Raw genomic sequence first — 57,671 nt, 5'->3', positions numbered from 1 at the left:
CAGTGCGATCAGATTACTCCGATTACTGTCTGGAGATTTTATAAAATTGGTGTTTGTAGCCTTGGTCATTGCCACACCTGTTGCGTGGTGGGCAATGAACCAATGGCTTACTGATTTTAACTATCGAATCGAAATAAATTGGCTATACTTCATTCTCGCAGGTATGAGTGCCATTTTAATTGCCTTAGGTACAATCAGCTATCAGACTTGGAAAGCCATTCGCGCCAATCCTGTGGATAGTCTGCGTGATGAATAAATACAAAAACCGTAAAAGACTTTTATTATGATAGGAAATAATTTAAAGATTGCTTGGCGAAATATGGCCAACAACAAACTTTACTCGATCATCAAGATCGGCGGGTTCGCTTTTAGTATTGCCATTTGCATTCTTATTGTACTGTACATTCGACATGAAACCAGTTATGACAAAATGTATCCTGACATGGACCGTGTTTTCCGTCTTATCGTTTCGGCACCCGATGGTGATAAAGTGAGGCAAACCTTTGCCTTTCCTGCCCCAGCAGCTAAAACCTTGCAAGAAGAAATCCCCAGTGTAGAATTAGCCGGGCGCATTTTACCCAATACCTTATTTGGTGCCGGAAGCAATCTGTTTACTGTAAATGGCCGCGCGGAGAACTACCTTGATAAAGGGTTTGTTTATGTCGATCAGTCCATTTTGGAAATATTTCCGGTTCCAGTCGTACAAGGACAGCTATCACATGCACTGGACAAACCCAATTCGATAGTCATTACCAAAAGTAGGGCTCAGAAATACTTCAAAGGAAATGCTGTAGGGCAAACGATTTATCTCAACAATAATAAAAATGTTGTATACAACATAACAGCTGTGATCGATGATGTTCCGAACAATTCCAGTCTATATGGTTATGATTATTTTATATCCCTGGCAGGGGAACCATTTTATCCGGGTGAACAAAACAATTGGGGCGCGACAAATTACATTACCTATGTAAAACTTAAGGAGAATACAGATATTGTCAACGCACAGCGTAGCATTTCAAAAAACTATATTCAGGACCATTATATTTTGCTCAACAAAAAAAATGGGATGAAAATATCCCCCGAAATGATGCAGTCAACCGTATTGCTTCAAAACGCTCTTGATATGCACCTGCGTTCAAAAAATATTTCAGAATATGGCACAGCAACACAATATCAAGGCGACATCAAAATGGTCTGGGTATTTGCTGGCATTGCATTTTTTATTCTATTGATCGCCTGTATTAACTTCATCAACTTATCAACAGCGAATGCGGCAACAAGGGCAAAAGAAATAGGAATTCGTAAAACCATTGGATCCAATCGAAGCACGCTGATTATGCAGTTTATGACTGAAGCGATATGTTACAGTCTCATTTCACTCCTTATCGGACTGCTATTAGCCTTCCTGTTATTACCACTATTTAACAATCTAGCCAACAAAGCACTGTTTATACCTTGGTCGGTAGGATACTTTGTGCCTGCGTTGATTTTGAGCATGTTGATCATCGGCACCTTGGCAGGCTTATACCCGGCACTCTATTTATCAGGATTTCAACCGATCAATGCATTGAAGAGCAAATCGGTCACCAACCCTAAATCTTCGTTGTTACGCAATGGGCTGGTTATTTTTCAATTTTCGACTTCCATCATACTGATGATCAGCGCACTTATTGCGAATCAGCAAATCAGTTTCATGCTCAATAAGGATATTGGCTTCAACAAAGATCAGGTCATTGTACTCCGTGGCATAAATGGTATTGCTTCTCAGGTTAGAGAATTGAAAAATGAACTGAAAGCTATTCCATCCGTTAGTGATGTCTCCATAAGTGACTACTTGCCCGTCCAGTTAGAGGGAGCAAAAAGAAACGGGAATCTTTTCTGGGCCAAGGGAAAAGAAGATCTCGAATTAGGAGAAGGCGGACAATTCTGGAATATCGACGAAAGTTACCTCACCACTTTTGGACTAAAACTTATAGCGGGCCGAAACTTCGATCCACATATCGCATCGGATAGCACCGGCGCGATTGTTAATAAACGAATGATAGCTGATCTGGGGATTAAAGGAAATCCCATTGGTACACAAATTACCAATGGCATGACATGGACCATTATCGGTGTTGTCGACGATTTTATCTTTGAATCGATGAAGGATGAAGGGTATTACCCTCTTTGCATGACCCTCGCAAATAGCACTTCCATGCTTTCCATCAAGACCAAATCGACAGACATGGCCAAAACGTTGGCCGACATTAATACCGTTTGGAATAAGTTTTCGCCGAATCAAAAAATCGACTACAATTTCCTTGATGCTGGCTTCGCCGACCTCTATCAAGATGTCCAACGGACCAAAAATATTTTTAGCTGCTTCGCTTTCGTTGCCATTTTTGTTGCAGCACTTGGACTTTTTGGACTGGCAACTTATGTGACCCAGCAACGTACCAAAGAAATCGGTGTCCGCAAGGTCCTCGGCGCAAGTTCCGTCCGATTACTCAAATTACTCTCAGGAGACTTTATAAAATTGGTGTTTGTAGCCTTGATCATTGCTACACCTGTTGCGTGGTGGGCAATGAATCAATGGCTGACAGATTTCAATTATCGCATAGAAATAAATTGGTTCTACTTTGCTCTTGCAGGAATAAGTGCAATCTTAGTTGCATTTGGAACCATTAGCTATCAAACTTGGAAGGTTATTCGCGCCAATCCGGTAAATAGCCTCCGTGATGAATAAAGCATAATGGCTACTTTCGGATGTTCGATTCTGGACGTAAACTGTTCGAAATCGGACATCCGAAAATAAAAAAAACCACATAAAACACTTATAACAAAACAATTACAACAATGGCAAGGGGATTGCCTTTTTAATTAGGTAAAATAGTTCGAATTGGTTTAAACATACATATCCAGCGTAAAATGGCAAAAAATGATTTCAAACTAGCTTGGCGTAAGCTCCTAAAAAATAAAGGTTTTACTTTCTTAAATATTATTGGATTGACCCTGGGTTTTACAGGTTTTATCCTTTCGTATCAATACATCAATCGCGAAACAAGTTACGATAAATGGAATCCACATTATAAGGATATCTACCAAATTGGCCTTGAAGCAGAAGGTGCATTTACGGACGAAACGTCTCCTTCATTGGCTCCATTGCTAAAGCAAAATTTACCAGATATCATTTATGCTGGGAGGAAAATAGTTTACAACTACGGTAGTTACCCCCTTTTTGGTGAAAAAACAGTCCTTATTAAAAATGCCGCCCTGATTGACTCCTCTACCGCACGAATCTTTCACATCAGAAATGCGACTGGACCACTCTACAAAAACAAAGACCAAAAGGATGCGACCATGGTCAAAAGCCATATCGCCGAACAACTATTCAAAAAAGAGGACCTAAATTTTGATAGCCCCCAGTCGATTCCAACTCAAAGCCTTGCTCTAGGTGTGCACGAGACGATTTATGGCACCATCAAAGAACAAGGTCTGTCCATGATTGATTACGATCTCCTTTTTATCCGTGAACCGCAGGATCTCTTTGCCGATAATAACCCTTTTTTATACCAAACTTTTATTCAGGTTCGGCCCGGTACGGATATCCCGAAGTTGACCAATCGCATCAACGTACTTTACCAGAAAGAAATTGCACCAAAAGATAAAATCCGCTCCTCAAGTTATGCCAAAGGGAAAATCTATCTGGACCCATTGGCCAACCTTCACCTTCGACCAAAAACAGGAAGTAACACCGCTTATATCATGACGTGGATTATTGGTATTCTCTCCGTTTTGATTCTCCTACTTGCCTCTGCCAATTTTGCCAACATGATTATGGCACAGGCGGATCAGCGCATTAAGGAACTTGCACTCAAAAAAATATTGGGAAGCTCCCGCTGGTCGATCATCAGGCAATTGGTGCTGGAAGTATTTCTCCTAACTTTCAGTGCTGCAATTCTAAGTTTCGTCACTTTGGGCCTCACAGGAAATATCCTCCAAAAATGGTTCAATGATGACCTTAAAGGCTATATTTTGAGTTCCGAGACAATCGCCCAACTTGCTATTGCCGTACTGTTGACAACAATTCTATCGGCAATATACCCAGCTATCGTACTCTCTGGTTTCAAATCTGTCAATCTCCTAAAAGGTGGACTGACTTCTATTCTCAAAAAGGGCACATTTCGAAACGCACTGCTAACTTTCCAGATCAGTATGGCCATCCTATTTATCTCGGGCATGCTGGTTATCAGAGCACAGCTAAATTATATGCAGCAGGCGGATAAAGGATTTGAGCCTGCGCAGGTTGTCAATTTCAAAGGTGTAGGTATGTATTACAATAAAGACACCTTCAATCAACTAAAACGTCGATTAGAAAATGATCCGAGTATTGCATCTACCGCATCGGCGACAAATATCCCAGGAGAAGGCGAACAGCCCCCAAAGATGGAATTTTCCCATGCGCAGAAAAACTTCTCATTGGCACATGTCGGCATTGATCCTGGATACTTCAAGACGTTAAATATCCCCAATCTAGCGGGTAATATCAATCTGTCAATGGATCAGTTACTCCGTGACTCTCTTTCCAACTATGCGGTCATCAATGAATCTGCAGCTAAAAATTTAGGGCTTGCAAACCCCATAGGCGCAAAAATCAAAGGCTGTGACATCAACTTTGAAATTGTTGGTCTGGTCAAAGACAGTAAAGCTTATGGCTTTGAAAATGTAGTTCAGCCGACGATATATTCATTTAAAAGTGAATGTGGTACTATGCGCTTTCAGGCAACACTCATGGTCAAAACAAAATCGGGAATGGTCGATCGGGCAATTCAAACGGTCAAAGCAGAATGGGCGAAAAACCCAACCGCAAAAGATCTGCCTCTTGATTATTCCTTTATGGATGAGCAATATGCTTTACAGCATAAAAAACAGCAAGAATTGCAGACTGCTTTTAATAGTTTCACAAGCCTTTCAGTTATCATCGCGGCTTTAGGGCTATTCAGTATGGCAGCGTATCAGGCAGCATTACGTAAAAAGGAAATGAGCATCCGTAAAGTACTCGGAGCATCGGTACAACTGCTTTTTATTCAATTGAACAAACCATTTTTCAAGCTCTTTTTAGTCGGGATCGGCATAGCCCTTCCAATAGCCTATCTACTCATGAATAAATGGCTTTCCAATTTCGCCTATCACATTCAGCTATCCTGGTGGTCGTTTTTGATCCCAATATTTTGCATATTTATCCTCATATTAGTTTCAATCAGCTTCCAATCTATAAAAGTTGCAAAAACAAATCCAATAGATAGCCTGCGTGATGAATAAAAGATAATATGAGCGATGAGGAGCCTTATTCAACAGTCGAACAATAATTATGATGACTAATAAAAATATAAAATAAGAATATCTAAGATCTCAATACTAAAAAATGATACAATTAAAAAATTTATTCAAGTGGTATAATGTAGGTGGTACACGCTCATTCGTCCTTAAAGATGTAAGTCTCGATATCGCTGAAGGTGATTTTATCTCCATCATGGGACCCTCAGGATCTGGAAAATCAACTTTATTAAATATTATCGGTATGCTTGATGAACCTGATGAAGGTCAATATATCTTTATGGGCGAGAATGTATTGGAAATGAAAGCAAAGAAAAGAACGCAATTATACCAATCCCACATAGGCTATGTATTTCAAGCTTACCATCTGCTAGATGAATTGACCGTATATGAAAATATCGAAACCCCCTTGATCTATAAAGACATTTCGAGCAAAGAAAGAAAAGCTATTGTTGCCGATATGCTAGATCGCTTTGGTATTGTCGGAAAGAAGGATCTCTTCCCGGCCCAGTTATCCGGTGGTCAGCAACAGATTGTAGGTATAGCGCGTGCATTGGCTGGATCACCCAAGTTATTGCTGGCCGATGAGCCTACGGGTAACTTAAATTCCAAACAAGGTGAAGAAATCATGGATTTATTCAAACAGCTCAACGATGATGGCGTTACAATCATACAAGTAACGCATTCTGAAAAGAATGCCGAATATGGAAAAAGAGTTGTCAATATGCTGGATGGCCAGCTCAAATAATTGTATGCCAATTTAACCTGGATAATCCCTACGCGACACATACATTGCAGTAGGGATTTTTTTATCTCATTTCTCAAATCAATTTTTTAACTTCGTTAGGATGAATGAGAGAGAGTTGAAATCGCTAATATCCCTGTTGGACGACACCGACCAACAGATTATTCAGGAAGTGGAACACCAATTAAAAAGCCAAGGTCCTGAGATTGTACCCTATTTGGAAAGATTTTGGGAATCAAGCTTCGATCCCAGGATACAGGGGCGACTAGAGAATATCATTCATGAAATTCAGTTTGATCAGACCAAAAATGAGCTACAGATCTGGAGCCTGAGCAACTCATTCAATTTACTGGAAGGATTAATTATCCTTAATAATTATCAATATCCCTCCTATGAGGATCACAAGATTGTATTGGCGATAGAAGACCTCAAAACTGAGGTATGGCGTGGTTTGCATTACGACATGAGTCCACTGGAGAAAGTGAACCTAATCAATCATGTTCTTTTTGGGTCTTTCGGCTTAGCAGGAAATACAAAGGACTATCATCACCCACAGAATTCCTATATTGGTCAAGTGCTTGATACCAAACAAGGGAATCCCTTAACCCTATCCTGCATTTATAGTATCATTGCACAAAAATTGGACATTCCAATCTACGGTATTAATTTACCGAAGCATTTTGTATTGGCGTATATGGATTCGGATGAAGAAGGGAATGAAAATGTGCTGTTTTACATCAATGCTTTTAACCGTGGGCAGGTTATGCAAAAAAGCGATGTGAATTCATTTTTGAAGCAACTGAACCTCAATCCGGATAGAGAATTTACCTATCCCTGTGACAATGTGACCATCATTAAGCGCGCTTTGCGAAATCTGATGTCAGCCTACGAGGAGCATGAAAGTTCGAGCAAGCAACAAGAGATCAGAACACTGTTCGAATTGCTTGCTTAAACTGTCCATTAAAAGTTAGGAGTAGACCGGCCGTCCAAAAAGATATAATTTGGATTCAGAGAACCATAGGTTTTCGCCGCAATATCAGGTTTTAAATTACCGTCTCCTAAACCAACCAATGGAAAACGCGAAATTGTACGATTCGTTAGATCAGAAACATAAAAGAATTTCCCTTCATCGAGACGGTCATCAATGGCTACCCCCCATGGTTTTTCTAAACCTATATTAGCACCACTGACAACATAATCCGGTTCCACATTCATTTTATCCTTCGCGCCACTAAATAAGGTTTTTGGATCTTTAAAAAACAATACTTCAGTACCCGATGTTACCGCCAATAATCCTTTATTAGGAGCATAAGATACCGGACCTAATTTGGTTTTACCCTTGACATAGACTCTCATCATAGGTTTAAAGTTATCAGAGTTAACTATGGTATCACGCGCCTTGTCGATTAGTTGTTGTTTTAATGTCGAATAAACTGCAAAGCCGCTTCCACTCTTTGTTTCATCACTATCAAATCCAACAAGTACCAACTTTTCATTCTTATCGTCTGTATTGAGCAGCGTCAATGAACTAGCTATCATATTTCCGAGACTAATCTGTTTGTCAATAATTGGGGCCCCGCCTTTGGAACCTGTCTTTCCACTAGGTGTACTCACACCATACAACATTGAGTTATTGCTCCCATTAGTTGTAACCGCCAAAAGAAATGGTATTGTAGTAGCCGAAGTAGCACTAGTTTGTTGGGAAAACGTATAATAAGCCAAGCCCTTGACATTCGTAAAACCGCGATATCCTATAGCGCCTGACGTACCTGGAATTCCATAAATATCATTTGCAAAGGGAATAACCTGTAGAAAGGTATCCTGAGCCGTAATACTTGCCTGGAAAACAGCTTTGGCATTAGCATCAAAAAGAATGGGTCCCCCCCCCTTAGCCGGAGAGAGATACTGATAAATATTATCCAAATTGTTGGTATCAGCCGGATCAACAATCATCATATTCTTCAGGGACGAATTATTCGGATCATAATCCAAGAAAGAGATATATAATCTTGATATCTGCGTGATACGTCCAATATTGCTTGGTTCATCATCTAATTTCTTACAGGCAGTGAAACCTATTATACTGGCAAAGAATAAAATAATACAGGATTGAAACGAAAATTTCATATATTTTTTATTAAAAATAGCATATTGCGTTAAACATACAAATCTACTAATATATGCAGAATATCAACGAATTTATATGATTCTTTTAAAGGCAAGCCTCGACAAGTAAAACGGAAATATTTGTCAATTCGCTACTTTTTGATTAAAATTGTCCTTGTTTTTGTTAGCACATACGATTATGGAAAATAAGGAATTTGTAAGGGAGACCTTGGCATTACCGGGAGAGGGCAAAAAATTACTTTTACACTCCTGCTGTGCTCCTTGTTCTGGAGAAGTGATGGAAGCACTCATTGCTTCGGATATCGATTTTACGATTTATTTTTACAATCCCAATATTCATCCCCGCAAGGAATATGACTTACGCAAAGATGAGAACATCCGATTTGCGGAAAAACATAATATCCCATTTATCGACGCGGATTATGATGTAGATCACTGGTTTGAGCTCGCTAAAGGAATGGAACAAGAACCTGAAAGGGGCATCCGTTGTACCATGTGTTTTGATATGCGTTTTGAAAAAACAGCCGAATATGCTGCTGCCAATGGTTTTGATGTGATCTCAAGTTCACTGGGTATCTCACGCTGGAAAAACATGGAACAGATCAACGACTGTGGTTTACGTGCAGCCTCTCGTCATGAAGGAATGGAATATTGGACCTTCAATTGGCGCAAGAAAGGCGGTTCTGCCCGTATGCTTGAAGTCTCCAAAAAGGAGAAGTTCTATATGCAGGAATATTGTGGTTGTGCTTATTCGTTACGTGACACCAACAAATGGCGTATGGCAAATGGGCGCGAAAAGATAGAGTTAGGCAAAAATTATTATGAATAAGCCCTGTTACCGGTGTATATAAAGCTTTGCTTCGGAATATTTGAAAAAATATTTCTATCCTAATGATTTTATACATACCTTTGCAGGCTCAAATGCAAGATTGTGAAACATCTAAAACAATACAGAATTCCCTTTTCGGGACTCAACGCTGGAAAGCACAATTTTGAGTTTGACATTAATAAAAAGTTCTTTGACTGCTACGAACATTCAATTGTAAAAGATGGCAATCTGAAAGCAGAAGTTGAATTGCAAAAACAAGAGAATCTATTGATTTTGCATTTTGATATCCAAGGCGAAATTCAATTGACTTGTGATACCTGCTTAAAAGAGTTTATGTCACCGATTTCAATTCAAGAACGAATATTAGTCAAATTCACGGATGAAGATTGGACAGATAATACCGAAGAGGTGTTGATCTTATCCAAAAGTGACCATGAGTTGGATATAGCTGAGTTACTGTACGAATACATCAATTTAGCTGTTCCCTATATCGTAAAATGTGAAGAGCAGGGACAAGGCATACAATGCGATCCTGAAATGCTTGCCTTATTTACAAGCGAGCCTGATTCAGAGGAGCAAAAAGAAGAAGAAATTATCGACCCACGTTGGGAAGCATTGAGAAATATTAAAAATAACTAAAACAAGAATACGAGATGGCACATCCAAAACGTAAGACTTCTAAATCAAGAAGAGACAAAAGAAGAACACATTATAAAGCTGAAGCTCCAAGCTTAACAGTATGTAAAGAAACTGGCGCAGTTCATTTACCTCACCGTGCATATACTGTAGACGGAAACTTGTACTACAACGGTAAATTGATCATTGAAAATACAGCTGTTGTCTAAGGTAAACCTTTCATAACACCAAAACATCCCAAACAAGCACTATTTTAGAAATTTGCTTTACTTTGGGATGTTTTTTGCGTATTATTGATTTACTAAATAATAACGGATGAAGATTGGTTTAGATATTTTAGGAGGAGATTATGCTCCTAAAGCAACGATAACAGGTGCTATTGAAGCACAAAAGCAGCTTACTGGAGACCAAAAAATAGTCCTTTTTGGTAAAACTGAAGAGACTAAACAATTAATCAATCAAGCCGGAGGAAATTCATCTGACTTTGAATATGTGGAGGCTCCAGAAGTCATTGCAATGGGTGAACATCCAACCAAAGCAATAACTCAAAAACCCAACTCAAGTATTGCGAAGGGATTTGAATATTTAAAAAACAAAGAAATTGACTCATTCGCTTCTGCTGGTAATACCGGCGCCATGCTTGTGGGCTCAATGTTCAGCGTTAAAGCTATCCCAGGCGTGTTACGTCCTGCAATAGCATCCATTGTTCCCAAATTAAAATCAGGCTTCGGAATCTTATTGGACGTCGGCGCTAATGCAGACTGTAAACCAGAGATGTTGAACCAATTTGCAATCTTGGGAAGTGTCTTTGCCGAACATGTGTTTAATGTATCCAACCCTAAAGTGGGATTATTGAATATCGGAGAAGAAGAAGAAAAAGGAAACATCCTAACAACCTCTACCTACCCCCTACTTAAAGCCAACGACAAGATTAACTTTATCGGAAATGCAGAAGGCCGTGACCTGTTCAGTGACCATGCCGACGTTTACGTCTGTGATGGATTTACAGGCAACGTCGTCTTGAAACTCGCAGAATCATTTTATGTAGTGACGTTGAAAAAAGGTTTTAAAGATGATTTCTTCGACCGATTCAACTACGAGCAGTACGGCGGCAGCCCGATCTTGGGAGTTAATGCTCCTGTCATTATTGGCCATGGTATTTCGACACCTGAGGCCATTAAAAATATGGTTTTATTTTCAAGAGATATGATCGAGTCTAAGTTCATTGACAGCATCAGATCTATTTTCAATTAGAGTATTTATGTCAAAGATTCACGCCGCAATCACGGCTGTAAATGGTTACGTTCCGGATTATATCCTTACTAACAAAGAATTGGAAACAATGGTCGACACCAACGACGAATGGATTGTTTCCAGAACGGGAATCAAAGAGCGTCGCATCTTAAAAGGTGAAGGCCTTGCTACTTCAGATCTTGCTGTACCTGCGGTGCAAGGTTTATTGAAAAAAAGAGGTATAGCTGCTACAGATATTGACCTTATTATCTTTTGTACAAGCACACCAGATATGCTGTTCCCTGCGACTGCAAATATTCTCGCCGATAAAATCGGAGCTACAAATGCATGGGGATTTGATCTTCAGGCTGCTTGTTCAGGTTTCTTGTTCGGTCTGAATACAGGAACACAATTTATCACTGCTGGTACACATAAAAAAGTCCTTGTTATCGGTGCAGATAAAATGTCTTCGGTCATCAATTATCAAGACCGTAATACCTGTATCCTATTTGGTGATGGTTGTGGTTGTGTATTGTTGGAACCAAATGAAGAAGGAATGGGTATACAAGATGCTATTTTAAAAACCGATGGTTCCGGAGGACAGTTTTTGAATATCAAAGGTGGAGGTTCTCTGAATCCGGCGTCGCATGCAACTGTAGATGCAGGATTACACTATGCGTATCAAGAAGGTCGTACAGTGTTTAAATTTGCAGTAACCAATATGGCTGATGTAGCACATGAGGTTATGGTCAAAAATAACTTAAAGTCAGAAGATATTGCTTGGTTGGTACCTCATCAGGCCAACAAGCGTATTATTGATGCAACGGCAGAACGTGTGGGTCTTCCGGAAGAAAAAGTGATGGTGAACATTCAAAAATATGGAAATACGACTAGTGGTACGATTCCTTTATGTTTATGGGAATGGGAATCTCAATTGAAAAAAGGGGATAATCTTATCCTTGCTGCTTTCGGCGGTGGTTTCACTTGGGGATCCATCTATTTAAAATGGGCGTATTAATTATCCATTTTATGGTATAATTTATTACTTTTGACAGTTAGAATTTTTTAGAAACAAACAAAACCTAGAATACTATGGGTATGGATATCAAACAAATTCAGGACTTGATTAAATTCGTTTCAAAATCAGGTGTGAATGAAGTCTCAATTGAAGAGCAAGATTTTAAAATTACAATAAAAACAAATCAAGAGCCTACGTACGTAACAGCTACAGTTCCTGCTGTTGCTCCAATTGCGGCACCTCAAGTTGCACAAGCAGCGGCACCAGCGCCTGTAGCTAGCCCTGCAGCACCAGCAGCAAACGCTGACGCAAACTTGATTACAATCAAATCACCAATGATCGGTACATTCTACCGTTCAGCTGGTCCCGGTAAACCATCTTTCATTAATATTGGTGATGATATCAATACCGGTTCTGTACTATGTATCGTTGAAGCAATGAAATTATTCAACGAAATTGAATCTGAAGTTTCAGGTAAAATCGTTAAGATTTTGGTAGAAGATGCTCAACCTGTTGAGTTCGACCAACCATTATTCTTAGTTGAGCCTAAGTAATTTACAATTGCGTAAATGAATACATGTAGCCTCCAAAGGGCTACATTTTTTGCAAACTTCATAATTCAAGACAATGTTCAAAAAAATATTAATTGCAAATAGAGGCGAGATTGCCCTGCGCATTATCCGTACCTGTCGTGAAATGGGTATCAAGAGTGTTGCAGTATATTCGACTGCTGATAGAGATAGTTTACACGTAAGATTTGCGGATGAAGCAGTTTGTATTGGTCCTCCACCGAGCAGAGACTCTTACTTAAACATTCCAAATATTATTTCTGCAGCTGAATTGACAAATGCAGATGCGATTCATCCAGGATACGGCTTCTTATCGGAAAACGCACGCTTTTCAGCAATCTGTGCAGAATATGGTATCAAATTTATTGGTGCTACTGCAGAACAGATTGAAAAAATGGGTGATAAATCCCGTGCTAAGGATACCATGAAAAAAGCTGGTGTTCCTACAGTTCCAGGATCGGATGGTTTGATCTCAAACGTAAAAGAAGGTATTACCTTAGCGAATGAAATCGGCTACCCTGTTATCATCAAAGCAACTGCCGGTGGTGGTGGTCGTGGTATGCGTATCATTTGGAAAGATGAAGAGTTCGAACCAGCTTGGGATTCTGCACGTGTTGAATCTGCTGCGGCTTTCGGTAACGATGGCATCTACCTTGAAAAATACGTAGAAGAGCCTCGTCACATCGAGTTCCAAATTGTGGGCGATCAGTTCGGTACCGTATGTCACTTATCGGAACGTGACTGTTCTATCCAACGCCGTCACCAAAAATTGATCGAGGAGTCTCCATCACCTTTTATGACTCCTGAATTGAGAGCTGAAATGGGTGAGGCTGCTGTCAAAGGTGCTAAAGCTGTAAACTATGAGGGTGCTGGTACAATCGAATTCTTGGTTGACAAACACCGCAACTTCTACTTTATGGAAATGAACACACGTATCCAAGTAGAACACCCAGTAACGGAAGAAGTAATCAACTTTGATTTGATCAAAGAACAAATTAAAGTAGCCGCAGGAATTCCGATCTCTGGTAAAAACTATGAACCAGAAATGCATGCGATTGAATGTCGTATCAATGCGGAAGACCCTTTCAACAATTTCCGTCCTTCACCAGGTAAAATCACCAACTTCCACTCACCAGGTGGACATGGTGTACGTGTAGATACACACGTTTACTCAGGTTATTCAATTCCACCGAACTATGATTCTATGATTGCTAAATTGATCACTGTTGCACAAACACGTGAGGAAGCAATTTGCACCATGGAACGTGCGTTAAGCGAATTCGTCATTGAAGGGATCAAAACAACCATTCCTTTACACTTGAGATTGATGCGTGACCCTAACTTTAGAGCCGGCAATTTCACGACAAAGTTTATGGAAACTTTCGACCTAACGGAATATCCAGCAGAAGATTAAATAAAATTATCTTTACATACATAAAAAATACCATTCTTTACAATAAGAATGGTATTTTTGTTTCCAAACAATTTTTATGAGTACACCTAATTCGAAAGATCTAATACAAGCTATTAAAGATAAAGGGAAAAATATAGAAGCAGAAATGTCCTTTTTTGATCACCTAGAGGTTTTAAGATGGCATCTGGTCCGTTCAGCAATTGCGATCTGTATCTTTGCAGGTATTGCTTTTACATTTTACGATTTCGTGTTCAACGATATCATCATGGGGCCAAAAAATCTAGACTTTTGGACCTACCGCATGATGTGCAAGGCAGCAGACGCTTTCAATTTAGCGGACTTCTGTGTGAAGAAAATCCCTTTTAATATCATCAATACCGAACTAGCAGGACAATTTATGCTTCAAATAAACTCCTGTTTATTGATGGCCTTGATGATGGGCTTCCCTTACCTCCTTTTCGAGATTTGGTTATTTGTAAAACCGGCATTGACCGACGTGGAGAGACGTTCTGCACGTGGCTTTGTATTTTACGCTTCCATATTGTTTATTTTAGGTGCACTTTTTGGATACTATATCGTTGTACCCCTATCCATCAACTTTCTGGCCAATGTATCCTTAAGTGATGAGATCGTCAATCAGATTACCATCGATAATTACCTCTCAACTATTTCAACATTAACATTAGGTTGTGGGATTGTTTTCCTACTCCCGATACTGGTATTTATTCTCTCGAAAATAGGCATTATGACCCCTGAGTTTATGCGGGCCAGCCGCCGTTATGCAACTGTAATTATTCTAGTGATAGCAGCTGTCATTACTCCTTCTGCGGATATCATCACCATGTTGACCGTTGCAGCACCAATGTTCTTATTATATGAGATAAGTATCATGGTTTCGGCCGATGTCAAAAGAAAAAAATTAGCACAAGAAAAATAAAATAACAATAAAATGAGCAGCGTAAAGAAAATTGCGATTGGAAGTGACCATGCCGGTTTTGAGTACAAGACAGCTTTGGTAAGCTTTCTAAATGAACTGGGATATGAAGTAACAGATTTTGGAACAAACTCTCCAGATTCGGTTGATTATCCAGATTTCGCACACCCAGTTGCATCAGCGGTAGAAAACAAAGCAGCTGATGCCGGAGTCTTAATTTGTGGAAGTGCAAATGGTGTTGCTATCACAGCTAATAAACACCAAAATATCCGTGCTGCTATCTGTTGGTTGGAGGAAATTTCGGCTTTAGCCCGTCAACATAACGATGCGAACGTTGTATGTATACCTGCACGTTTTATCGACCTTGACCTTGCTAAAAAGATCGTTAACACATTTATGAGCACCGAATTTGAAGGTGGCCGTCACGCTAATCGCGTAAACAAAATAGCTTGTAGCTGTTAATAAATTAACATATTTTAAGAAGCGGATGAAAAGTAAATGACACTTTTCATCCGCTTTTTTTTATATATTGTGCAGATACTGATCCCTGCTACATCAATCAAGGAGATGATACTCCGTTGATCGGGTCAATTAGAATTATAAAAATAAAGCGTTAAAAGTCGCACTAGCAAAAAATAAACAATGAAGAAGATATACAACTTGCTTTGGATCGCATGCTCGCTGATGAGCTGCGCAAAAGCACAGGACGTAAACAGTAAATACGCAGATGAAATCACAATAGAGTCAACGCAGAAGCATCTGCGCACTTTAGCTTCTGTCGATTTTGAAGGCCGAGGAACAGGCCAGAAAGGTGGGCGCCTGGCAGCAGAATATATCGCCAATGAATTCAAAAAATATGGTCTAAGTGCACCCGTCAATGGATCCTATTTCCAACCGCTGCAGTTAATCCGCAACAGTTTCAAGGTAAAGCAATTTAGCATTAACGATAGACCGTTCCAGCATGGTAAGGATATTTTTGTCATTGGAAATAATGAAAATAAGTTCTTCGAGAGTAACGAGATCGTCTTTATTGGTTATGGCATTGATGATCCTAAGTATTCGGATATTGCTGGCATGGATCTTCACAATAAGATTGTTATGCTGATCAATGAGAATGAACCAACAGATGAGAAAGGGAATTCATGGATTACCAACAAAAAGACAGCTTCCGACTGGGCGACGGCCAGAAATAAAAAAGTCAAAGAGGTCCTCAAATACAGTCCCAAAATGGTACTGGCGATCAATAGTCAGCTGTCCCAACTTTTAGAGGATGCTGGAGACCGTGCTACAGAAGGTCGCTATAATTTAGCTGTGGACCAACCGGCGCCAGAGAAGACTGCGATGATCCCTGTAGTCAACATTACAGATCATGCTGCTAATTATATTTTAAACCTCGCGAGAACTAACCTTGCCGCCGTTGTTTCAAAGATAAACCGTTCAGGTCAACCGAATTCCTTTATAATTCCAACAAATTTCAAAGCTGAGTTTGGCACCAATGCAGCTCCCTTAGCTGATCCAAATATTCTTGGCTACCTGGAAGGAACGGATAAAAAAGATGAAATCGTTGTGATTGGCGGTCATTATGACCACGATGGAATGGATTCAAAGGGAAATATCTTCTTTGGTGCCGATGACAATGCCTCTGGTACAACGGCTGTCCTTGAGTTGGCACGTGCTTTTTCAAAAGCAAAGTCAACTGGAAATGGCCCAAGACGCAGTATTTTGTTCATCACCTATGCTGCAGAAGAAAAAGGCTTACTAGGTTCCAAGTTCTATACGGAAAATCCAATATTCCCATTGAAAAATACCGTTGCATGCATTAATATTGATATGATCGGCCGCATCGACGACAAGCATCTCAAAGGCAATCACGATTACATCCATGCAATTGGTTCAGATAAATTGAGCTCGGAGTTATATCAGATCAATAAAAATGAGAATGAAAAGCATACGAAAATGGAGATTGACTATATGTATGACAATCCAAAGGATCCTATGCGCCTGTACTACCGCTCAGATCATTATAACTTTGCAAAGAAAGGGATACCGTCTGTGTTTTATTTTTCGGGGCTACATCCAGACTACCACACTCCTGCGGACACCTATGATAAAATCGACTTTCCATTAATGGTAAAACGTGAAAAGCTTGCATTTTACACAGCATGGCAAATAGCCAATCGGGAAAATCGCCTGGTGGTTGACAATAATAAAGAGTAAGGTCAAATTATCGCTTGTAAAAAGGATTACTTTATACTGTATAAAAAAGCAAGTAAATGATTGTTTACTTGCTTTTTTTATGCGGTAAAATGACCTATAGAATAAACTTTTTGTCCACAATTATTGTTATCTTTAATACAAAACAAGTATAATTTATGGCTTTTGTAGATTACTATAAAGTGCTTGGCATTGATAAAACGGCTTCAGCTGATGAGATCAAAAAAGCATATCGAAAACTAGCCCGTAAATATCACCCTGATGTCAACCCCAATGACAATGAGGCCAAACAGCGATTTCAGGAGATTAATGAGGCAAATGAAGTACTATCCGATCCCGAAAAGCGCAAAAAATATGACCAATATGGTGAACATTGGCAACATGGAGAGGAATATGAAAAAGCGCAACAACAATATCGCCAGTCCCAATCTACCGGAGGAAATCCATTCGGCGCTGGAGGAAATCCATTTGGTAGTGGTGGTTCCCATGAGTACACTGGAAACTTTGATGATGGGCAATTCTCGGATTTCTTCGAACAGATGTTTGGCAGTAGACGCGGGGGAGGCCGCCAAAGTACATTTCGTGGACAGGACTTTAATGCTGAACTCAGCTTAACCTTACAAGAGGCTTACACGACACATCAACAGACTTTTAATATCAATGGAAAAAGTATCCGCATCACGATTCATGCTGGAGTGGAGGACGGTCAAAAAATCAAATTGAAAGGTTACGGCAGTGAGGGCATCAACGGAGGTCCAAAAGGAGATCTCTATATCACTATCAACATCACACCTGATGCCCGTTTTAAACGTCAGGGGAATGACTTATACACGACACTTGATGTCGACCTCTATACAGCTATTCTAGGCGGCGAAGTGACCTTAGATACATTCGGCGGAAAAGTTAAACTGAAGATTAAAGCCGAAAGTCAAAATGGCGCAAAGATGCGACTTAAAGGAAAAGGATTCCCCTTGTATCGCAAAGAAGGTGAATTTGGCGATCTGTATGTCACATTGAATATCCAAATGCCCAATAATCTGTCTGCCGAAGAAAAGACATTGTTCCAACAGTTGAAGGATTTAAAACAATAATCTTATGGAAACTACACTCATTAAAGTCATCGACTTCTGCCAGTCCAGAAAGGTTGAAACAACATTTCTGCAATCCATGGAGGAATACGGACTCATACATATTGTCATTCAACAAGAAGAACAATATATTGATGAAGAGGAGCTCCAAAAATTAGAGCGTTTTTCAAATCTATACTATGACCTTGAAGTAAATCCTGCAGGAATTCAGGTTGCTAGCCACCTATTGGAAAAAGTTGAACAGCTCCAAAATGAAATTTTGCATCTAAAGAATAAATTAAAAGCCCTGGATTATTGATCCAAGGCTTTTAATTTATTCTTTAGAATTTGACATCCCGTTCTGTATTCACCTTGGTCTGCCAAACAATCTTATCTTGCAATGTGGTATACAGAATCTCGTAATCCCCTTTACAGGTCACAAAAGACCCATAAAAATCCCCGGGCTTCATCACGCGGTAAACAACAAGTTTCCGTTCTCCGTCAACCTCGCCATAGGCTTTCATTAACATATAGCCAGTTTTATTCACCTTTTCTTCAGGGATTTTATAATCCAAATGCGAACGGCTGCTACCATCATCTGGGCATAAAATCTCAGTCCTACTCGGTGTAAATTTATAGCGATCTCGATACATAGCGACATTAGACATCACAACATCTTTCGCCCATGCGATGTCGGTAAAATCCTCAGGGAGAAGAAAGATCAACGATACCATTTTCTCTTGCCAGAGACGACCATTAAATGGAATTACAAAATGAAGTAGTTTTTGTCCTTTAAAGGTTGTCGTCGTATAGAAATATCGTCCTTCTTTATTTTGCTCACGTTGAAAAGAACTTAAATCAAGCAGATGGTTTTTCTTTCCTTTTACATTTGGCGAATTGTTGACTACAGCAAGCATGTCATAACGATATTTCCCTTCCAAATGTCCAGAAAATAGCACCTGATAAGCGGTGTCCGAATACTGCAGGTGACGCAGGACTTTCCGAAACCTACGGTTAACCTGATGTGCATTAATTGGCCCCTCGCTACCTTGCCAATTTCTGCTTTCCATAATATCATCTCCTAGGAATACGGTAAGCTCTTTGTTGATATTAACAAAATATTCATCTCCTTCAACAGCAAATCCATTGGGGACCACTTGATAGGACTTACAGGACGACAGTATAGAACACAGCAACAGCGCAATAAACAGAAATAAGGTTCTTTCTTTTTTAAACATCCGGACGCTCTTCTACGATTTTAAATTCTGCATTTTTAATCCTTCCCAACGGTAAACATCATAAAAATTGCTATTCACCTTCATTACCCTTAATGTCAGCTCGTATTGATTTCTAACTGGGCTGCCATCGAGAATACCCGGTTTCCATTTCGCTCCGACCCGCAATAAGCGGATTAACTCATCCCCGGCCTTCGTATTGGGCGTACTGACTATTTTAAAATCATTGAGTTGACCATTTTTTTCGACCACAAATTGCACAACAACATTCCCGTCTTCACCCGTCGAATTTGGATTAAAATTCTTCATGACATAGTCACGTAATGCGGTCATCCCTCCAATAGGTTGCGATGTTACATCAACGCGAGTATAATTTTTCACATAACCACCATCAGGGGCAAATTTATAATAGAAGGCAGCTTTTGATTCAACTGGATTGCCATCCTCCAGCGCAGGCTCCCATTTTGACTGCGACAATAATTTGGTCGCTTGATCAATAAACCGTTTGTCAAGATCCGTCCTGATTTTTAAAGATTTTATTGTACCATCGGGATTAATAATGAAGTAACTTTCAATCACGGGATCGAGGTCTTGACCAGATATTTTCCGCGGCATTTTAAAATTCTGGGCAAACCAGCTACTCAAGCCATCTACACCAAGCTTAGGTGTCGCAACTGCTTTTTTTGCTTTGGTCGACTTGTCTTCTTCCTGAGTCAAGTTTAAACGGATAGGTAACATAAAGATTGTACGAACCGCTTTCCCTGCCTTTATCCCAGGCTTCCACTTACTGGCACTTTCCATTAGTTTCAGTGTAGCCTCCCGTGTACCATGGCCCAAATCTTTTCCGATTCTAAAATCCGATAGGCTTCCGTCCTTTTCTACAACAAATAAAACCTCAATAGTGCCCTTTACTTTATTTTCCAATGCTGCTTTCGGATAATCAAAATTGTTCCCAACCCACTCCATGAATGCTCTCATTCCGCCAACTGGCATAGCAAAAACTTCTGGATTCGAACAGATTGTATCGATACCAAGATTTATTTTATCTAGCTGGACCAACTCACCAGCATCACGGCTTGATATAACCTTATCCCCTGATTCAAATTGCGCAGGTATAGTTGGAGCATTCCATTTCGATTCAGCTACCTGATTTTCTGCCAATAACCTTTCAACGTCTGTGGGCACCTCTTTTACAACTGAAATTTCTACCTGATTAATCGAACTTTCCACATCGATAACAAGATCTTTTGCCCGACTCGTATTAAATACAAGGGTCGAAGCTCCTACCACCAAAAGCATAGGTAGAACGGTTACATATAAAAACTTATGTTTCCCTGTTGATTTATTCTTAAATAACATCATAATTCTCTTCTTTAAAAACGAATGATTAGAAAACTCATGTGCCAGTGACAGATGGTCTGCTTGTAGCGCATGGGCGACCAGCATTTCCGCATAAGCCACCTTGTCTGTCGAACAGATTTCGTCGGCAATACATTCATGCTGAAACTTTAACTCTTTTTGAAAGAAATATAAAATCGGATTAAACCAGTTGAAAATTTTCAACAGCTCCATCAAAAGCAAATCGTATGAGTGACCCTGATCGACATGAACGCGCTCATGATGTTCGATACTTCCCCTGTCTCTGATAGACCCGCCAATGACGATTTTATTGAAAAATGAAAAACTTAGATAATGATGTTCATGGCGCAATGCGCGAAGCAGCTGTATGACCCGAAATAGCAGCGATGCACTGGCTACCCCAACCCCTATCCAATACACATAGGTCAAGATATCAATCAAGTAAATAGGCTGTTCCTTTGGACTGCTGATAGCGATATCCATATACCCACTCAGATCCACCACTGGTATTGAATATGCGTTCACCTGGGCTTTCGGCAATTCAATAAAAATCCCGATTGGTGCCAAAAGCGAGAATAATATCATTCCGATCAGATAGACACGGTTCCATTGGAAAAAAGTGAGTTTACGAAATATCAACCTATAGAGCGCAAGGCTGATAATCAATGAAACATTGACAATCAATAAGTAAATCATAATCAAAAGTTTATAAGAGGTGGTTGCTGTTATTTATTTTGTTGGATAATCGAAAGAATATCATCTAATTCTTTGACATCCAACCTGTTCTCTTCCAGAAAATAAGAAAGCATACTTTTGGGAGAATTATCAAAATAATTATTCAACAACTTACTAGTGATTCCTTTTTTATATTCCTCTTTTGAAATCCTTGGTAAATACTGATGGCTTTTACCAAAAGACTCATGCGACACAAAACCCTTGGTTTCGAGAATACGCACTATCGTTGAAACTGTATTGTAAGCAGGTTTCGGTTCGGGTAGTCGGTCAATGATATCTTTGACAAATCCACGCCCCATCTCCCAAAGCTCATGCATAATTTGTTCTTCTGCTTTAGTCAATTCTTTAAAATCTTCCATAACTCCTTAATAATTAACAGTACTGTTGTAATCGATTACAATACAAGTATATAACTAAAGAAATAGTTTTACAACTATTTCTTTAGTTATATACACAAACAACTGATTATTAATTAAATAAAATTTAATTACGCTATATTTTATAACGAATTAGTCTTCAAAATCCCGTTTTCGAGAAGCTTTCAATTGAGACTGCTGTTTCTTTCGGTCCAACCTTTTTAGGATGCTTGAATACGGGACTTTTGTTTTTTTCCGTGGTTTTGCAGGCACAAGTGCAGCTTCCAATATCCGTTTAAAGCGATCGATAACGATTTCTCTATTACGAAGCTGCGAACGGTCGATATCACATTCCAATTGCAGTATTCCTTCTTTATTTATACGGCTTGTCAGCAAGGTGAGAATTATCGCTTTTTCTTCTACGGAAACAGCTGTTGAAAGATTAACATCCCACTGTAACAATACTTTGGATGACACCTTGTTCACATGCTGTCCGCCTGCTCCGCCCGATCTCGAGAACTTAAATGTAAGTTCCCCCACTACTCCTTCTAAATTCATTTATTTTTAAATGCTTCTTCTATTTTTTCCATCTTTTTTAATAGAAAGCTCAATTTTTCCACTTGATCCCGCTGTACTTCGACAAGTTCCTGCTCTTTGCGGATAATGAGGTGATCTATTTTTTCGTGCAATTCCCTGATTTCGAGTTCAGCCTTTAGGTTCACCATATAATCATTTCTTGCTCGTTCACGATCCTTATCTTCCTGCCTGTTTTGACTCATCATAATAACTGGTGCTTGCAAAGCCGCCACGCAGGACAAAATCAGGTTAAGTAAAATAAAAGGATAAGGATCAAAACCTTTGTTATTTAACCAGTAGATATTAACAGCAATCCAAACGACCAAGAACAGGATAAAGGATATAATAAAGGTCCAGCTTCCCCCAAACTCAGCCACTTTATCGGCCACTCGATCCCCTACGCTGATCGGATCTTTGTTATCCCCATCCAAACTTGCACTGATTACTTTATTTTCCTTAAAGCTATCGATTACCTGCTGGTCCAATTGACTTAATTGTCCCGATTCATCTTTCAAAAATTCAGCAATATAAGCTTCCTTAAATTGTGTCAACTCGGATGCAGCGACGTATTTGTCCTTACTAAAACTCGGATATTCCTTTTTTATGAGTCTAAAAATGGGCTGGCGAATTGAAGCCCCCAAAACACGTTGCTCCAAAGGAAATTGCTGTCCTGAAACATCACTTGTAAAGTTATCCATATACCGATTAAATGTCTATTTAAAGATAGTGCTTTTTAACCAATCAAAAAATTCACAAAACTATGGCAATTGGTTTTTGTTATTTTACGCATAAATAGTCGAAATTTGCAACACAAAATTCAAGAATAAATTCGCTCAATATTTCATTTCAACATGAAATATTTGAAAAAAGACAATTGTTGGATAAAAGGATTTCGTGTATGACACATGCACATACAGAATTGTATGCGATATGCATTACATACCTTTGACAGCAGCAATCGCAATACTAACATTTGGTCCCTCTGCGGAACCTTTAAACAGATTAAAAAATTAAATAGCAAGTATAACGGAATACCGTTAGAATATACACTCAGACATAAATACGCAAATGAAAATAGGAATTGTTTGTTATCCCACCTTTGGTGGAAGTGGTGTAGTTGCAACCGAACTAGGGAAGGCTTTGGCCGCTAATGGACATGAGATCCATTTTATCACCTATCGGCAACCCGCACGTCTGGATTTCTTTTCTGAAAATCTATACTACCATGAGGTAGCTGTTTCGCAATATCCCCTTTTTGACTTTCTACCCTATGAATCTGCATTAGCCAGCAAACTGGTTGATGTGGTTCGTTTCGAAAAGTTGGATTTGATCCATGTCCATTATGCCATTCCGCATGCATCGGCGGCATTTATGGCAAAACAGATCTTACTCACTACGTATGGCATTAATATTCCCGTAGTGACAACTTTACACGGTACAGATATTACACTGGTTGGCAAAGACAAGAGTTTTAGTCCTGTCGTAACATTCTCCATCAATCAATCCGATGGTGTAACCGCTGTATCACAGAATCTGAAAGATCAGACGCTTCAATATTTTGATATTACACGCGATATCAAAGTGATTCCAAATTTTATTGATCTGGACAGATTTAGCAATAAAGATCGGTCACATTTCAAAAAAGCAATTGCACCCGGCAATGAACGTATATTGGTTCATACTTCCAACTTTAGAAAAGTCAAAAATACAGAAGATGTCATCCGTATTTTTAAGAAAGTACATGATGTTATCCCGTCCAAATTATTAATGGTAGGTGACGGTCCTGAGCGTCGAAATGCAGAGGAACTTTCCAGAGAACTTGATGTATGCAAAGATGTCCGTTTCTTAGGGAAGCAGGACGCAGTGGAAGAAATATTGTCTGTATCAGATCTTTTCCTGATGCCTTCAAGTTCAGAAAGTTTCGGTCTTGCGGCTTTAGAGGCCATGGCTTGTCAAGTTCCAGTCATCTCTTCCAATACCGGAGGTTTACCTGAACTGAATGAAAACGGCGTCACTGGATTTCTCAGTGCTGTGGGGGATGTTGAAGATATGGCGAAAAATGCGATTTATATCTTGGAAGATGGAGAGCGCTTAGAAAAATTTAAAGAAGCGGCATTAAACCATGCAAAAAAATTCCAATTGTCCAATATCATGCCGCTATATGAGCATTATTACCATGAAGTCATTAATCAAACAATAAAAGCACAATAAATATCACTTTAAGGCTTAAGGGATAAAAAAAATATTTTATCTTTGACCTTTGGAAAATTTCCAAAAAAACAATTATGAAATACAAACGTATCTTATTAAAACTTAGCGGTGAATCCTTAATGGGTGACCAAAGCTATGGTATCGATATTAACCGTGTATCACAATACGCTAATGATATCAAAGAAATTCACGATCAAGGTTTAGAAATTGCAATTGTTATCGGTGGCGGTAATATCTACCGTGGTCTAAGCGCTGAAAAATCAGGCATGGACCGTGTTCAAGCAGACTATATGGGCATGCTTGCCACAGTCATCAACAGCATGGCACTTCAAGATGCGCTTGAGAAAGTTGGGAAAAAGACACGTTTGCTTACTGCGATCAAAATGGAGCAAATCTGCGAACCATTTATTCGTAGAAGAGCCGTACGCCATTTGGAAAAAGGCCGTATTGTTATTTTCGGAGCAGGTACAGGAAACCCATATTTCACAACGGATACTGCCGCATCATTACGTGCCATCGAAATCAACGCCGATGCTGTATTGAAAGGAACACGTGTGGACGGTATCTATACAGCAGATCCTGAAAAAGATCCAAGTGCAACAAAATTTGAAGAAATCTCATTCACTGAGGTTTATGAAAAAGGGTTAAACGTAATGGATATGACAGCCTTTACCCTTTGTCAAGAAAACAAATTACCGATCATCGTATTTGACATGAACAAACCTGGCAATTTATTGAAACTTGCAAACGGTGAGCATGTAGGAACAGTGGTTAAATAATTTAAATCTGTAAAAAACGTAATCTTATATGAACGAACTAATTTCAATTGAATTGGACGATTGTAAAGACAAGATGTCCAAAGCAGTTGCTCACACCGAATCCGAATTAACTAAAATTCGTGCCGGTAAAGCTTCTCCATCTATGTTAGATGGAATTTCAGTAGACTATTATGGCAGCGCCACTCCACTTTCACAAGTGGCCAACATCAATACAACTGATGCACGGACTATTGTTATCCAACCTTGGGAAAAATCGCTCATCAACGCAATTGAAAAAGCTATCACAGACGCTAACCTAGGAATCAACCCACAGAATGACGGTATCGTTATTCGTCTGAATATTCCTCCTTTAACAGAAGAAAGAAGACGTGATTTGGTTAAGAAAGTAAAAGAAGAAACTGAAAGAGGCCGTATCGGTGTCCGTAATATCCGTAAAGATGTCAACGAATCTATCAAAAAATTGAAAAATGATGGCGCTTCAGAAGATGAAATCAAAACTGCTGAAGGTGAAGTTCAAAAATTAACAGATGCATTCATTGTAAAAGTTGATAAATTGGCTGAACTAAAAGAAAAAGATATCATGACTGTTTAAGTTTTCCTACTTGAATAGATAAAAGGTCTGAAAAATATTCAGACCTTTTTTATTGTTATGGTGACCTCCTCCCCCAAACGGACTCTTTCCGACCTATAATATATTAGCTTTCCAAAGATTTTATAGTTTATAAAATCCCCACACTCTTCAAAAATATTCCTTGTTACACCATTGATTTCTGAACAAATAATTGTACATTGTACACTAACAAGTAATCAATTATATGATGAACAATTCTCGTCGTCAATTTTTAAAGCAAGCTGGAATAGGTCTTTCGGCAGCTTATCTGGTTCCCAACTTTATATCTTGTCAAAATAAAGCAGGTGCAATCAGCGACAATCCATTACAGAATATAGGCGTACAGCTTTATTCGATTCGCGATTTAATGGATAAAGATCCAAAAGGATCCTTGGAACAAATTGCCAAAATTGGGTATAAACATGTTGAGCTCTATGGGATAGACGCCACAGCCAAACAGTTCTGGAAATTACCCTACAAAGAGTTGAAGAAAATATTGGATGATAACGGCCTAAAAACACATTCAGGCCATTACGATATGTCCAAATACCTCAGTAAAGCGCATACCGACAAAGAAGACCTGGCGGTTTATTTTGATGCGGCAAAAGAACTTGGCCAAGAATATGTAATTGCTCCTGTAACACCGATGTTTGATCTTAATGCATTGAAAAAAGATGATTATCTCTATGCTGCCGAGCAATTGAATAAGGCTGGTGAACAGGCTAAAAAATTAGGTCTAAAAGTTGCTTATCACAACCATTTCTGGGAATTTAGAGATCTAGGTAACAATACTAGTGGTGAAGAGGTGATGCTTGCATTTACAGAGCCCGATCTAGTTGATTTTGAACTAGATCTATTCTGGGCAGAGAAAGCGGGTAAAAATCCGATAGCTTTATTTGAAAAATTCCCCAACCGTTTTAAACTTTGGCATGTCAAAGATATGGATAAAACAAAATCCAATCCTATTGAATGGCCTAAAGAGGGGAAATTGCCCATTGAGCAGATCTTCAATGATATCAAGTATACCGAAGTGGGGACCGGAAGCATCAACTTCCCTGAAATCGTCAAGGAGAAGAATAAAGCAGGACTCAAATATGCTTTTGTTGAGCAGGATAATATCTATATGCCCAATAAGATGGAAAGTCTTAAAAAGAGTTACGATTATGTCCAGGCAAATCTTACAAAATAAAAAAAGGGAGCAATGCTCCCTTTTTTTATTTTGTAAGATTGCCAGTTTAGAATTCGGTATCTTCTACCTCTACTGCTGTCTCGATTACTTTTCTCGCCAACTCTTCTTTAAATTCGATGATATTCTTGCTGATTGTTTCATCATGTGTACCAAGAATCTGAGCAGCCAATATACCCGCATTCTTCGCCGCATTTAACGCGACAGTTGCTACTGGGATACCATTGGGCATCTGAAGAATAGAAAGTACAGAGTCCCATCCATCAATGGAATTTGATGATTTTACAGGCACGCCTATTACAGGTAAATGTGTAATAGAAGCGACCATTCCAGGCAAATGCGCTGCACCACCGGCTCCAGCAATAATAACTTTCAAACCACGAAATGCTGCATTTTTGGCATAATCAAACATACGTTGTGGTGTACGATGTGCAGAGACGATCGTTACCTCAAATTCCACCCCAAGGGCTTTGAGCACATCTATCGCATCCTGCATAACAGGAAGGTCTGATTTGCTTCCCATGATAATGCCTACCTGGGCCTTATTATTGACTGACATAGTATTGTTTAAGCTTTAACTTTTAATATTTCTTGTACTTTTCTTGCATTGGAGATTGCTTTCTCCCGATCATCATTGATGATACAGACATGGCCCATCTTGCGGAATGGTTTTGTATATTTTTTCCCATATAAATGGATATATACGCCTTCCATCGCCAGCACCTCTTCTACGCCCTCGTATTTAGCCAGTCCTTCATAGCCAGCTTCTCCTAGGAGATTGATCATGACGGCATTAGCCCTGCATCGGGTATCCCCCAAAGGCAGATTAAATATCGCTCTCAGATGCTGTGCAAATTGCGACACGTAGTTTCCTTCAATCGTTTGATGACCGCTATTATGTGGACGCGGAGCCAATTCATTGACTAAGATATCGCCATTTTTTGTCAGGAACATTTCTACGGCCAATATACCGACAATCTGTAGGTCATCAGCGATTTTTTTTGCAATTGCCTCTGCGCGCTGTTGAATCTCTACACCATACAAGGACGGAGCAATCAAAAATTCCACCAAGTTGACCTGAGGATTGAATTCCATCTCTACCATTGGAAATGTAGACACTTCACCTTTATCATTTCGAGCGACAATGACTGCAATTTCCTTTTCAAAATCTATCCATTCTTCAATTAAGCTAGGCTCTTCGAAAGCATCCTGGATATCCTGTTGCGTTACAATTTTCTTTACCCCTTTTCCATCATATCCATCCTTGCGCAATTTCTGAATATAGGGTAAGTTTAAAGAAGCGTTAATTAAATTATCTTTATTGGATATCAATTGAAATGCCGAAGTTGGTATGTCATTTTGCTTAAAAAACTGCTTTTGTAGGCCTTTATCTTGAATCAGACGAATGATACGTGATTGTGGGTATACAATAACCCCCTCTCCTTCCAGCTTCTCCAAAGCATCTACATTCACTTTCTCAATTTCGATCGTGATCATGTCCAAGTCCTTACCGAAATTATAGACCGTTTCAAAATCACCCAATGAACCACATTCAAATCTATTGCACAATTTACGACAAGGAGCATTCTTATCCGGGTCCAATACATGAACATTTACATTGTAATTAATGGCTTCCTGGATTAGCATTCTTCCCAGTTGACCACCGCCAAGAATACCTAATTGTAGTTCACCATAAAAATCTTTTGCCATAATTGATTTAAAATCTTATAAAATTTATCTTTTAAGCTTTTTCCTTGAACAATTGTTCACCTAATAAGCTTTCTTTATCTATCTTTTTTTGCAATTCAATAAAAGCACCGATCAGTGCTTCGGGACGTGGTGGGCATCCCTGGACATAAACATCCACAGGGATAATGCGATCTACCCCTTTGACCACATGATAACCATGCTGCCAATATGGACCACCACAGTTGGAGCAAGAGCCCATCGAAATAACATATTTAGGGTCGGGCATCTGTTCATATAGTTTCTTGATACGATCGGCCATCTTAAAGGTAACTGTTCCAGCAATAATGATCACATCGGATTGCCTTGGTGAAGGTCTTGGAAATACTCCCATTCGATCCAAATCATAGGTTGAAGCCATTGCTCCCATCATTTCGATGGCACAGCAGGCGATACCAAAGCTCATAGGCCACATCGAAGATAATCTCGCCCAGTTAAGCAAATCATCCAACTTAGCGACAACAACACCATTATTCTGCAATTGACTCTCTAAACTCATGCTTAATCAGGTTTTTTAAATCTTGGTTTAAAAGCTGGCTTTGGTGTAGCAACAGCTTCTTCCGCCGTTTTTTCTACGATGGATGCTTCTACAGCATTGCCCTTATAATCGCGTACCTGATAAGTCCTGCTATTCAAGGCTGCGTAAGCATGATCAGGAATACGCACGGGAACTTTAGGCAATGATACATTTGGTTTTACCCATTCCAGATCCCCTTTTTTCCATACAAATATCAATCCCAGAATTAAAATACCAATGAACATGGCCATTTCAATCATGGTAAACCATCCCCATCTTCCATCTGCCGCAATATATTCCGACTGCCCAAATACGGTAGCCCATGGAAAAATAAAAATAAGCTCGACATCAAAAAGTAAAAATACCAGAGCGATTACATAAAACCGTGGATTAAACTGAACCCAAGAAGAACCGATGGGATCCTCTCCACATTCATAGGTACCAGATTTAATGGGATTATTCTTTTTCGGAGAGATTAAACGTGCTAGAAAAATGGTCGCACAGACTAACAGCGCCCCTATCAGAAGAATGATAAGGATTTTGCCGTATTCCGATAATTGCGCGGGGTCATCCATAATGACTACAAATTTAACAAATATTTCGTTTACTCGGGTGAGGAACTTGAAATTACGAAATATTTCTTTAAAAACAGTTTGAATTTTACGGAATCACCGACAGCTATCTTCTCTGCATGTATCTTGGATTCATCTCACCTTCATGATTTCGCAGACACCAGCAGCATTGAAAGCGGACTGAAGGTTCTTTTTGGCCAATAACATCAGACACTTTCAGAAAAAAAATAGGGCATCGTTTTATGCGATGCCCCTCTGATGTAACTATTCTCTAAAAATTACATTTTTCCTGGCATTTTGGGCATATTACGCATCAATTTAGCAGCCATCGCTGGATTGGACATCTGCTTCATGACTTTACGCATATCACCAAATTGTTTCAATAACTTATTTACCTCATTAATATCAGTACCTGATCCTTTGGCAATACGTAAACGACGTTTTTGATCGATAACATCTGGATTTTCACGTTCGAAAGGAGTCATAGAGTCAATAATTGCTTCAATGGGTTTGAACGCATTATCATCCACTTCAATATCTTTCATGGCTTTACCTACACCAGGGATCATTCCCATAAGATCCTTCATATTACCCATTTTCTTAATCTGTTGAATCTGGGATTTAAAATCGTTGAAATCGAATTTATTTTTACGGATTTTCTTTTGAAGTTCAGCAGCTTGCTTCTCATCAAACTGTTGCTGCGCACGTTCTACCAACGAAACAACGTCACCCATCCCCAAAATACGGGAAGCCATACGATCAGGGTGGAATACATCCAATGCATCCATCTTCTCACCCGTACCGATAAACTTAATTGGTTTATTAACGACAGATTTGATAGATAAAGCAGCACCACCACGTGTATCTCCATCCAACTTAGTCAAAACCACACCTGTGAAATCTAGACGATCATTGAACGTTTTCGCTGTATTAACCGCATCCTGACCTGTCATAGAGTCTACAACAAATAGGATTTCATCGGGTTTTGTCGCTTCTTTAACTGCAGTAATTTCCACCATTAATGGCTCATCGATAGCCAAACGACCAGCGGTATCGATGATCACGATATTGTTCCCATTACGTTTTGCTTCTTCCACACCGGCTTTGGCTATCGCAATAGGATCGTTAGACTCCCGATTCACATATACTGGTACGCCTACTTGTTCTGCAAGTACTTCCAATTGATCGATTGCAGCAGGACGGTAAACATCACCGGCAACCAACAATGGCTTTTTATTCTTTTTATCTTTCAGATACAATGCTAACTTACCTGAGAAAGTTGTTTTACCAGCACCATTCAAACCTGCAATAAGAATGACTGTTGGATTTTTTCCAGTCTCAAGCTCTGTAACAGATCCGCCCATCAAAGCTGTCAACTCATCGTTCATGATCTTCGTTAACAATTGGCCCGGAGAAATACTTGTCAGTACATTTTCGCCCAACGCTTTTTGCTTAACATCGTCGGTAAAGGTTTTGGCAGTTTTATAATTCACATCGGCATCCAATAACGCTTTGCGAATTTCTTTCATCGTTTCGGCAACGTTGATCTCGGTAATACTACCCTGTCCTTTTAATACTTTAAAGGCCCTATCTAACTTATCTTGAAGATTTGAAAACATAAAATCTGAATCTTATTCTATATAAACAGCAAAGTTAAAAAAATTGTCTATAGTAACCTCATTAACACGACATAAAAAATGCGACTATGTAAAATAATCGCATTTTTGCAGGATAAACTTACAATACCTGTAATTAATCACTTCTACGGCCACCAAATAAAATGGACGCATAATATAAAAGTGTCACCAACGCACTTAATGCCGCTACAACATAGGTCATTGCTGCCCATTTCAATGCATCTTTCGCACCCTCATGCTCTTCGCCGTTATACGTCACACCTGCATGGTTCAACCATTCCAATGCGCGATTTGACGCATCAAACTCGACCGGTAATGTGATAAAAGAAAACAGCGTTGTTATAGCCAAAGCACCTACCCCAACAGCTAAAAGCCAGGGGTTACCACCTTTAGAAAAAGCAAATAACATTACACCAAGCATCAATACCCATGAGGTCAACTTGGAAGCAGCATTCACCATCGGTACCATGGCCGAACGGAATCCCAACCATTTATAGGCCTTAGCGTGCTGTACAGCGTGACCGCATTCGTGCGCTGCAACGGCTGCTGCAGCAACACTCCTTCCGCTGTAAACTTCAGGACTTAAATTAACTGTTTTATCAGATGGATTATAGTGATCTCCCAGACGATCTGGGATAGACAATACCTTTACATCATATATACCGTTATCATTTAGCATTTTTTGCGCAATCTCAGCCCCAGACATCCCGTTGCCCAAAGGCATTTCGGAGTATTTCTTAAATTTGTTTTTGAATCTTGTTTGGACAATTAGGCTTACCACCATTATTCCAATAAATAAAATCAAGTACATAGCTATTCAATCGTTTTTATAGTTATTATATGACTATCAAACCTTATTCCAATCGTTGAAAAAAGGTATATGCATGAATTTCTAAGATAAAAAAAGTCTTTGACCTGACAAAAAGAACAGGTTCTTCTGATCTCCACATGACATAATTGCCAGATCATTTGGACAAATAACTCCGCTTTCAACTTCAATCCAGCAAAACAATTGCGCTGTTTAACAAGAATTCAATACGTATACTCATCGGTCATTTCCGGAGACGTACAGTTATTTTAAGTTCAATCAGGGGATAGATTATTGAAGGAAATAACTTTTGAAGACATTATATAAGGGTATTATTCACAACGGGCTGTAGCATCGCCTTATTTATAAAACAGAGGATGGGAAAATACAAAAGCGGCGCCCCCCCAGTGGTTCCAATTATAAATGTAAATAAAAAGGGACGTTTAAAAACGCCCCTTTTTATTATAAATAACCCATTTGCAAGGTAAGATCAGTACCCTCGATCATTTTACGCAAGTTACTCAATGCATAACGCATTCGCCCTAAGGCGGTATTGATACTCACTTCGGTTATTTCCGCTATATCTTTAAAACTCATATCGCAAAAGTGGCGCATGATGAGCACTTCCTTCTGATCGTCCGGAAGCTTTTGGATCATTTTCTTAAGGTCGACATCAACCTGCTGTTTCAGCATTTTTGACTCTGCACTTTCATCACTAAATTCGAGCACCTCAAAAATATCAAAACCATCAGCATTCACAATATTTGGAGCCCGTTTTGCTTTTCTAAAAAAGTCAACAATCATATTGTGCGCTATGCGAATAGCCCAAGGTAAAAATTTACCTTCTTCATTATATTTACCAGATTTTAATGTGTTGATGATTTTAATGAAAGTCTCCTGAAAAATATCTTCAGCAAGATATTCATCTTTTACTTTCATATATATGGAAGTGTATATTTTCGATTTATATCGATTCAACAATGCCTCTAGGCCGGACTCTTGGCCTCCGACATACATTTGGATCAACTCTTGATCGCTTTTACTTTTTAAAAGTCTCATACGTCACTTACTTTTTAGCAGTTCGCAATTAAATTATCAGTTCTGTGTTAAAATGTAAATGTTTGCCGTATAAACTATCCTTTCTTATTGTAAAACAATTAATTAATCTAAAACCAAATTACCGCAAAATAAATGAGTAATCAAATTATTACAATTGATTTTAAGACTTTTTAACATTTAAAAATAAGTTATCTGTCTCATATTTCCAAAAGAATGGTTCTACAGAAACTCCATATCTCCTACAAAAAAAGCTAAAATCACCGGAGGCACAAGTTAGAGCCATCATGCTATAAAGTTATTATCTCATACGGACTTTATAGGGAGTTAATACGGACCTTATAGGGACCTCATTCGGATGAATCCCTACAAAATCCGTTTAAAGTCCGTATAAGATTAATATCAAGTTCGTCTAATAAATTAAGTTGATACGAGCCTATAACGGAACGATCCTGTCGAAAATGGCGGTAAAAAAAGAGAAGGAATAAAAAAAGCGGAATCACCTTGTCGGTAATTCCGCTTTTTATTCCTACGGGGAATGTCTTATTTATACAATGGGAACTCAGCCATCATTGCTCTTACTTTGCCATGGATCAAATCCAACTGGGCATCATTAGATGCATTTTTCAATGCCTCATCGATCAATTCGCCGATTTGTACAATTTCATTTTCTTTAATACCACGTGTTGTAATTGCAGCTGTACCAAAACGCACACCTGAAGTTACGAAAGGCGAACGTGTATCGAAAGGAACCATATTTTTATTTGTTGTGATACCTGCTTTACCTAATACAGCTTCCGCTTCTTTACCAGAAATATCTTTGTTGCGAAGATCCACCAACATCAAGTGATTGTCTGTACCACCAGAGATGATTTTGTAATCTCTTTCTACAAAGAATTGTGCCAAGGCCGCTGCATTTTTCTTTACCTGAACGATATATTCCATATACTCATCGGATAAAGCTTCACCGTAAGCGATCGCTTTCGCTGCGATTGTATGCTCCAAAGGACCACCTTGTGTACCTGGGAATACAGCTAAATCCAATAATTGCGTAATTGTACGGATTTCACCTTTAGGTGTTTTGATACCCCATGGATTTTCAAAATCTTTACCGACCATGATCATACCACCACGTGGACCACGAAGCGTTTTGTGCGTCGTTGTTGTAACGATATGGCAATGTGGAAGTGGATCATTCAATAAACCACGTGCGATTAAACCCGCAGGGTGAGAAATATCAGCCATCACGATAGCACCAATTTCATCAGCAACTTTACGAATACGTGCATAATCCCAATCACGAGAATAAGCAGAAGCACCACAGATGATCATCTTTGGTTTTTCACGAAGCGCTGTTTCTTCCAATTGCTCGTAGTCAATTAGACCAGTATCTTCTTTTACACCATAAAATAATGGTTGATAGATCTTACCAGATAAGTTAGCTGGTGATCCGTGTGTCAAGTGACCACCATGAGATAAATCAAGACCTAAAATTTTGTCTCCAGGTTTGATTGTCGCCAAAAAAACAGCCGCATTTGCTTGTGCACCAGAGTGAGGCTGAACATTTACCCATTCTGCGCCAAATAATTGTTTTGCGCGATCAATTGCGATAGTTTCAATCTCATCCACAACTTCACAACCTCCATAGTAACGTTTTCCTGGGAGGCCTTCTGCATATTTATTTGTCAACACTGAACCAGCAGCTTCCATCACTTGTTTTGAAACAAAGTTTTCTGAAGCAATTAATTCAATACCTTCTTCTTGGCGTTTAAGCTCATCAGCTATTAAATTAAAAATGGCTTGATCTCTTTCCATTGTTTTTAAATGTTGTAAAGTAAATTTTGTAGTTTATTTTAATGCCTCAAAGATAGCATATTCCATAAAGAATATCGACAAAAAGCCATATTTTATTAAATGTTCTTAGAGAAACAGCCTTATTTATGCAAATTACCTAATTAGGCAAGGACCGTTTTACCGTACGGCGCCCCCAATAAGCATACGAAAAATTTAATGTTTCGAAAATGTCAAAAAATCCAGGTCAAGCAATTTGCCATTAAAAAAATGTATTTTTGTATTGGATTGGCTAAAACACTATTATAATGAGTACAGAACATACAGCAGTTGCTCCTGTTTCTTTAACAGAAGGGGCAATCAAGGAACTAAATAAATTAAAAGATCAACAAGAAATCTCTGATGATTTTGGTTTACGTGTCGGTGTCGAAGGTGGCGGTTGTTCCGGCATGAGTTATATCTTGGGCTTTGACCAGAAAAAGGACGGAGATAACGAATACGAAATTCAGGGAATTCGAATCTTTATGAACAAAGCACATGGCCTATATCTTGCTGGTATGGAAATCGACTTCAAATCAGGACTCGACGCAAGGGGCTTCACATTCAACAATCCTAATGCAACAAGCACCTGCGGATGCGGCAGCAGTTTTTCAGCTTAATTGAATTTCAACACAAATGAAATAACAAAGGGACTGCCAATAGGTAGTCCCTTTGTCGTAGCAGCCACATCGCTAATTCCAGGAATATACTCAAGGAAAGATTTCAAAGCATTTGGTCTCTATTTTAATGATACTAGGACTACAAAGCCCTCTTTCATTTTCCATCATAAATCACTAAATTAGCGACCTTTAGAAAAGAAGCATACAACAGTCTGATGTACAAAGAATATAAGCAGTTAAATTTACCCGAGATAGGTAAAGAGATTTTGACCCGTTGGGAACAGGAAAAAATATTCGAAAAAAGTATCAATAATCGTCCTGAAAGCAAGACCTATACATTTTTTGAAGGCCCACCTTCTGCAAATGGAATGCCGGGGATCCATCACGTAATGGCCCGTACGATTAAGGATATTTTCTGTCGTTACAAGACTCTGAAAGGCTACCAAGTGAAACGAAAAGGCGGCTGGGACACCCATGGTCTACCTATTGAACTAGCTGTCGAAAAAGCGCTTGGAATCACAAAAGAAGATATCGGCAAAAAGATTACCGTAGAACAATATAATGAAGCTTGCCGTAAGGAGGTAATGAAATATACCGATGTCTGGAATGACCTAACAACAAAAATGGGCTATTGGGTTGACCTCGAACATCCTTACATTACCTATAAGAATGAATACATCGAGACCCTATGGTATTTATTAAAAGAGCTTTATAAAAAAGGCCTTTTGTATAAAGGTTACACGATACAGCCATACTCTCCAGCAGCAGGTACTGGATTGAGTTCACATGAACTTAACCAACCGGGCACATACAAAGATGTGAAGGATACGACCATCGTTGCAGAATTTAGATTGATCAAAAGCCAGCTTCATCCAGCAATCGAAAAACTAGTTGACGATGAAGCGGAAGATGTTGCTTTCATTGCCTGGACGACTACACCATGGACTTTACCATCCAACACAGCTTTGGTTGTAGGCAAGAAAATAAACTATGTTAAGATTAGAACTTTCAATAAATACACAGGTGCTCCTGTATCTGTTGTATTGGCGAAAGATTTAATCAGTAAGCATTTTAAGGCAGAAGGAGAAAACGCATCTTTCCAAGACTATAAATTGGGCGATAAAGTAATCCCTTGGGAACTTGCCGCAGAATTTGTGGGTGAAGAGCTTGTTGGCTTGCGCTATGAGCAATTGTTGCCCTATATCACCAGCGAGGACTTACAAGAAAACGCCTTCCGTGTTATCCCAGGTGATTTTGTTACGACCGAAGATGGTACTGGTATCGTCCATGCTGCCCCTACTTACGGTGCAGATGACTTTCGTGTAGCAAAAGAACATGGTGTACCGGGTATCTTGGTAAAAGATGAAAACGGAAAAGATGTACCTACTGTTGACCGTACGGGACGTTTTGTAAGTGAAATCACAGATTTTGCCGGAAGATTTGTCAAAGAGGAATATTACAGTGCGGAGGAACGTTCGAAAGAAGATTTCAAACCTACGGATGTATTGATCTCTATCAAATTAAAAGAGGACAATAAAGCCTTCGATGTTAAAAAATATGAGCACACCTACCCGCATTGTTGGCGTACAGACAAACCTGTTCTATACTATCCATTAGATAGCTGGTTTATCCGCACAACAGCAGTGAAGGAAGATTTGGTTGCATTAAATAAGACCATCAACTGGAAACCTGAAGCAACTGGTACTGGACGCTTTGGAAACTGGTTGGAAAACTTGGTTGACTGGAACCTCTCACGTTCGCGTTACTGGGGTACCCCGCTTCCTATCTGGCGCTCAGAAGACGAAAATGAAGAGGTTTGTATCGGGTCGCTTCCTGAATTAAAATCTTTATTGGAAGCTTCTTTGACCTCAGATGTTTTGTCTGACGATGAAAAAGCAAAAAACAAAGCCTACTTGGATAAATTCGATACTGAGCAATTGGATCTTCACCGTCCTTACGTAGATGATATTGTCCTTGTATCTGATGCCGGACAAAAGTTGTTTCGCGAACCTGACTTAATCGACGTTTGGTTTGATTCGGGTGCAATGCCTTATGCACAATGGGGCTTGGATCACGAAAAATTAGCTAAAGGGGAAAAGTTTCCGTTTAAAGCTGGATTCGATCATGCATACCCGGCAGACTTTATCGCTGAAGGAGTTGACCAAACGCGTGGCTGGTTCTTTACCTTACATGCGATTTCGACGATGATGTACAAATCGGTTTCCTTCAAAAATGTGGTTTCCAATGGTTTGGTATTGGATAAAAATGGAAATAAGATGTCCAAACGCCTAGGCAATGGTGTTGATCCATTCTCGACAATCGATCAATACAGTGCCGACGCGACCCGCTGGTACATGATCAGCAATGCTGCGCCTTGGGACAATCTTAAATTCAATATGGAAGGACTGGATGAAGTACGTCGTAAATTCTTCGGTACTTTATACAATACATACGCGTTTTTTGCACTTTATGCCAATATCGATAAGTTCTCTTACGCAGAACCCGATATAGCTTTAGAAAAACGTCCTGAAATTGACCGTTGGATTATCTCCTTGTTAAATTCGTTGACCAAAGAAGTAGACGAATACTTGGCAGATTACGAGCCTACAAAAGCAGCACGTGCTATCCAAAACTTCGTTGATGAACATCTCAGCAACTGGTATGTTCGCCTATGCCGTCGTCGTTTCTGGAAAGGAGATTATACAGAAGATAAAATTTCGGCCTATCAAACACTTTATACCTGTCTTGATACGATTGCGAAATTGATGTCCCCAATATCACCTTTCTTCTCGGATAGGTTATTCCTGGATTTGAATTCAGCCACCAACAAGGAACAAGTTGAATCTGTTCACCTGGCAAATTTCCCAGTGTATAATGAAAGTCTAGTCGATAAAGATCTAGAAGAACGCATGGCTTTAGCGCAGGATATCTCGTCTCTGACACTTTCTTTACGGAAGAAAACTTCCATCAATGTACGTCAACCTTTAAACAAAATTTTGGTTCCGGTACTTGATAGTGCTTTCCAGGAGAAGGTAGAAAAAGTAAAAGATCTGATACTTTCTGAGACCAATATCAAAGATATCGAGTTCATTACGGATACCACTGGTATTATTAAGAAAAAAATAAAACCAAATTTCAAAGCTCTTGGCGCGAAAGTTGGTAAGGATATGAAGTTAGTTTCTTCGTCTATCCAATCGTTGACTATAGATCAAATTAGCGCTTTGGAATCAACAGGCGAATTGGCCCTAGCAGGCACGCCATATACGATTCTATTGAGCGATGTAGAAATTATAGCAGAAGACGTTGAGGGATGGCAGGTAGCGAATCTTGGTAAATTGACCGTAGCATTAGATGTACATATCACTGAAGAATTGAAAAAAGAAGGTTTGTCAAGAGAATTGATCAACCGCCTACAAAATCTAAGGAAGGATAAAGGATTAGAAGTCACTGATAGAATTAACGTAAAGTTAACAGCTGCTTCAGAAGTGGTCAATGCTGCCAACGAAAATTTATCGTATATTTGCACCGAAATTCTGGCCGATTCATTGGTATTTGAAGATTCACTAACTGAAGGAGAGACCATCGAGATCGATGGCAAAGAACTTAAGGCATTAATCCAAAAAAATTAAATTATGGCAAACAACAACGAGAAAACACGCTATAGCGATTCAGAATTACAAGAATTCAAAGATATTATCTTGGACAAGCTTAGAATAGCAAAAGAAGAGCTTTCCTCGTTGACCGCAACGCTTAATAACAGTAATGCTAATGGTACCGACGATACTGCTGGAACGTACAAGACATTGGAAGACGGTTCAGCTACTTTAGAAAAAGAGCAAACAAATCAATTGGCTGCTCGTCAAAAGAAATTTATCGACAACCTAGAAGCAGCGTTGGTGCGCATCGAGAACAAAACGTATGGTATCTGTAGAGAGACCGGAAAACTGATTCAAAAAGAACGTTTGAAAGCTGTTCCACATACAACGTTGAGCATCGAAGCGAAAAACAAACAATATTAATTTTAGGCATTAAATATATGGTCTTTGCTTAGGCAAAGACCATTTTTATAACACAATGAAGGGTTATACGAAACCGATCGCGCTCATCGTAGCGATACTTTTAATAGATCAATTGTCAAAAATATGGGTTAAGCTCACAATGACAATTGGACAAAGCCACCATGTATTAGGCAAATTTTTCCAGATTCATTTTATTGAAAATAATGGAATGGCTTACGGTATGGAGTTTGGCGGTGATTATGGAAAACTGTTTTTGACCGTATTTCGTATTCTAGCTGTAGCCGGTATTGGATATGGCCTGCATTATATGATCAAAAATAAGTATAACCGCGGTTTCATCTTAAACGTTGCCTTAATTCTTGCAGGTGCCTTAGGAAATATCATTGATTCTGCTTTCTACGGTGTCATCTTTAGCGATAGTACCTGGTATGATAAGGCGACTTTATTTCCAGCTGGCGGAGGTTATTCTTCCTTCCTGCACGGAAAAGTGGTCGATATGCTTTATTTTCCATTAATTCAAGGAAATTTCCCTTCTTGGGTGCCTTTCTGGGGCGGTGAAGAATTTCTATTCTTCCGGCCTGTATTCAACATTGCAGACTCGGCCATTTCTGTTGGTGTGGTTTTGATCCTATTATTTCAAAAAAGGTATTTTAAAACAGAAAAAGAAGAAAAATCCAGCATCCACAGTGAAATCGTTGAAGATTAACGAAATATTACCTAAAAGCCTTGTTAATCGCAAGGCTTTTATTTTTCCTGCATTTATAACCCGATACAAAAATCTAAACTCTACTATCAACATGAAAAACATGAGCTTACTTCTGACATTGTGCAGCCTACTAGGATTCCAAATCGCGCAGGCGCAGCAGATCGAAGTTTCCAATTTAAAGAAACATATCTATTACCTTGCTGACGACAAAATGCAGGGGCGAGGAACAGGCAGCAAGGAAGTATTTAAAGCAGCAGATTATATTGAAAAAGAATTTAAAAAATATAAACTTGAACCTAAAGGTGAAAAAGGGTACCGCCAATCCTTCAAGGCCAAAGTCTGGAAAGTAAAAGTTGCAGACAGCATTCGCAATGCTGATAATATCATTGGGTTTATTGATAATGGTGCGGACTTGACAGTCGTTATCGGCGCGCATTACGATCATTTGGGAACAGGTCATCAAGGAAGCTCAAAAGATTCTTTAGGCGTAGGCAAAATCCATAACGGAGCCGACGACAACGCCTCGGGCACTGCTGGTTTATTGGAGCTCGCACGTTACTTCAGCAGCAACAATGAAAAAGAACCCTACAACTTGTTATTTATTGCTTTCGGGGCAGAGGAATTGGGATTAGTAGGTTCCAAATATTTTACGGAACACCCTACTCTACCCTTGGAGAAAATCACAGCCATGCTCAATATGGATATGATTGGCCGTTATAATCCCAACAATGGCCTTGCTGTAATCGGCTACGGAACAAGTAGTCAATGGCCAACTATATTCAAAGATGTCCAGGCACCTATAAAATTTAATCTTAGCAAGGATGGTAATGGCGGATCTGACCAAACTTCATTCTACAAAAAGAATATACCCGTGTTATTTTTCCATACTGGCGGACACCCAGACTACCATATGCCAACGGATGATGCCGATAAAATTGACTACAACGCTTTGAAATCTATTCTAGATCTCGAAAAAACAGTCGTTGAAAATATTATGAAACAATCCAGCAAGATGGACTTTATCTGGACCAACTAAAAAACACCCCTCTTCAATGCCATAAGGCTGATAAGAGAACCAATAGAAAAAACGAATAAAATAAACAGAGCATCTGAATCCGGCTAAAGTAGCCTAGCAAACAGGTGCTCGACTATAATTTAATAATTGTTGATGAAAAAAGTTCTAGTGACAGGGTCCAACGGATTCCTAGGTCAAAAAGTCGTCGATTTACTTGCTAAAAATGAACAGTATGATGTTATTGCCATTTCAAAGGGGCCAAATCGAAACCCGAATCAAGTGGATTATACATTCTTTCAAGTGGACCTATCGGACCGGACAAAGTTGACAGATTTCCTAGCTGCGCAAACTTTTGATGCAATCGTACATACAGCAGCCATGACAAGTGTCGAAGCTTGTGAAGCAGATCAAGCGGCTTGTCAATTACTGAATGTCGATCTTGTAGAATATTTGGCATCCTATTGTACAGCACATCAGACCCAACTGATCCATTTATCTACGGACTTTGTATTTGATGGCAAAAAAAATGCACCTTATGATGAAACCGATCTCCCTAATCCACAAAGTGAATATGGAAAGAGTAAATATGCCTCCGAACAAGTGCTTGCACAGTCGGGCTGTCATTATGCTATCCTTCGCACGATATTAGTCTATGGAATCAATGCTGACCCCAATCGTTCAAATCTTGTATTATGGGCGAAAAGCAAACTGTCAAAAAATGAACCAATAAAAGTAGTCAATGACCAATGGAGAATGCCTACCTTTGTGGATGATTTGGCCCATGCCTGCCAGCTAGCTATTGATCGGGAAGCGCAGGGAATATTTCATATTTCGGGTTCTGAATTAATGTCGATCAACGAGGCTGTCTACAAAATTGCCGACTACTGGAAGCTAGATAAAGGATTGATTTCAGAGATCAGTGCTGCGAGCATTGGGCAGGCGGAAAACAGACCCCGTCAGACAGGCTTTGATCTGACTAGATCTAAGGCTGAATTGGGATATGTTCCGACATCATTTATCGATTCTCTGGCAATCATAGATAGACAATTCAAAACGTTTGGACGATAATGACAAATAATGATATGATGGAGAAATTTGCGAGAGAGTCATACACAGAGATGAACGAATTGGTATTACCCAACGATACCAATACATTTGGGAATTTGATGGGTGGCCGTTTATTATATTGGATGGATATCTGTTCGGCTATTGCTGCACAAAAACACTGTAGCAATGTCGTTGTGACAGTATCTGTTGATAACGTATCCTTTAAACGTTCCATTAAACTTGGTGAGGTCGTTACCATACAGGCGCAAGTGACTCGTGCTTTTAATAGCTCTTTAGAAGTACGCATGGAAATTTTTGCGTCCAATTTGCCAGAAGGCACCCGCGTAAAAACCAACGAGGCTTATTATACCTTCGTTGCCGTTGATGCAGATAACAATCCTAAAGCTGTGCCAATTTTAATTCCGGAAACAGATTCAGAACACAAGGCTTACGAGGATGCATTACAACGAAGAGAACTGCGTCTTATTCTTGCCGGGAAGCTGAAGCCTGAAAATGCGAAAAAATTAAAAGCATTGGTCAGCCTTTTTAGCCAAAAGAACTAATGCTATATTTTAACAGCTTACACACAAATTAAAAAATCAAAAAAGGGAAAACAGCTTGTTTTCCCTTTTTTGATTACACGACCTCTCTTATCGTAGGTTTTATTTTATCCGCGGTAACTTAGACGTTCCCAAGTGCTAAAATTCGATCAAACTCTTCAGGTTTCAGCGGCATGACAGACAAACGCCCCTGCCTAACCAAAGCTATATCCTGTAACTGTTCGTCAGCCTTAATGGTTTCCAAGGTAACTGGTTTCTTCAGTGTCTCTACAGGCGCTAGATCAACAACGACCCAACGTTCATCCTCCGTTGTCGGATCCTGATAAAATTCCTTGACTACTTTGGCTACACCCACGACTTCTTTCCCTTCATTACTATGGTAGAACAGGACTAAATCTCCTTCTTTCATAGCTTTAATATTATTCCTAGCTTGATAATTGCGAACGCCATCCCAAAATGTACGTCCATCTTTGTTAAATTGTTCCCAACTATATTTAAATGGTTCAGATTTTACCAAGAAGTATTGCATAGTCAAATTTTGTTAAGCGTTATAAACTATTGTTGTGGCATTAAAACTTCCATTTTATCTGCAAAATGCGCACAGTAATCACGCAAGTCGCCAATAACTTTCTCTGCCATTGGATCACCGCCAGAAGAACGGATAAAAGAATCGCCCAATGTTTGGAGCGTTTCATAGAAAAAACGCTTCATCTCATCATAAGGCATATCTTTAGTCCAAAGGTCAATACGCATTGAATTCTTATAATGTGAATCCCATAGGGCTAAAAACATCGCTTTTGCTGGTAACTCCTCGGCATTATTTCCATCTGTTGATGACCACATGATATTTTCAGGTACATTGTTTTCATCTAACTCCACCTGCAATTTTATTTCAGCTTTTTTCATTTTAATATTATTGAGCTATTTATATTATTGAGCTATGTATTTTTTGAAACTGGTTTTATTTGCCATCGATTCATAACATAGCTTGTCTTTTATTTTTAATTTGACTTCTTACGCGAAAGTCACTTTGACAATTAAACTGGTAACACACACGACTACCAAAAATGCTAATTGTAATAACCACATTTTTTTATTTTGCTTTACAAAGACCCTAAATACAATATCAACAACTGTCAATATCAGCAACAATAGGATAAATGCCCCCCAAGTAAATAAGGCTTTTTCATCATTGGGGTTTTCCATAACAAACCAAGCCACAAGGCATGCACTAGCGATATTTAGTGGTGTAAAGCGCACAATAAACTAACGTTTTTTAAAATTGCGGTTTGTTCCTCCTGATTTCGCTCCACCAGATTTACTCTTGCTTTTGGCTTTCGGTTTAAATCCAGAAGCACGCTGTGCCTCACGTACCTCTTTCTGTTTGATAACATATTTTTTCTCATGAAAGGCGCCTTGGTAATCGGGATTGTCTTTTCGTTTTTGATTGTCAATCTCACGTGCAATATCCTGTTTTTCCTGAAAAGGCGTTTTCTCAACAAAAACATCTTCAGGGATGGTGTAAACAGGTATACTTTGTTTAATCAGTTTCTCTATTTTACGCACGTAATACTTCTCGGCATCATTACAAAATGTGATCGCATCACCTTCATTGAAAGCGCGCCCAGTACGTCCAATACGATGCACATAGTCCTCAATAACGATAGGCACCTCAAAGTTAATCACATGACTCACATTAGAAACATCAAGCCCCCGTGCCGCAACATCCGTTGCAACCAAAATACGGATATTACCCTCCTTGAATGCATTGATCGAGTTTATACGTGTATTCTGGCCTTTATTAGCATGAATGACACGAACCTCATCCTTACCATATTTACGTTCTAAAAAATGGAATACATTGTCGGCAACTTGTTTTGTTTTGCAGAAAACAATCAATCGGCTAAAAGCTTCATCATCTTTCAGGAGATGCTGCAGTAAATTCAACTTTGTCTTTTGATTCGGTACAAAATAGAGTGCCTGACTAACCGTTTTTGCTGGTGTAGCCTGTTCTGATACCTCAATAACTGTTGGAAATGCTAAGAAATCACCTGCAATTTTGCGGACAAGCTCACTCATTGTTGCAGAGAACAATAGGTTTTGACGTTTCCTCGGCACAATTTCCAATACGCGGTGGATCTTACTGATAAAACCCATGTCCATCATCTTATCGGCCTCATCCAGGACCAAAAATTTGAGTGATTTGACGACAATATGTCCTTCCAGGTACAGGTCCAAGAATCTACCTGGTGTTGCAACGATAATATCCACTCCCTTCTCGAGCGTCTCTATTTGAGTTTTTGGACCAAGTCCACCATAGAGTACCACGGAACGTAAATCAAGATAAGTAGAAAATAGTTTAATATTTTCTTCGATCTGCATGGCCAATTCTCTCGTTGGTGTCAGAATCAAAGCACGCGCATCATTTCCTTGAGCATACTTTAGCTTCATCAGCATAGGTAACACGAATGCCGCCGTTTTTCCAGTTCCAGTCTGAGCGATTCCCATCACATCCTGCCCGGCCAATATTGGAGTAATTGCCTTTTCTTGGATCTCTGTCGGCTGTTCATACCCCGCCTCCGCTATCGCATTTAAGATCTGTTTATTGAATTTAAAATTTTCAAATGATTGCTGCATCCTACAAAGATAAGGAAAAGAGTCCATTTGACTTTCCTTGGCAACCAATACAGCACAGATTTACTTTTAATTGACATAAAAATTGGCAAAAAGCACATTATAGAGTCTAATATTTTGGTTTTTAAGAGAATTAAAGCATTTTTGTACTGTATAAACAAACTTTTTATCAGGTTGATATGAAAAAATTATGGATGTGTTTGTTGTTCATCACAACAAGCTTTGCTGCATTTGCCGATGAGGGAATGTGGTTTTTAATGTATCTAAAGCGTCTGAATGAATCAGATATGCAGAAAAAAGGGCTTCGTTTAAGTGCCGAAGAAATCTACAGCATTAACCACTCTAGCTTAAAAGATGCAATCGTACAATTCAATGGTGGCTGTACCGCTGAGATCGTTTCTGATCAAGGCTTAGTATTCACCAACCACCACTGTGGATACGGTGCTATTGCTGAACTTTCTACACCAGAAAATGATCATTTAACAAATGGTTTCTGGGCGAAATCCAAAAATGAAGAACTAAAACCTAAGTCTTTGTCGGTTCGCTTCTTTGTGCGTATGGATGATGTTTCAAAACGCATCTTAGGATTGGTTAACAACAAAATGGCAGAAGATGAACGTAAAAAAATCATTGCGGCTGAAATTGCTAAAATCCAAACAGAAAATAGCGAAAATGGCAAGTATGTGGTTGAAGTAAAATCGTTCTACCAAGGCAATGAATACTATTATTTTGTATACCAAGATTACAATGACGTCCGTTTGGTAGGAACACCTCCAAATAGCATCGGAAAATTTGGCGGTGATACAGATAACTGGGAATGGCCACGTCATACAGGCGATTTCTCGATTTTTCGAGTTTACGCCGATAAAAACGGTAATCCTGCAGAGTATGCACAGGACAATGTCCCTTTGAAACCTAAACATTTCCTACCTGTTAGCTTAAAAGGTGTTCAAGAAGGAGATTTCGCAATGATCTTAGGTTATCCAGGACGTACCAATCGTTGGATGCCTTCTGGAGGAATCAATCAGAATGTTAAATTCGCTTATCCAGCTTGGGTAGAAGCTTCTAAAACAGGTATGGATGCCATGAAAAAATTCATGGATCAAGACCAAGCTGTAAAATTGAACTATGCTTCTAAATACTCTCAAGTAGCTAATTACTGGAAAAATCGTCAAGGAATGATTGATGCTTTGACATTACATAAAACTGCAGAGTCGAAAGCAAAAGACGAAGCTAAATTTGACAAATGGGCAAATAAAGCTGCAAACAAAGCCGAATACGGTGATGTCATCAAAACAATCAATGAATTTTATGCTTCAACAAACGAGAAAGCTAGACATGACAACTATTTAATGGGTATGTTGCGTTCTAGTGCAATTGCAGCATTACCAAACACCATTGGGTCAGGTTTAGAAGCATATACTACTGGAGATGAAGCAAGAAGAAATGCCCTTCTTCCTCGTTTAAAATCTGCCATCGATGCTGGTTATGAAAAAATGTACATGCCTCTTGAAGAGCAAGTATTGATTGATGAATTGAATCTTTATGCTAAAAAAGCAGGCAATATTGCACCCTATATTGCAGAATTGGCGGCTAAAAATAATGGTGACTTTACGGCTTATGTCAAAGAATCTGTGAAAAATAGCATCTTCGCCTCTGCAGAACGTTTGAACAATTATCTGGAGACCCCTAACGCTGAAATCTTAGCCAATGACCCATTATATAAACTTTCTTCGGCCTTACTTAACAGATACCGTCAAGTAGATCCTAACTGGAAAACACAAGACGACAAATTTGAAGGCGCGTACCGTAAATATGTCGCTGGGGTATTGGCTTCAAATCCAAAAGGTAAATTCTATCCCGATGCAAACAGTACTTTACGTTTAACTTATGGTTCGATCAAAGGCCTACCACAAGACCCTCGTAATGATGCAGACAGAAACTTTTATACTACTTTAAAAGGAACCATAGCGAAGTATAAAAAGGGTGACGAAGAATTCGATTTACCACAACGTTTGATTGATCTGTACAATAATAAGGACTATGGTCGTTATGCGGATAAAAAAGGATATTTACCAGTAAACTTCCTAAGTGACAATGACATAACAGGCGGAAACTCAGGTTCACCAGTAATAAATGGCAATGGTGAATTAATTGGCCTAGCTTTTGATGGTAATATTGAAGCAATGGCTGGTGATGTGATCTTCGACCATAAGCTACAGCGTACAATTTCAGTTGACATTCGTTATGTATTATTTATCATCGATAAATTTGCTGGTGCGACCAACATTATTGACGAACTTAAGATTGTTGAATAGTTTTTTTTAAGCTTTTTCGATAAAAAAAAACGAAATTTATTTTCTATTTGATTCGTTTTTGTATATTTAAGGAGTGTTTAGGAAAAACCATAAAAACTAAAATTATAATTATAAAAAAATGGAAAACTACGTAAAATTAAAAGAGTTAGTAGCTTCTATCGAAGCTGATGCAGACAAGTTCTTCAACAATGGTAATTCTGCAGCTGGTACACGTGTACGTAAAGGATTACAAGAGATCAAAACCTTAGCACAAGAAATTCGTAACGAAGTTACTGCTAAGAAAAACGACGGAAAATAGTCTTTTCGGAGTAAACATAAAAAAGGCCTTTCAAATGAAAGGCCTTTTTTTTGAAAGTATCTGATATTATTGGCCAGAAAAGACCTTCTGTCCGCTTTCATCGCTGTTGGTTCCTGCAAAATCATAAAGGTTTTGTTGATCCTTACAGAAATGTGCAAGCCATCACTAAGTTATAGATCTTTATCCCTAAATAATCCCCGAAAGAGGCTTTCAGTTTATCATAAACCTGCTGTCTGGTCAAGGGTTTATCTTTCTTCTTTAACAATGTTGTCGATGAAAGATTTACAGCACCCAATTCCACCTTCGTCGCAAACATGTTGTAATGCAGTTCGGGAACGGCCAGACCAAGGATCATTCCCGGTAGTCCATTAAAGGCTGAAGGACCTCCTGAAACAGGTATTTGATCCGTGTAAAAAGCAACAGCATAAATGGAATCCAGTACAAGTCCGTTCGCCCGACGGCATGGGTAACCTGCGATTTCACGGTATTCATTCGTAATTTTCCACTTGATCTTTAATGTTGAATCGGTTATGACAACGCGCTCGCCACCTAATTCAAAAACAGAATTAAATGCTTTATTTTTCAGATTCTGATAGCCGCTTATCCCCGACTCAAAAATTCCAGAACGCATCAACCCGGTAACAACATCCGAATATTCTTCAGGAATATGCTCATAGAGGACCTCATCATTGGAAAATGTCAGTTTCTTTTTCAGCACCTGATTTTCTGGAATCTGACCCATCATTTCTCTGATGGAGTTACGCGTATCCTCGTCTTTTGCATATGTTGCATAGCGTTTGAGCAGGTTTTTAAGAAATACAGTCTTGTCATAGGTAATTGTTCCTTGTGTAGGAAAATAAGCATATTGTCCAAAAGCTGAGCTTCCCCAGAATAAGACCAGCAATAGGACGAGTAAATTTTTGATATCTTTCATTTTATTTCGATTTTACGAGCATTTTATTGATTTCCCAAGTGAGCTTAACCATATAATACCTGCTGATTGTGTTGTATCGGCGTTCGGTCAGTAGTGCCCCATTTTGACTTCTGTCAAAACCCACATTCTGTTTGAGGAGGTCATTAACCATAAAGGTCAATTCCAGCTTTTCATCTTTTCGGAATTTTTTTGACAAAGCCGGACTTAGCACAAATCGTTCAAATTTTTTACTGTAAACTGCCGTAGGAGCCTGATAACTATAGCTAAAATCTGCTCGCATAATGAATTTAGCTGGCAAAAAGTACTTCAGATTTCCCTCAGATGAAAAAGTAAATCCCTTACTATCTTCCATGGCTCCAATGGAATTATCTTGTATAAGATAGCCTGGGGATAACTCAATACCAAAGTCCAAACCTTTGGTTGTCGATCGCTGTAAACCATAATTAACCCCATAACGCTGTACCTTGGCGTTCGCTAAAACAGTATTGACATAGTTATAATTGTTGCTGAAAGATACGGATGGTCCGCCACCATGTCTCAATTGAAATTTTTTCCATAACTTACCGTAATACATTGGACTTATACTAATCTGATTGTTGCTACTGTGGTTCAAATTTCCCCAAACAAATGTAGTCTTACCCAATGAATCAATCGTTGTATTTTGCACCAGCGCATTGTTTGTACGTGAAGCGCTTAAAAAGATGCCTATAAACTTATCTTCCAATACGGAATAGGTTCTAAAGCTCAGGTTCAAATTATTGGTGTAAGATGGCTTTAGATTTTCGTTCCCTAAGTACTCATTCAAGGGATCCAAATTCGACCGTAATGGTTGGATCTGATTTAAGGTAGGTAAACCATTTGTACCCTGATACTTCAAACTGATTGATTTATTTTTTTGAATCTCATAATTGACATCAACCACTGGATTATATACAAAAAATGATCGTGAAAGTCTCGTATTCTCCATGCGGTTTAATTGCGACAGATTACTGTTTTCGAACTTATTTGAGACATTAACCACGAGCTTCTCCAGAGGCTTGTAATTAAGTGCGAGATTATAGGTGTTTTTTGTCGTTTTGTACAAGAAATCATTACTATACAAACTATCCAGTCGATCAAAAATACCGGTATTCTGATTTTTATCGAAAGACTGAACTGCGTTGTTATTTCTGTTGAGATTCAATCCATATTCGAAAGAAAGGATAATCTTTTTTGAAATCGGTTCGGAATAAGCAAATTCTCCACCTGTAGAAAAAGAGCTATTTTTCACAAATTTCTTCTGGTTGAGGGTTGAATCCCTTTCAGCATTCCCTTCTTTATAAAATGTAAGTTTAGAAAATAAATCTTGCTCCCCATCTTGTTTATTCCCCGATGTGTAATAATTGAATGATAAGGAACGGCCTTTCTTTTTAAAACGTCTTACATAGAGCGCCGAGGCATTATACTGCTCCGACTTGGAATCGTTCTTAAAGCTTCGCAGGTTATCGTTGATCTTCTGATCAAATTGATTTACAGTGGTTGATTGTGTCTCTGAAGAACTATTATCATGTCTTTTGTTTGCACCTGCCCAAACCGTTAAATCCGACATGGAATCGACCTTAAATTCGTATTTCAAACCGATATTATGCTTTCTGTTTTCGTTGGAGGCCAATGTGCTGCTATTGCTTATTAATATCGTATCACGTGCCGCGTTACGTGTGAATACGCTTCGGTCTAAGTCAACGTTGGATCGAATATGCTTATAGTCGATTCGCCAAGCATGTTTTTTGTTAGCCGTTTTATCCGAGTATAAAAATCCTGTATTCAGGGATTTAGGAATTCCTTCGCCATTAAAATTATCACCTCCATCGTAATCTCCCCCCATACTTGACACCTCATCATAACTGAGTCCGCTCTTCCCAGTGTTACTTGCAATCAAATAAGCCGAAGCTTTAAACGATTGATTAAAGTAGTTCAAAAAGCTCTGTCCAGCGTAGAACTTATCACTACCTCCACCAACATCTACTTTTCCAAATATTCCGCGTCTAGCCTCCTCTTTGAGCTTCACGTTGATTGTCTGTGTACGTTCACCATCATCAATACCAGTTTTCTCAGCCTTATCAGACTTCTTTTCATAAACCTGAATTTTGTCAACCATGTCAGAACGAATATTCCGGCTTACTAAAATTGGATCGTCACCAAAGAACTCCTCTCCGTCAACCAGCATTTTCTTTACTGTTTTCCCTTGTGCAGTAATTTTACCGGAAGCATCGACTGTAATCCCAGGGAGAACCTTTAACAAATCCTCCACTTTAGCATTTTTTTCCACTTTAAAACTTCCGGCATCATATTCCGTCGTATCGCCCTTGATACTAATGGGTACCCGTCCCATAACAATCACTTCCTCCAGCAAGGTCGCGCTGCTGGTCATTCCAATAGATAGGTTATTGTAATGCTGCCCCGGTAAGATTTCCGCGTAATATTCACCATACTTTGGATAGGTGACAATGATAAAATACTTTCCAGTATCAGGGCGCTCAAGAGAGAACTTACCATTTTCATCCGAACGGGTAAAATTGGTCAAAATGGAATCTTTGGCTGTTAACAGCATAATTGTTGCATTATGCAGCTTAAGCTGATCTTTTACATCACTGATTTTTCCTTCAATTCGGGATTGAGCGTGAACTATTCCGCAGAAACAGAATAAAATAAGTAAAAGTAGTTGCCCCACTCTTTTCATAATATGGTTTTGGATAGTATATAATTATATAAATAATAAAATTCGTGCACAAAACTAATATTTTGTTTCAGTTAATTTTAGTTTATCGCAAAAAAAATACAAGAAATAAAATAATGCTGAAAAACAAAACAAACAATTGATTAACAGCGAAGTACAATCGACAAATCACAAAAAAAGCTCTTCAAAAGAAGAGCTTTTTTATCTAAACAGTTAGAAATACACAGCATATTGTGTATATAGCATACCTAGTTGTTTATAAATTGCCAAGTTCCATTATAAATTGAACAGTTTCTTTATTCATATGTTGAGACAGTACACTTGTAATCTGATCCGTCATAGCCTTTCTTGTCATTCGTTTGACCTTGGTATTCTCAAATTTCTTTTTGTCCATCACAACGGTGTTGCTGAGTTCGACTTTTGTTGCAAAATAGGAAACGTGCTGACTAGGTACGACCAATCCTAAAATCATCCCAGGAAGGCCATTGATGGACTCTGGGCCGCCACTGATCGGGATTTCATTACAGTAGTATCCAATGACATAGATAGAGTCAGGTGTAATCCCATTGGCTCTCCTGCAATTATATCCCGCTATCTCACGGTACTCATCTGTGATTTTCCATTTGATACGCTTCATGGAATCCTGAACGATGATTTTTTCACCAACAATATCGTTATATCTTAAAAATGAACGGTTGGTCATATTTGAAAGTGTTGTTGCATCGAAATCTAGTGCCAGCATCATAATGTACTGCTTAATTTCTGCATCCAGACTCTCGTCTTTTACCGATTCAAACAAAGTCTCCGTCGCATTGAATTTCATTGACTTTTTTAACACGGCATTTTCCGGTAACCTCGGTATTATACGCTCAAAAAACTGTTTTGAATTATCATCGGCCTTAGCGATGAATTTTTTACTTACGATATTCTTCATATACATCGTCTTATCGTAAGAAATGGTTCCCGACCGCCCAAATAGCACATATTGTGCTTTAAGAGCTACGGCCGAACAACAGAAAAAGAGAAAAAAGATATATTTTAACATTTTATTTCGCTTAATATTTTATAAAAACATTTTTGTAAAATCCCATGATAGTTTAAGCATATAATATCTGCGTATCGTATCATATCGACGTTGTGTAAAGACAGAAGTCGATGCCGAACGACTAAAGCCCTTATTCTGATTAAGAACATCGTTGATCATAAAATCCAATACCAACGATTCATTTTTCAGGAATTTTTTACTCACACCCGGATGCAACAAAAACTGTTCAAACTTCTCGTCAAAAGCTTTGGTTGCAGCTTCATAGGAATAAGTGTAATTGGTATAAACCTTAAATGTTTTGTTGAAGAAATACTCCACACTTCCATTGGAAGCAAATACAAAACCATTGCTATTGGTATTGCGTTCCAAACTTGATTTCATCAAACGATACTGTGGACTAAAGTTCAGGTCAAAATTTAAACCTGTTTTGGTGTCTCTTTTGAAATTATACGTAAAATTAAAGTTCGTCGTATTGACTTTATTCAATTGGTGATTGAACATATTATAGTTATCACTCATATTCACATAAAACTGTGGCGAGTTGGACAGTCCTAGTTTTTTGCTCAATTTGAAGTAGACTCCGGACCATACATTTAGGGAGGTATTTGTCTTACCCTCCACATTGTTCCACGTATAAGTATTGATTCCTTTTAGTGTATCGATATTCTGTGTAATTGGGTTCTTTTCAGTAGAAATATTACCACCGACATAAACATAGTTTCCGGTCAACACGCGGAACGAATTATAATTCAGATTTAATGAGTTTCTAAACGACGGTTTTAAGTTTTCATTTCCCAAATAACGATTAATCTGGTCTGAATTATCTAAGATCGGTTGTATCTGACTCATGGAAGGCAACTGATTTTTACCGGTATAATTCATCCATAAACCCTTCGTTTTGGTAAAGGAATAGCCTGCACTTACATTTGGATTGTACGTAAAGTAACTTCTTGTAATCCCCTCACTTGTATAGTTATTGAATTGTTTCAATTTGTCATTATTGAAATTATTAGCCACAGTGAACTTAAATTTTTCAGTTGTGTGAACTATAGCCAATTTGTATCTGCTGCTGCTTCTATCAAAATCATAGTTGTTACTAAAGCGACGGTCCAATTGATCATAATTCCCCTGTCCATCATTATTGAAAGATTCCACAATAGAACTACTGTTACTTTGCTCAATTCCTGTCCCCACAACAAGATTCCAAATTTTAGATAAGGGTTCAGTATAAGATATGGAGGCCCCGAGGACATCACTTTTATTGTTCCGGACTTTATCTTGATCTGTTTTTGTTTCGGTATTTAGATCTTTATTTTTAAGATTCGAATTTAAATGGCCTGTGCCATTCATTTCATTTCTTTTCCACTGTCCATCAAATGTAAAAGAACGACCTTTTTTCTTGAATTTATGGGTAAAATAAGTGCTGAAATTTACTTCATTGACATGATTTTTGATAAGCTCATCCGTTTTTTCGGTAATTGCAGTATCGGCCGCCTGAGAAAGCTGATAAGCGTCGCGTGTATTATAGGACCAAAGATTTTTTCTAGATACACCACCTCGTATGGTCAAGAGATTTAACGAATCTAATTTAAGGTCATATTTCAAATTCGCACGATGTTGGTCATTTTCAGTATCTACATTTTTCAATGATCGGTTGTTGATCAAACCAGTAGTAATTGTTTCATCATTTCCATCACTGCTCAATCGTCCGTATTTATAGTTAATGTTGACTGTATGTTTATCCTTATCAAATTTGTCCGAAAAGTTAACCCCCGAATTTATGGCACGAGGTACACCAATAACACCTTGGCCAGAAAAAGGATCCGTAAAATTAGACCAGCTCATCGATCCGTCATCACCATAGGATACACCTGAATCACCGCCATATTTTTGTGCGTCCTGCCAGTTCATGCTCGTAGTACCATTATTACCAAAAAGCCCATAAACTGATATTTTTTGCGAACCCTTAAATTTGTTCAACATCAATTGCCCCATATAGTAATCATTGGTTCCTCCGCCAAGAAGTGCTTTTCCGAACATACCATTTTTAGAACCTTCTTTTAGCTTTACATTGATCGTTTGCTCACGCTGACCATCATCCACTCCTGTTCGCTCTGCCTGCTCGGATTTTTTCTCGTAGACCTGAACCTTATCCACCATATCCGATCGTATATTTCGTGTCACCAGTGTCGGATCGTCACCGAAAAATTCCTCCCCGTCTACCAATACCTTCTTCACAGTTTTACCTTGTGCGGTAATCTTTCCGGATGCGTCGACCGTGATTCCCGGCAACGCCTTCAACAAATCTTCAACCTTGGCATTTTTTTCAACTTTAAAACTACCAGCATCATATTCTGTGGTATCACCTTTAATCGTGATAGGAATACGCCCCGTAACAATGACTTCTTGTAATAACGTAGCTGTGTTTGTTAGACCAATAGCCAATTTAGAGTAGTCCACCCCAGATTGGATCTCCGTATAAAAATCGCCATACTTGGGATAACTCACGATGAGTACATAGGCTCCTGTATCGGGCTTAGCTAAGGAAAATAGACCATTTTCATCAGATCGGGTAAAGCCGGTCAATATGGAATCTTTGGCAGTCAACAGCATAACTGTTGCGTCTGATAACTTTAGTTGGTCCTTTACATCACTTATTTTTCCAGCAATCCTGGATTGACCCGAAGCCAAACCATGAATAGCAAAAATGAAAAACAAGAGAATTTGTAAAACTCTTTTCATAAAATTGTTGGATAGTAAATTAATATCAATATAACATTAGTAGATAAAACCAATGTTTTGTTACAGTAAATTTAATTTTATTTCTTAAAACACTGATTTTGGCCCATAGTTCCCCATTCGAGCAAAATAGAAGATCCATTTTACAAAAGCTCAGATCCTATATATTCATCCTAGAAAACCTTCGTTATGCTTGATAATGCTTCTTCTGTTGCATATTGATCAAACGCCACAACTGAAGACAAAAAAAGCATATCAAAACAGCAAAAGATAACTGGCAACCTATCGCGCTATAATTTTTAAGATCGGAGGCTATATCTGCAACTTGAATTTTAGCCATCAGATAATTGTTTAGCATCATACCGCAAACCGTTCCAAGGAGAAAAAATGTAATTGCATACTTCTTATTTGACAGCGCTTTCTCCTTCTCTTTCTCAAGCGCCGCGATACCATCCATAATACGTTGCTCAAAATCATCAAATGGTAATTCTATTTTACTCATTTGCATCGCTTTTTTGAATTTTTCCTGCTCCTTATCCATAATACTCTGCTTTTTTTATTAACTGACTCAAGATGATGTGCATATTTTTACGGGCTCGATACAATATTACTTTTGTATTCGACAGTGTCCAGCCCATAATTTCCTGAATTTCATCCATCGACTGTTCTTCCAAATAGAATAAACGTAATGCAACAGACTCCCGGGCGGGCAAGATCGTGAGTGCATCGTTGATCATTTCTTTTCTTTCATGTTCGATTATTTCATCCAATACAGAATCGTCATATGGCATGTCATGGTGGGACAGATCAAAATTGACCAACTCCAATTTCTTATGACGAATGGCATTAAAAGCAACATGCACAACAATTCGGTAAAACCAGGTACTAAATTTCGATTTCCCTTTAAAGGAAGACAGCGATTGATAGCACTTTATAAATGCTTCCTGAACGACATCTTCTGCCAAATGCTCTTCCTTTACAATAGAAAGAGCGACAGAAAATGCCATATCCTTATACGTTTTTATAAAATAACGATAAGATTCCACATCGCCTGACAGAACTTTTCGAATATAGATTTCATCCATTGGCGGGTTAAATATCGCGTTTTTTATCCAATCGGTTAGCAATTATCATCGCAAGCCCTGCAGAAATAATCAAAATTGCTACGGCGAGTGAATCCGGCAAATCAGTCTTGATATAGTTGTCCAATACACCGACAATAAATAAACCAATTCCGATACCTAGAACCAAAATCCCCGGCTTTTGCCAATCTATAGGCTCCCTTTTTCTGCTTTCGCCGGGAAGGTGTACTGCGGTACTCCGATAGCGCATAATAAAATAAACACACAGGGTGATACATGTAAATAATCCGATACCTAAAATTCCCGCTATTGTTTGTTTTTCCATAATTATTTGAATTAGTTTCCTCATTAGTCACCATCATTCCCGAAAAGGTTACAACAAATTGAGTTAAATGTGTCGATTTGTGTAAATTTGTTTCAAACACAAACAATATGCAAAACATTAAAGAATATGTAGAAGCAAACAAGCAACGTTTTTTAGATGAGTTGTTTGATTTATTGCGTTTACCGTCAGTAAGTGCTGATCCCAAATTTAAAGGAGATGTGGAGAAGACTGCTGAATTTGTTGCTCAGAAATTGCGTGAAGCAGGAGCCGACAATGTAGAAGTTTGTCCTAC

Annotated in this window: 56 protein-coding genes (2 of these 56 only partly in view); 31 read left to right on the top strand and 25 right to left on the bottom strand. The window is 38.8% G+C overall.

The window, feature by feature from the left end:
* The 5 genes from AB1Z56_RS25305 to AB1Z56_RS25285 form a co-directional block, all read left to right on the top strand.
* Nucleotides 1-256, top strand: partial view of an ABC transporter permease gene (locus AB1Z56_RS25305; protein ID WP_426790454.1) — the 3' end only. 2,186 nt of this gene lie to the left of the window's left edge; only the last 256 of its 2,442 coding nucleotides appear in the window; its start codon lies beyond the left edge, outside the window; it ends in the stop codon at nt 254-256.
* 27 nt (nt 257-283) lie between these two features.
* Entirely contained in the window at nt 284-2,731 is a 2,448-nt protein-coding gene (locus AB1Z56_RS25300; protein WP_426790453.1) for an ABC transporter permease, read from the top strand.
* Between the two features lie 182 nt (nt 2,732-2,913).
* Nucleotides 2,914-5,307, top strand: coding sequence for an FtsX-like permease family protein (locus AB1Z56_RS25295; protein WP_426790452.1), 2,394 nt, complete (start codon nt 2,914-2,916; stop codon nt 5,305-5,307).
* Between the two features lie 103 nt (nt 5,308-5,410).
* Nucleotides 5,411-6,070, top strand: coding sequence for an ABC transporter ATP-binding protein (locus AB1Z56_RS25290; RefSeq protein WP_309364371.1), 660 nt, complete (start codon nt 5,411-5,413; stop codon nt 6,068-6,070).
* A 100-nt stretch (nt 6,071-6,170) separates the two neighbouring features.
* On the top strand, nt 6,171-7,019 hold the full coding sequence (locus AB1Z56_RS25285; RefSeq protein WP_309364373.1) for a transglutaminase-like domain-containing protein: 849 nt from the start codon (nt 6,171-6,173) through the stop codon (nt 7,017-7,019).
* Nucleotides 7,020-7,027: 8 nt separating this feature from the next.
* Here the strand turns inward: AB1Z56_RS25285 and AB1Z56_RS25280 are convergent, their stop codons facing one another.
* Nucleotides 7,028-8,194, bottom strand: coding sequence for a hypothetical protein (locus AB1Z56_RS25280; protein ID WP_426790451.1), 1,167 nt, complete (start codon nt 8,192-8,194; stop codon nt 7,028-7,030).
* Between the two features lie 178 nt (nt 8,195-8,372).
* On the opposite strand from AB1Z56_RS25280, the gene AB1Z56_RS25275 reads away from it, so the two are divergent.
* The 12 genes from AB1Z56_RS25275 to AB1Z56_RS25220 all read left to right on the top strand — a co-directional run bounded on the left by AB1Z56_RS25275 (nt 8,373) and on the right by AB1Z56_RS25220 (nt 18,427).
* Complete coding sequence (locus AB1Z56_RS25275; protein ID WP_293904930.1) at nt 8,373-9,023, top strand: epoxyqueuosine reductase QueH; 651 nt, start codon at nt 8,373-8,375, stop codon at nt 9,021-9,023.
* Nucleotides 9,024-9,125: 102 nt separating this feature from the next.
* Nucleotides 9,126-9,662, top strand: coding sequence for a YceD family protein (locus AB1Z56_RS25270; RefSeq protein WP_046672268.1), 537 nt, complete (start codon nt 9,126-9,128; stop codon nt 9,660-9,662).
* Nucleotides 9,663-9,676: 14 nt separating this feature from the next.
* The gene (gene rpmF / locus AB1Z56_RS25265; protein WP_046672269.1) at nt 9,677-9,868 is read left to right on the top strand and encodes a 50S ribosomal protein L32; all 192 of its coding nucleotides are present in this window, start codon (nt 9,677-9,679) and stop codon (nt 9,866-9,868) included.
* A gap of 106 nt (nt 9,869-9,974) precedes the next feature.
* Nucleotides 9,975-10,913 carry a phosphate acyltransferase PlsX gene (gene plsX / locus AB1Z56_RS25260; protein ID WP_046672270.1) on the top strand — a complete coding sequence of 313 codons (939 nt, stop codon included), beginning with the start codon at nt 9,975-9,977 and terminating at the stop codon, nt 10,911-10,913.
* Between the two features lie 7 nt (nt 10,914-10,920).
* Nucleotides 10,921-11,910 carry a beta-ketoacyl-ACP synthase III gene (locus tag AB1Z56_RS25255; RefSeq protein WP_046672271.1) on the top strand — a complete coding sequence of 330 codons (990 nt, stop codon included), beginning with the start codon at nt 10,921-10,923 and terminating at the stop codon, nt 11,908-11,910.
* A gap of 74 nt (nt 11,911-11,984) precedes the next feature.
* On the top strand, nt 11,985-12,464 hold the full coding sequence (gene accB, locus AB1Z56_RS25250; protein ID WP_309364379.1) for an acetyl-CoA carboxylase biotin carboxyl carrier protein: 480 nt from the start codon (nt 11,985-11,987) through the stop codon (nt 12,462-12,464).
* Between the two features lie 73 nt (nt 12,465-12,537).
* The gene (gene accC, locus AB1Z56_RS25245) at nt 12,538-13,893 is read left to right on the top strand and encodes an acetyl-CoA carboxylase biotin carboxylase subunit (protein ID WP_309364380.1); all 1,356 of its coding nucleotides are present in this window, start codon (nt 12,538-12,540) and stop codon (nt 13,891-13,893) included.
* Nucleotides 13,894-13,969: 76 nt separating this feature from the next.
* On the top strand, nt 13,970-14,830 hold the full coding sequence (tatC, locus tag AB1Z56_RS25240) for a twin-arginine translocase subunit TatC (protein ID WP_309364382.1): 861 nt from the start codon (nt 13,970-13,972) through the stop codon (nt 14,828-14,830).
* A gap of 12 nt (nt 14,831-14,842) precedes the next feature.
* A complete protein-coding gene (rpiB, locus tag AB1Z56_RS25235) occupies nt 14,843-15,289 on the top strand; it encodes a ribose 5-phosphate isomerase B (RefSeq protein ID WP_309364384.1) in 447 nt (148 codons plus the stop codon).
* 180 nt (nt 15,290-15,469) lie between these two features.
* Complete coding sequence (locus tag AB1Z56_RS25230; RefSeq protein WP_426790450.1) at nt 15,470-17,044, top strand: M28 family peptidase; 1,575 nt, start codon at nt 15,470-15,472, stop codon at nt 17,042-17,044.
* A 155-nt stretch (nt 17,045-17,199) separates the two neighbouring features.
* Nucleotides 17,200-18,132 (top strand): J domain-containing protein, encoded by a 933-nt coding sequence (locus AB1Z56_RS25225; protein WP_309364388.1) that lies wholly within the window; start codon nt 17,200-17,202, stop codon nt 18,130-18,132.
* 4 nt (nt 18,133-18,136) lie between these two features.
* Nucleotides 18,137-18,427 (top strand): chaperone modulator CbpM, encoded by a 291-nt coding sequence (locus tag AB1Z56_RS25220; protein ID WP_088160304.1) that lies wholly within the window; start codon nt 18,137-18,139, stop codon nt 18,425-18,427.
* Nucleotides 18,428-18,449: 22 nt separating this feature from the next.
* Here AB1Z56_RS25220 and AB1Z56_RS25215 read toward each other — a convergent pair whose 3' ends face one another.
* The 5 genes from AB1Z56_RS25215 to AB1Z56_RS25195 all read right to left on the bottom strand — a co-directional run bounded on the left by AB1Z56_RS25215 (nt 18,450) and on the right by AB1Z56_RS25195 (nt 23,067).
* Nucleotides 18,450-19,346 (bottom strand): hypothetical protein, encoded by an 897-nt coding sequence (locus AB1Z56_RS25215; RefSeq protein WP_426790449.1) that lies wholly within the window; start codon nt 19,344-19,346, stop codon nt 18,450-18,452.
* Between the two features lie 12 nt (nt 19,347-19,358).
* The gene (locus AB1Z56_RS25210; RefSeq protein ID WP_309364393.1) at nt 19,359-21,398 is read right to left on the bottom strand and encodes an energy transducer TonB; all 2,040 of its coding nucleotides are present in this window, start codon (nt 21,396-21,398) and stop codon (nt 19,359-19,361) included.
* Between the two features lie 29 nt (nt 21,399-21,427).
* Nucleotides 21,428-21,796 (bottom strand): BlaI/MecI/CopY family transcriptional regulator, encoded by a 369-nt coding sequence (locus AB1Z56_RS25205; protein WP_309364394.1) that lies wholly within the window; start codon nt 21,794-21,796, stop codon nt 21,428-21,430.
* A gap of 150 nt (nt 21,797-21,946) precedes the next feature.
* Nucleotides 21,947-22,351, bottom strand: a complete 405-nt coding sequence (gene arfB / locus AB1Z56_RS25200; protein WP_309364396.1) for an alternative ribosome rescue aminoacyl-tRNA hydrolase ArfB — start codon at nt 22,349-22,351, stop codon at nt 21,947-21,949.
* The gene (locus AB1Z56_RS25195; RefSeq protein ID WP_309364398.1) at nt 22,348-23,067 is read right to left on the bottom strand and encodes a DUF1003 domain-containing protein; all 720 of its coding nucleotides are present in this window, start codon (nt 23,065-23,067) and stop codon (nt 22,348-22,350) included. Before AB1Z56_RS25195 ends, arfB begins: the two co-directional genes overlap by 4 nt.
* Before the next feature lie 370 nt (nt 23,068-23,437).
* Here AB1Z56_RS25195 and bshA point away from each other — a divergent pair, with 370 nt between their 5' ends.
* The 4 genes from bshA to AB1Z56_RS25175 all read left to right on the top strand — a co-directional run bounded on the left by bshA (nt 23,438) and on the right by AB1Z56_RS25175 (nt 27,158).
* Nucleotides 23,438-24,580 carry an N-acetyl-alpha-D-glucosaminyl L-malate synthase BshA gene (bshA, locus tag AB1Z56_RS25190; protein WP_309364400.1) on the top strand — a complete coding sequence of 381 codons (1,143 nt, stop codon included), beginning with the start codon at nt 23,438-23,440 and terminating at the stop codon, nt 24,578-24,580.
* A gap of 74 nt (nt 24,581-24,654) precedes the next feature.
* Nucleotides 24,655-25,359 carry a UMP kinase gene (gene pyrH / locus AB1Z56_RS25185; RefSeq protein ID WP_075991132.1) on the top strand — a complete coding sequence of 235 codons (705 nt, stop codon included), beginning with the start codon at nt 24,655-24,657 and terminating at the stop codon, nt 25,357-25,359.
* A 28-nt stretch (nt 25,360-25,387) separates the two neighbouring features.
* Nucleotides 25,388-25,951, top strand: coding sequence for a ribosome recycling factor (frr, locus tag AB1Z56_RS25180; protein WP_070566206.1), 564 nt, complete (start codon nt 25,388-25,390; stop codon nt 25,949-25,951).
* A gap of 223 nt (nt 25,952-26,174) precedes the next feature.
* Nucleotides 26,175-27,158: a sugar phosphate isomerase/epimerase family protein gene (locus AB1Z56_RS25175; RefSeq protein ID WP_309364403.1), complete on the top strand. Its 984-nt coding sequence runs from the start codon at nt 26,175-26,177 to the stop codon at nt 27,156-27,158.
* Between the two features lie 46 nt (nt 27,159-27,204).
* Here the strand turns inward: AB1Z56_RS25175 and purE are convergent, their stop codons facing one another.
* The 8 genes from purE to glyA form a co-directional block, all read right to left on the bottom strand.
* Nucleotides 27,205-27,714 (bottom strand): 5-(carboxyamino)imidazole ribonucleotide mutase, encoded by a 510-nt coding sequence (purE, locus tag AB1Z56_RS25170; RefSeq protein ID WP_088160297.1) that lies wholly within the window; start codon nt 27,712-27,714, stop codon nt 27,205-27,207.
* Between the two features lie 8 nt (nt 27,715-27,722).
* Complete coding sequence (locus tag AB1Z56_RS25165) at nt 27,723-28,865, bottom strand: 5-(carboxyamino)imidazole ribonucleotide synthase (protein ID WP_309364405.1); 1,143 nt, start codon at nt 28,863-28,865, stop codon at nt 27,723-27,725.
* Nucleotides 28,866-28,896: 31 nt separating this feature from the next.
* Complete coding sequence (locus AB1Z56_RS25160; RefSeq protein ID WP_343556728.1) at nt 28,897-29,400, bottom strand: NADH-quinone oxidoreductase subunit B family protein; 504 nt, start codon at nt 29,398-29,400, stop codon at nt 28,897-28,899.
* A gap of 2 nt (nt 29,401-29,402) precedes the next feature.
* On the bottom strand, nt 29,403-29,993 hold the full coding sequence (locus AB1Z56_RS25155) for an NADH-quinone oxidoreductase subunit A (protein ID WP_309364407.1): 591 nt from the start codon (nt 29,991-29,993) through the stop codon (nt 29,403-29,405).
* Between the two features lie 275 nt (nt 29,994-30,268).
* Entirely contained in the window at nt 30,269-31,609 is a 1,341-nt protein-coding gene (gene ffh, locus AB1Z56_RS25150) for a signal recognition particle protein (RefSeq protein WP_309364409.1), read from the bottom strand.
* Nucleotides 31,610-31,742: 133 nt separating this feature from the next.
* The gene (locus AB1Z56_RS25145) at nt 31,743-32,438 is read right to left on the bottom strand and encodes a zinc metallopeptidase (protein WP_293904959.1); all 696 of its coding nucleotides are present in this window, start codon (nt 32,436-32,438) and stop codon (nt 31,743-31,745) included.
* 459 nt (nt 32,439-32,897) lie between these two features.
* Complete coding sequence (locus AB1Z56_RS25140) at nt 32,898-33,494, bottom strand: RNA polymerase sigma factor (RefSeq protein WP_046674045.1); 597 nt, start codon at nt 33,492-33,494, stop codon at nt 32,898-32,900.
* A 540-nt stretch (nt 33,495-34,034) separates the two neighbouring features.
* Nucleotides 34,035-35,306, bottom strand: coding sequence for a serine hydroxymethyltransferase (gene glyA / locus AB1Z56_RS25135; protein WP_309364411.1), 1,272 nt, complete (start codon nt 35,304-35,306; stop codon nt 34,035-34,037).
* Nucleotides 35,307-35,590: 284 nt separating this feature from the next.
* On the opposite strand from glyA, the gene AB1Z56_RS25130 reads away from it, so the two are divergent.
* The 7 genes from AB1Z56_RS25130 (at nt 35,591) to AB1Z56_RS25100 (ending at nt 43,291) form a co-directional block, all read left to right on the top strand.
* Nucleotides 35,591-35,941, top strand: a complete 351-nt coding sequence (locus tag AB1Z56_RS25130; protein ID WP_046674047.1) for a HesB/IscA family protein — start codon at nt 35,591-35,593, stop codon at nt 35,939-35,941.
* A 215-nt stretch (nt 35,942-36,156) separates the two neighbouring features.
* On the top strand, nt 36,157-39,570 hold the full coding sequence (gene ileS, locus AB1Z56_RS25125) for an isoleucine--tRNA ligase (protein WP_309364413.1): 3,414 nt from the start codon (nt 36,157-36,159) through the stop codon (nt 39,568-39,570).
* A 3-nt stretch (nt 39,571-39,573) separates the two neighbouring features.
* Complete coding sequence (locus tag AB1Z56_RS25120; protein WP_046674049.1) at nt 39,574-39,960, top strand: TraR/DksA family transcriptional regulator; 387 nt, start codon at nt 39,574-39,576, stop codon at nt 39,958-39,960.
* A 55-nt stretch (nt 39,961-40,015) separates the two neighbouring features.
* A complete protein-coding gene (locus AB1Z56_RS25115) occupies nt 40,016-40,666 on the top strand; it encodes a lipoprotein signal peptidase (RefSeq protein ID WP_309364415.1) in 651 nt (216 codons plus the stop codon).
* Nucleotides 40,667-40,766: 100 nt separating this feature from the next.
* Nucleotides 40,767-41,702: a M20/M25/M40 family metallo-hydrolase gene (locus AB1Z56_RS25110; RefSeq protein WP_426790448.1), complete on the top strand. Its 936-nt coding sequence runs from the start codon at nt 40,767-40,769 to the stop codon at nt 41,700-41,702.
* A 132-nt stretch (nt 41,703-41,834) separates the two neighbouring features.
* Nucleotides 41,835-42,749, top strand: a complete 915-nt coding sequence (locus tag AB1Z56_RS25105; RefSeq protein ID WP_309364419.1) for an SDR family oxidoreductase — start codon at nt 41,835-41,837, stop codon at nt 42,747-42,749.
* Nucleotides 42,750-42,763: 14 nt separating this feature from the next.
* Nucleotides 42,764-43,291 (top strand): acyl-CoA thioesterase, encoded by a 528-nt coding sequence (locus AB1Z56_RS25100; RefSeq protein ID WP_293904975.1) that lies wholly within the window; start codon nt 42,764-42,766, stop codon nt 43,289-43,291.
* Nucleotides 43,292-43,409: 118 nt separating this feature from the next.
* On the opposite strand, the gene AB1Z56_RS25095 is transcribed toward AB1Z56_RS25100, so the two are convergent.
* From AB1Z56_RS25095 to AB1Z56_RS25080, 4 genes are all read right to left on the bottom strand, one after another.
* The gene (locus AB1Z56_RS25095; RefSeq protein WP_309364422.1) at nt 43,410-43,817 is read right to left on the bottom strand and encodes an EVE domain-containing protein; all 408 of its coding nucleotides are present in this window, start codon (nt 43,815-43,817) and stop codon (nt 43,410-43,412) included.
* Between the two features lie 26 nt (nt 43,818-43,843).
* Entirely contained in the window at nt 43,844-44,194 is a 351-nt protein-coding gene (gene gldC, locus AB1Z56_RS25090; protein ID WP_088160288.1) for a gliding motility protein GldC, read from the bottom strand.
* Between the two features lie 108 nt (nt 44,195-44,302).
* Nucleotides 44,303-44,548, bottom strand: a complete 246-nt coding sequence (locus tag AB1Z56_RS25085) for a hypothetical protein (RefSeq protein ID WP_309364424.1) — start codon at nt 44,546-44,548, stop codon at nt 44,303-44,305.
* A gap of 6 nt (nt 44,549-44,554) precedes the next feature.
* The gene (locus AB1Z56_RS25080; RefSeq protein WP_309364427.1) at nt 44,555-45,925 is read right to left on the bottom strand and encodes a DEAD/DEAH box helicase; all 1,371 of its coding nucleotides are present in this window, start codon (nt 45,923-45,925) and stop codon (nt 44,555-44,557) included.
* A 176-nt stretch (nt 45,926-46,101) separates the two neighbouring features.
* Here AB1Z56_RS25080 and AB1Z56_RS25075 point away from each other — a divergent pair, with 176 nt between their 5' ends.
* Together AB1Z56_RS25075 and AB1Z56_RS25070 are read left to right on the top strand one after the other, a co-directional pair.
* Nucleotides 46,102-48,240: a S46 family peptidase gene (locus AB1Z56_RS25075; protein WP_309364429.1), complete on the top strand. Its 2,139-nt coding sequence runs from the start codon at nt 46,102-46,104 to the stop codon at nt 48,238-48,240.
* A gap of 118 nt (nt 48,241-48,358) precedes the next feature.
* Complete coding sequence (locus AB1Z56_RS25070) at nt 48,359-48,538, top strand: hypothetical protein (protein WP_046674057.1); 180 nt, start codon at nt 48,359-48,361, stop codon at nt 48,536-48,538.
* Nucleotides 48,539-48,680: 142 nt separating this feature from the next.
* Here the strand turns inward: AB1Z56_RS25070 and AB1Z56_RS25065 are convergent, their stop codons facing one another.
* The 7 genes from AB1Z56_RS25065 to AB1Z56_RS25035 all read right to left on the bottom strand — a co-directional run bounded on the left by AB1Z56_RS25065 (nt 48,681) and on the right by AB1Z56_RS25035 (nt 57,379).
* Complete coding sequence (locus tag AB1Z56_RS25065) at nt 48,681-49,472, bottom strand: GLPGLI family protein (protein ID WP_426790447.1); 792 nt, start codon at nt 49,470-49,472, stop codon at nt 48,681-48,683.
* 1 nt (nt 49,473) lies between these two features.
* Nucleotides 49,474-52,191: an outer membrane beta-barrel protein gene (locus tag AB1Z56_RS25060; protein WP_309364435.1), complete on the bottom strand. Its 2,718-nt coding sequence runs from the start codon at nt 52,189-52,191 to the stop codon at nt 49,474-49,476.
* 253 nt (nt 52,192-52,444) lie between these two features.
* Nucleotides 52,445-53,233 carry a GLPGLI family protein gene (locus AB1Z56_RS25055; protein WP_309364437.1) on the bottom strand — a complete coding sequence of 263 codons (789 nt, stop codon included), beginning with the start codon at nt 53,231-53,233 and terminating at the stop codon, nt 52,445-52,447.
* Nucleotides 53,234-53,251: 18 nt separating this feature from the next.
* Nucleotides 53,252-55,975, bottom strand: a complete 2,724-nt coding sequence (locus AB1Z56_RS25050) for an outer membrane beta-barrel protein (protein WP_309364439.1) — start codon at nt 55,973-55,975, stop codon at nt 53,252-53,254.
* Between the two features lie 184 nt (nt 55,976-56,159).
* Nucleotides 56,160-56,474, bottom strand: a complete 315-nt coding sequence (locus tag AB1Z56_RS25045) for a hypothetical protein (protein WP_426790446.1) — start codon at nt 56,472-56,474, stop codon at nt 56,160-56,162.
* Nucleotides 56,475-56,505: 31 nt separating this feature from the next.
* Nucleotides 56,506-57,057 carry an RNA polymerase sigma factor gene (locus AB1Z56_RS25040; protein ID WP_309364443.1) on the bottom strand — a complete coding sequence of 184 codons (552 nt, stop codon included), beginning with the start codon at nt 57,055-57,057 and terminating at the stop codon, nt 56,506-56,508.
* 7 nt (nt 57,058-57,064) lie between these two features.
* The gene (locus AB1Z56_RS25035; protein ID WP_309364445.1) at nt 57,065-57,379 is read right to left on the bottom strand and encodes a hypothetical protein; all 315 of its coding nucleotides are present in this window, start codon (nt 57,377-57,379) and stop codon (nt 57,065-57,067) included.
* 107 nt (nt 57,380-57,486) lie between these two features.
* Between AB1Z56_RS25035 and AB1Z56_RS25030 the strand changes: the two genes are divergently transcribed.
* On the top strand, nt 57,487-57,671 hold the 5' end (the start) of the coding sequence (locus AB1Z56_RS25030) for a dipeptidase (RefSeq protein ID WP_309364446.1). 1,186 nt of this gene lie beyond the right edge of the window; 185 of the gene's 1,371 nt are visible here — the first part of the coding sequence; it begins with the start codon at nt 57,487-57,489; its stop codon lies beyond the right edge, outside the window.

Source organism: Sphingobacterium sp. WOUb80, assembly GCF_050058145.1.
Classification (GTDB): Bacteria; Bacteroidota; Bacteroidia; order Sphingobacteriales; family Sphingobacteriaceae; genus Sphingobacterium.
The sequence above is the reverse complement of the archived record's forward strand: the minus strand, read 5'-3'. Positions and strand labels throughout refer to the sequence as shown.

Bases quoted from the DNA above. Each gene is read 5' to 3' on its own strand.
- AB1Z56_RS25300 (WP_426790453.1), top strand. From the start codon at position 284: ATGATAGGAAATAATTTAAAGATTGCTTGGCGAAATATGGCCAACAAC.
- AB1Z56_RS25295 (WP_426790452.1), top strand. From the start codon at position 2,914: ATGGCAAAAAATGATTTCAAACTAGCTTGGCGTAAGCTCCTAAAAAAT.
- AB1Z56_RS25290 (WP_309364371.1), top strand. From the start codon at position 5,411: ATGATACAATTAAAAAATTTATTCAAGTGGTATAATGTAGGTGGTACA.
- AB1Z56_RS25285 (WP_309364373.1), top strand. From the start codon at position 6,171: ATGAATGAGAGAGAGTTGAAATCGCTAATATCCCTGTTGGACGACACC.
- AB1Z56_RS25280 (WP_426790451.1), bottom strand. From the start codon at position 8,194: ATGAAATTTTCGTTTCAATCCTGTATTATTTTATTCTTTGCCAGTATA.
- AB1Z56_RS25275 (WP_293904930.1), top strand. From the start codon at position 8,373: ATGGAAAATAAGGAATTTGTAAGGGAGACCTTGGCATTACCGGGAGAG.
- rpmF (WP_046672269.1), top strand. From the start codon at position 9,677: ATGGCACATCCAAAACGTAAGACTTCTAAATCAAGAAGAGACAAAAGA.
- plsX (WP_046672270.1), top strand. From the start codon at position 9,975: ATGAAGATTGGTTTAGATATTTTAGGAGGAGATTATGCTCCTAAAGCA.
- AB1Z56_RS25255 (WP_046672271.1), top strand. From the start codon at position 10,921: ATGTCAAAGATTCACGCCGCAATCACGGCTGTAAATGGTTACGTTCCG.
- accB (WP_309364379.1), top strand. From the start codon at position 11,985: ATGGGTATGGATATCAAACAAATTCAGGACTTGATTAAATTCGTTTCA.
- accC (WP_309364380.1), top strand. From the start codon at position 12,538: ATGTTCAAAAAAATATTAATTGCAAATAGAGGCGAGATTGCCCTGCGC.
- tatC (WP_309364382.1), top strand. From the start codon at position 13,970: ATGAGTACACCTAATTCGAAAGATCTAATACAAGCTATTAAAGATAAA.
- rpiB (WP_309364384.1), top strand. From the start codon at position 14,843: ATGAGCAGCGTAAAGAAAATTGCGATTGGAAGTGACCATGCCGGTTTT.
- AB1Z56_RS25230 (WP_426790450.1), top strand. From the start codon at position 15,470: ATGAAGAAGATATACAACTTGCTTTGGATCGCATGCTCGCTGATGAGC.
- AB1Z56_RS25225 (WP_309364388.1), top strand. From the start codon at position 17,200: ATGGCTTTTGTAGATTACTATAAAGTGCTTGGCATTGATAAAACGGCT.
- AB1Z56_RS25220 (WP_088160304.1), top strand. From the start codon at position 18,137: ATGGAAACTACACTCATTAAAGTCATCGACTTCTGCCAGTCCAGAAAG.
- AB1Z56_RS25215 (WP_426790449.1), bottom strand. From the start codon at position 19,346: ATGTTTAAAAAAGAAAGAACCTTATTTCTGTTTATTGCGCTGTTGCTG.
- AB1Z56_RS25210 (WP_309364393.1), bottom strand. From the start codon at position 21,398: ATGATTTACTTATTGATTGTCAATGTTTCATTGATTATCAGCCTTGCG.
- AB1Z56_RS25205 (WP_309364394.1), bottom strand. From the start codon at position 21,796: ATGGAAGATTTTAAAGAATTGACTAAAGCAGAAGAACAAATTATGCAT.
- arfB (WP_309364396.1), bottom strand. From the start codon at position 22,351: ATGAATTTAGAAGGAGTAGTGGGGGAACTTACATTTAAGTTCTCGAGA.
- AB1Z56_RS25195 (WP_309364398.1), bottom strand. From the start codon at position 23,067: ATGGATAACTTTACAAGTGATGTTTCAGGACAGCAATTTCCTTTGGAG.
- bshA (WP_309364400.1), top strand. From the start codon at position 23,438: ATGAAAATAGGAATTGTTTGTTATCCCACCTTTGGTGGAAGTGGTGTA.
- pyrH (WP_075991132.1), top strand. From the start codon at position 24,655: ATGAAATACAAACGTATCTTATTAAAACTTAGCGGTGAATCCTTAATG.
- frr (WP_070566206.1), top strand. From the start codon at position 25,388: ATGAACGAACTAATTTCAATTGAATTGGACGATTGTAAAGACAAGATG.
- AB1Z56_RS25175 (WP_309364403.1), top strand. From the start codon at position 26,175: ATGATGAACAATTCTCGTCGTCAATTTTTAAAGCAAGCTGGAATAGGT.
- purE (WP_088160297.1), bottom strand. From the start codon at position 27,714: ATGTCAGTCAATAATAAGGCCCAGGTAGGCATTATCATGGGAAGCAAA.
- AB1Z56_RS25165 (WP_309364405.1), bottom strand. From the start codon at position 28,865: ATGGCAAAAGATTTTTATGGTGAACTACAATTAGGTATTCTTGGCGGT.
- AB1Z56_RS25160 (WP_343556728.1), bottom strand. From the start codon at position 29,400: ATGAGTTTAGAGAGTCAATTGCAGAATAATGGTGTTGTTGTCGCTAAG.
- AB1Z56_RS25155 (WP_309364407.1), bottom strand. From the start codon at position 29,993: ATGGATGACCCCGCGCAATTATCGGAATACGGCAAAATCCTTATCATT.
- ffh (WP_309364409.1), bottom strand. From the start codon at position 31,609: ATGTTTTCAAATCTTCAAGATAAGTTAGATAGGGCCTTTAAAGTATTA.
- AB1Z56_RS25145 (WP_293904959.1), bottom strand. From the start codon at position 32,438: ATGTACTTGATTTTATTTATTGGAATAATGGTGGTAAGCCTAATTGTC.
- AB1Z56_RS25140 (WP_046674045.1), bottom strand. From the start codon at position 33,494: ATGAGACTTTTAAAAAGTAAAAGCGATCAAGAGTTGATCCAAATGTAT.
- glyA (WP_309364411.1), bottom strand. From the start codon at position 35,306: ATGGAAAGAGATCAAGCCATTTTTAATTTAATAGCTGATGAGCTTAAA.
- AB1Z56_RS25130 (WP_046674047.1), top strand. From the start codon at position 35,591: ATGAGTACAGAACATACAGCAGTTGCTCCTGTTTCTTTAACAGAAGGG.
- ileS (WP_309364413.1), top strand. From the start codon at position 36,157: ATGTACAAAGAATATAAGCAGTTAAATTTACCCGAGATAGGTAAAGAG.
- AB1Z56_RS25120 (WP_046674049.1), top strand. From the start codon at position 39,574: ATGGCAAACAACAACGAGAAAACACGCTATAGCGATTCAGAATTACAA.
- AB1Z56_RS25115 (WP_309364415.1), top strand. From the start codon at position 40,016: ATGAAGGGTTATACGAAACCGATCGCGCTCATCGTAGCGATACTTTTA.
- AB1Z56_RS25110 (WP_426790448.1), top strand. From the start codon at position 40,767: ATGAGCTTACTTCTGACATTGTGCAGCCTACTAGGATTCCAAATCGCG.
- AB1Z56_RS25105 (WP_309364419.1), top strand. From the start codon at position 41,835: ATGAAAAAAGTTCTAGTGACAGGGTCCAACGGATTCCTAGGTCAAAAA.
- AB1Z56_RS25100 (WP_293904975.1), top strand. From the start codon at position 42,764: ATGATGGAGAAATTTGCGAGAGAGTCATACACAGAGATGAACGAATTG.
- AB1Z56_RS25095 (WP_309364422.1), bottom strand. From the start codon at position 43,817: ATGCAATACTTCTTGGTAAAATCTGAACCATTTAAATATAGTTGGGAA.
- gldC (WP_088160288.1), bottom strand. From the start codon at position 44,194: ATGAAAAAAGCTGAAATAAAATTGCAGGTGGAGTTAGATGAAAACAAT.
- AB1Z56_RS25080 (WP_309364427.1), bottom strand. From the start codon at position 45,925: ATGCAGCAATCATTTGAAAATTTTAAATTCAATAAACAGATCTTAAAT.
- AB1Z56_RS25075 (WP_309364429.1), top strand. From the start codon at position 46,102: ATGAAAAAATTATGGATGTGTTTGTTGTTCATCACAACAAGCTTTGCT.
- AB1Z56_RS25070 (WP_046674057.1), top strand. From the start codon at position 48,359: ATGGAAAACTACGTAAAATTAAAAGAGTTAGTAGCTTCTATCGAAGCT.
- AB1Z56_RS25065 (WP_426790447.1), bottom strand. From the start codon at position 49,472: ATGAAAGATATCAAAAATTTACTCGTCCTATTGCTGGTCTTATTCTGG.
- AB1Z56_RS25060 (WP_309364435.1), bottom strand. From the start codon at position 52,191: ATGAAAAGAGTGGGGCAACTACTTTTACTTATTTTATTCTGTTTCTGC.
- AB1Z56_RS25055 (WP_309364437.1), bottom strand. From the start codon at position 53,233: ATGTTAAAATATATCTTTTTTCTCTTTTTCTGTTGTTCGGCCGTAGCT.
- AB1Z56_RS25050 (WP_309364439.1), bottom strand. From the start codon at position 55,975: ATGAAAAGAGTTTTACAAATTCTCTTGTTTTTCATTTTTGCTATTCAT.
- AB1Z56_RS25045 (WP_426790446.1), bottom strand. From the start codon at position 56,474: ATGAGTAAAATAGAATTACCATTTGATGATTTTGAGCAACGTATTATG.
- AB1Z56_RS25040 (WP_309364443.1), bottom strand. From the start codon at position 57,057: ATGGATGAAATCTATATTCGAAAAGTTCTGTCAGGCGATGTGGAATCT.
- AB1Z56_RS25035 (WP_309364445.1), bottom strand. From the start codon at position 57,379: ATGGAAAAACAAACAATAGCGGGAATTTTAGGTATCGGATTATTTACA.